The 57,671-nt window shown below is 61.7% G+C and carries 47 protein-coding genes, 3 tRNA genes and 1 pseudogene (1 of these 51 running past the window's edge); 21 read left to right on the top strand and 30 right to left on the bottom strand.

Annotated elements, in window-relative coordinates; all coding sequences use genetic code 11:
* From folE to tilS, 4 genes are all read right to left on the bottom strand, one after another.
* Nucleotides 1–263, bottom strand: partial view of a GTP cyclohydrolase I FolE gene (gene folE / locus ACMT3I_RS15330; RefSeq protein WP_414805387.1) — the 5' end (the start) only. The gene continues 307 nt to the left of window position 1, outside the view; only the first 263 of its 570 coding nucleotides appear in the window; the start codon lies at nucleotides 261–263; its stop codon lies beyond the left edge, outside the window.
* Between the two features lie 7 nt (nucleotides 264–270).
* On the bottom strand, nucleotides 271–2,286 hold the full coding sequence (gene ftsH, locus ACMT3I_RS15325) for an ATP-dependent zinc metalloprotease FtsH (protein ID WP_414805386.1): 2,016 nt from the start codon (nucleotides 2,284–2,286) through the stop codon (nucleotides 271–273).
* Nucleotides 2,287–2,361: 75 nt separating this feature from the next.
* A complete protein-coding gene (hpt, locus tag ACMT3I_RS15320) occupies nucleotides 2,362–2,913 on the bottom strand; it encodes a hypoxanthine phosphoribosyltransferase (protein ID WP_414805385.1) in 552 nt (183 codons plus the stop codon).
* A 60-nt stretch (nucleotides 2,914–2,973) separates the two neighbouring features.
* Nucleotides 2,974–3,969 carry a tRNA lysidine(34) synthetase TilS gene (gene tilS, locus ACMT3I_RS15315; RefSeq protein WP_414805384.1) on the bottom strand — a complete coding sequence of 332 codons (996 nt, stop codon included), beginning with the start codon at nucleotides 3,967–3,969 and terminating at the stop codon, nucleotides 2,974–2,976.
* A 91-nt stretch (nucleotides 3,970–4,060) separates the two neighbouring features.
* On the opposite strand from tilS, the gene ppa reads away from it, so the two are divergent.
* Nucleotides 4,061–4,552, top strand: a complete 492-nt coding sequence (gene ppa / locus ACMT3I_RS15310) for an inorganic diphosphatase (protein WP_414805383.1) — start codon at nucleotides 4,061–4,063, stop codon at nucleotides 4,550–4,552.
* 156 nt (nucleotides 4,553–4,708) lie between these two features.
* Here the strand turns inward: ppa and ACMT3I_RS15305 are convergent, their stop codons facing one another.
* Nucleotides 4,709–6,112 carry a C40 family peptidase gene (locus ACMT3I_RS15305; RefSeq protein WP_414805382.1) on the bottom strand — a complete coding sequence of 468 codons (1,404 nt, stop codon included), beginning with the start codon at nucleotides 6,110–6,112 and terminating at the stop codon, nucleotides 4,709–4,711.
* Nucleotides 6,105–7,493, bottom strand: coding sequence for a peptidoglycan DD-metalloendopeptidase family protein (locus ACMT3I_RS15300; protein ID WP_414805381.1), 1,389 nt, complete (start codon nucleotides 7,491–7,493; stop codon nucleotides 6,105–6,107). The genes ACMT3I_RS15305 and ACMT3I_RS15300 overlap by 8 nt, the downstream gene beginning before the upstream one ends.
* Nucleotides 7,494–7,806: 313 nt before the next feature.
* Between ACMT3I_RS15300 and ACMT3I_RS15295 the strand changes: the two genes are divergently transcribed.
* The 3 genes from ACMT3I_RS15295 to ACMT3I_RS15285 all read left to right on the top strand — a co-directional run bounded on the left by ACMT3I_RS15295 (nucleotide 7,807) and on the right by ACMT3I_RS15285 (nucleotide 8,132).
* Nucleotides 7,807–7,879 (top strand) — tRNA-Glu (locus tag ACMT3I_RS15295).
* A 34-nt stretch (nucleotides 7,880–7,913) separates the two neighbouring features.
* Nucleotides 7,914–7,987: transfer RNA gene (locus tag ACMT3I_RS15290), tRNA-Asp, on the top strand.
* Nucleotides 7,988–8,059: 72 nt separating this feature from the next.
* Nucleotides 8,060–8,132: transfer RNA gene (locus tag ACMT3I_RS15285), tRNA-Phe, on the top strand.
* A gap of 121 nt (nucleotides 8,133–8,253) precedes the next feature.
* Here the strand turns inward: ACMT3I_RS15285 and ACMT3I_RS15280 are convergent.
* The 3 genes and pseudogenes from ACMT3I_RS15280 to hpaD form a co-directional block, all read right to left on the bottom strand.
* Nucleotides 8,254–9,054 carry an HpcH/HpaI aldolase family protein gene (locus tag ACMT3I_RS15280; RefSeq protein ID WP_414805380.1) on the bottom strand — a complete coding sequence of 267 codons (801 nt, stop codon included), beginning with the start codon at nucleotides 9,052–9,054 and terminating at the stop codon, nucleotides 8,254–8,256.
* Entirely contained in the window at nucleotides 9,039–9,833 is a 795-nt protein-coding gene (gene hpaH / locus ACMT3I_RS15275; RefSeq protein ID WP_414805379.1) for a 2-oxo-hept-4-ene-1,7-dioate hydratase, read from the bottom strand. Before hpaH ends, ACMT3I_RS15280 begins: the two co-directional genes overlap by 16 nt.
* Nucleotides 9,830–11,549 (bottom strand): annotated as a pseudogene (gene hpaD, locus ACMT3I_RS15270) (3,4-dihydroxyphenylacetate 2,3-dioxygenase). Before hpaD ends, hpaH begins: the two are co-directional and overlap by 4 nt.
* 128 nt (nucleotides 11,550–11,677) lie before the next feature.
* On the opposite strand from hpaD, the gene ACMT3I_RS15265 reads away from it, so the two are divergent.
* Nucleotides 11,678–12,598 carry a LysR family transcriptional regulator gene (locus tag ACMT3I_RS15265; protein WP_414805378.1) on the top strand — a complete coding sequence of 307 codons (921 nt, stop codon included), beginning with the start codon at nucleotides 11,678–11,680 and terminating at the stop codon, nucleotides 12,596–12,598.
* 48 nt (nucleotides 12,599–12,646) lie between these two features.
* Nucleotides 12,647–13,330 carry a GntR family transcriptional regulator gene (locus tag ACMT3I_RS15260; RefSeq protein WP_414805377.1) on the top strand — a complete coding sequence of 228 codons (684 nt, stop codon included), beginning with the start codon at nucleotides 12,647–12,649 and terminating at the stop codon, nucleotides 13,328–13,330.
* A gap of 106 nt (nucleotides 13,331–13,436) precedes the next feature.
* Here the strand turns inward: ACMT3I_RS15260 and ACMT3I_RS15255 are convergent, their stop codons facing one another.
* The 9 genes from ACMT3I_RS15255 to ACMT3I_RS15215 all read right to left on the bottom strand — a co-directional run bounded on the left by ACMT3I_RS15255 (nucleotide 13,437) and on the right by ACMT3I_RS15215 (nucleotide 23,816).
* A complete protein-coding gene (locus ACMT3I_RS15255) occupies nucleotides 13,437–14,570 on the bottom strand; it encodes an FAD-dependent oxidoreductase (protein ID WP_414805376.1) in 1,134 nt (377 codons plus the stop codon).
* A gap of 170 nt (nucleotides 14,571–14,740) precedes the next feature.
* The gene (locus ACMT3I_RS15250; protein ID WP_414805375.1) at nucleotides 14,741–15,571 is read right to left on the bottom strand and encodes a siderophore-interacting protein; all 831 of its coding nucleotides are present in this window, start codon (nucleotides 15,569–15,571) and stop codon (nucleotides 14,741–14,743) included.
* Nucleotides 15,572–15,720: 149 nt separating this feature from the next.
* Nucleotides 15,721–16,215: a MarR family winged helix-turn-helix transcriptional regulator gene (locus ACMT3I_RS15245; protein ID WP_414805374.1), complete on the bottom strand. Its 495-nt coding sequence runs from the start codon at nucleotides 16,213–16,215 to the stop codon at nucleotides 15,721–15,723.
* A gap of 29 nt (nucleotides 16,216–16,244) precedes the next feature.
* Nucleotides 16,245–17,534, bottom strand: coding sequence for a multidrug effflux MFS transporter (locus tag ACMT3I_RS15240; protein WP_414805373.1), 1,290 nt, complete (start codon nucleotides 17,532–17,534; stop codon nucleotides 16,245–16,247).
* The gene (locus ACMT3I_RS15235) at nucleotides 17,531–18,832 is read right to left on the bottom strand and encodes a DUF3500 domain-containing protein (RefSeq protein ID WP_414805372.1); all 1,302 of its coding nucleotides are present in this window, start codon (nucleotides 18,830–18,832) and stop codon (nucleotides 17,531–17,533) included. Before ACMT3I_RS15235 ends, ACMT3I_RS15240 begins: the two co-directional genes overlap by 4 nt.
* Before the next feature lie 47 nt (nucleotides 18,833–18,879).
* Nucleotides 18,880–19,929 (bottom strand): amidohydrolase family protein, encoded by a 1,050-nt coding sequence (locus ACMT3I_RS15230; RefSeq protein ID WP_414805371.1) that lies wholly within the window; start codon nucleotides 19,927–19,929, stop codon nucleotides 18,880–18,882.
* The gene (locus tag ACMT3I_RS15225; protein WP_414805370.1) at nucleotides 19,926–21,563 is read right to left on the bottom strand and encodes a sugar ABC transporter ATP-binding protein; all 1,638 of its coding nucleotides are present in this window, start codon (nucleotides 21,561–21,563) and stop codon (nucleotides 19,926–19,928) included. Before ACMT3I_RS15225 ends, ACMT3I_RS15230 begins: the two co-directional genes overlap by 4 nt.
* Nucleotides 21,560–22,741, bottom strand: a complete 1,182-nt coding sequence (locus ACMT3I_RS15220; protein ID WP_414805369.1) for a sugar ABC transporter substrate-binding protein — start codon at nucleotides 22,739–22,741, stop codon at nucleotides 21,560–21,562. Before ACMT3I_RS15220 ends, ACMT3I_RS15225 begins: the two co-directional genes overlap by 4 nt.
* Before the next feature lie 52 nt (nucleotides 22,742–22,793).
* A complete protein-coding gene (locus tag ACMT3I_RS15215; protein ID WP_414805368.1) occupies nucleotides 22,794–23,816 on the bottom strand; it encodes an ABC transporter permease in 1,023 nt (340 codons plus the stop codon).
* 433 nt (nucleotides 23,817–24,249) lie between these two features.
* Between ACMT3I_RS15215 and ACMT3I_RS15210 the strand changes: the two genes are divergently transcribed.
* The 5 genes from ACMT3I_RS15210 (at nucleotide 24,250) to ACMT3I_RS15190 (ending at nucleotide 28,113) form a co-directional block, all read left to right on the top strand.
* Complete coding sequence (locus ACMT3I_RS15210; protein WP_414805367.1) at nucleotides 24,250–24,999, top strand: dienelactone hydrolase family protein; 750 nt, start codon at nucleotides 24,250–24,252, stop codon at nucleotides 24,997–24,999.
* A 68-nt stretch (nucleotides 25,000–25,067) separates the two neighbouring features.
* Entirely contained in the window at nucleotides 25,068–26,354 is a 1,287-nt protein-coding gene (locus ACMT3I_RS15205) for an FAD-dependent monooxygenase (protein WP_414805366.1), read from the top strand.
* A 14-nt stretch (nucleotides 26,355–26,368) separates the two neighbouring features.
* Complete coding sequence (locus ACMT3I_RS15200) at nucleotides 26,369–26,857, top strand: nuclear transport factor 2 family protein (RefSeq protein ID WP_414805365.1); 489 nt, start codon at nucleotides 26,369–26,371, stop codon at nucleotides 26,855–26,857.
* On the top strand, nucleotides 26,854–27,708 hold the full coding sequence (locus ACMT3I_RS15195; RefSeq protein ID WP_414805364.1) for a fumarylacetoacetate hydrolase family protein: 855 nt from the start codon (nucleotides 26,854–26,856) through the stop codon (nucleotides 27,706–27,708). Before ACMT3I_RS15200 ends, ACMT3I_RS15195 begins: the two co-directional genes overlap by 4 nt.
* A 3-nt stretch (nucleotides 27,709–27,711) precedes the next feature.
* Entirely contained in the window at nucleotides 27,712–28,113 is a 402-nt protein-coding gene (locus ACMT3I_RS15190; protein ID WP_414805363.1) for a RidA family protein, read from the top strand.
* Nucleotides 28,114–28,127: 14 nt separating this feature from the next.
* Here ACMT3I_RS15190 and ACMT3I_RS15185 read toward each other — a convergent pair whose 3' ends face one another.
* Nucleotides 28,128–28,793, bottom strand: a complete 666-nt coding sequence (locus ACMT3I_RS15185; RefSeq protein ID WP_414805362.1) for a GAP family protein — start codon at nucleotides 28,791–28,793, stop codon at nucleotides 28,128–28,130.
* Between the two features lie 160 nt (nucleotides 28,794–28,953).
* Between ACMT3I_RS15185 and ACMT3I_RS15180 the strand changes: the two genes are divergently transcribed.
* The 5 genes from ACMT3I_RS15180 to ACMT3I_RS15160 all read left to right on the top strand — a co-directional run bounded on the left by ACMT3I_RS15180 (nucleotide 28,954) and on the right by ACMT3I_RS15160 (nucleotide 35,275).
* The gene (locus ACMT3I_RS15180; protein WP_414805361.1) at nucleotides 28,954–30,279 is read left to right on the top strand and encodes a DUF1254 domain-containing protein; all 1,326 of its coding nucleotides are present in this window, start codon (nucleotides 28,954–28,956) and stop codon (nucleotides 30,277–30,279) included.
* A gap of 38 nt (nucleotides 30,280–30,317) precedes the next feature.
* The gene (locus ACMT3I_RS15175) at nucleotides 30,318–31,565 is read left to right on the top strand and encodes an AI-2E family transporter (RefSeq protein ID WP_414805360.1); all 1,248 of its coding nucleotides are present in this window, start codon (nucleotides 30,318–30,320) and stop codon (nucleotides 31,563–31,565) included.
* Nucleotides 31,566–31,889: 324 nt separating this feature from the next.
* Nucleotides 31,890–33,443, top strand: a complete 1,554-nt coding sequence (locus tag ACMT3I_RS15170; RefSeq protein ID WP_414805359.1) for a sugar transferase — start codon at nucleotides 31,890–31,892, stop codon at nucleotides 33,441–33,443.
* Nucleotides 33,443–33,934, top strand: coding sequence for an adenylyltransferase/cytidyltransferase family protein (locus ACMT3I_RS15165; protein WP_414805358.1), 492 nt, complete (start codon nucleotides 33,443–33,445; stop codon nucleotides 33,932–33,934). Before ACMT3I_RS15170 ends, ACMT3I_RS15165 begins: the two co-directional genes overlap by 1 nt.
* A gap of 9 nt (nucleotides 33,935–33,943) precedes the next feature.
* Nucleotides 33,944–35,275 (top strand): glycosyltransferase family 4 protein, encoded by a 1,332-nt coding sequence (locus tag ACMT3I_RS15160; protein ID WP_414805357.1) that lies wholly within the window; start codon nucleotides 33,944–33,946, stop codon nucleotides 35,273–35,275.
* Here the strand turns inward: ACMT3I_RS15160 and ACMT3I_RS15155 are convergent.
* Nucleotides 35,171–36,472: a glycerophosphodiester phosphodiesterase gene (locus ACMT3I_RS15155; protein WP_414805356.1), complete on the bottom strand. Its 1,302-nt coding sequence runs from the start codon at nucleotides 36,470–36,472 to the stop codon at nucleotides 35,171–35,173. The genes ACMT3I_RS15160 and ACMT3I_RS15155 overlap by 105 nt on opposite strands.
* A gap of 232 nt (nucleotides 36,473–36,704) precedes the next feature.
* Entirely contained in the window at nucleotides 36,705–40,766 is a 4,062-nt protein-coding gene (locus ACMT3I_RS15150; RefSeq protein ID WP_414805355.1) for a LamG-like jellyroll fold domain-containing protein, read from the bottom strand.
* A gap of 291 nt (nucleotides 40,767–41,057) precedes the next feature.
* Here ACMT3I_RS15150 and ACMT3I_RS15145 point away from each other — a divergent pair, with 291 nt between their 5' ends.
* Nucleotides 41,058–41,768 (top strand): CDP-alcohol phosphatidyltransferase family protein, encoded by a 711-nt coding sequence (locus ACMT3I_RS15145; protein WP_414805354.1) that lies wholly within the window; start codon nucleotides 41,058–41,060, stop codon nucleotides 41,766–41,768.
* A 50-nt stretch (nucleotides 41,769–41,818) separates the two neighbouring features.
* Complete coding sequence (locus ACMT3I_RS15140; protein WP_414805353.1) at nucleotides 41,819–42,586, top strand: SGNH/GDSL hydrolase family protein; 768 nt, start codon at nucleotides 41,819–41,821, stop codon at nucleotides 42,584–42,586.
* Between the two features lie 35 nt (nucleotides 42,587–42,621).
* Here ACMT3I_RS15140 and ACMT3I_RS15135 read toward each other — a convergent pair whose 3' ends face one another.
* Together ACMT3I_RS15135 and ACMT3I_RS15130 are read right to left on the bottom strand one after the other, a co-directional pair.
* Nucleotides 42,622–43,326: an acyltransferase gene (locus ACMT3I_RS15135; RefSeq protein WP_414805352.1), complete on the bottom strand. Its 705-nt coding sequence runs from the start codon at nucleotides 43,324–43,326 to the stop codon at nucleotides 42,622–42,624.
* The gene (locus tag ACMT3I_RS15130) at nucleotides 43,323–44,576 is read right to left on the bottom strand and encodes a hypothetical protein (protein WP_414805351.1); all 1,254 of its coding nucleotides are present in this window, start codon (nucleotides 44,574–44,576) and stop codon (nucleotides 43,323–43,325) included. The genes ACMT3I_RS15135 and ACMT3I_RS15130 overlap by 4 nt, the downstream gene beginning before the upstream one ends.
* A 224-nt stretch (nucleotides 44,577–44,800) precedes the next feature.
* Here ACMT3I_RS15130 and ACMT3I_RS15125 point away from each other — a divergent pair, with 224 nt between their 5' ends.
* Complete coding sequence (locus ACMT3I_RS15125; protein WP_414805350.1) at nucleotides 44,801–45,421, top strand: DapH/DapD/GlmU-related protein; 621 nt, start codon at nucleotides 44,801–44,803, stop codon at nucleotides 45,419–45,421.
* Entirely contained in the window at nucleotides 45,422–46,540 is a 1,119-nt protein-coding gene (locus tag ACMT3I_RS15120; protein ID WP_414805349.1) for a glycosyltransferase, read from the top strand. It abuts the gene before it with no gap.
* Here the strand turns inward: ACMT3I_RS15120 and ACMT3I_RS15115 are convergent.
* Nucleotides 46,476–47,990, bottom strand: a complete 1,515-nt coding sequence (locus tag ACMT3I_RS15115) for a hypothetical protein (protein WP_414805348.1) — start codon at nucleotides 47,988–47,990, stop codon at nucleotides 46,476–46,478. The genes ACMT3I_RS15120 and ACMT3I_RS15115 overlap by 65 nt on opposite strands.
* Before the next feature lie 210 nt (nucleotides 47,991–48,200).
* Here ACMT3I_RS15115 and ACMT3I_RS15110 point away from each other — a divergent pair, with 210 nt between their 5' ends.
* On the top strand, nucleotides 48,201–49,580 hold the full coding sequence (locus ACMT3I_RS15110; protein ID WP_414805347.1) for a polysaccharide biosynthesis tyrosine autokinase: 1,380 nt from the start codon (nucleotides 48,201–48,203) through the stop codon (nucleotides 49,578–49,580).
* 36 nt (nucleotides 49,581–49,616) lie between these two features.
* Here ACMT3I_RS15110 and ACMT3I_RS15105 read toward each other — a convergent pair whose 3' ends face one another.
* From ACMT3I_RS15105 to ACMT3I_RS15080, 6 genes are all read right to left on the bottom strand, one after another.
* Entirely contained in the window at nucleotides 49,617–51,698 is a 2,082-nt protein-coding gene (locus ACMT3I_RS15105) for an endo-1,3-alpha-glucanase family glycosylhydrolase (RefSeq protein ID WP_414805346.1), read from the bottom strand.
* Nucleotides 51,699–51,847: 149 nt separating this feature from the next.
* On the bottom strand, nucleotides 51,848–52,516 hold the full coding sequence (locus ACMT3I_RS15100; protein WP_414805345.1) for a NeuD/PglB/VioB family sugar acetyltransferase: 669 nt from the start codon (nucleotides 52,514–52,516) through the stop codon (nucleotides 51,848–51,850).
* Nucleotides 52,513–53,667 (bottom strand): DegT/DnrJ/EryC1/StrS family aminotransferase, encoded by a 1,155-nt coding sequence (locus ACMT3I_RS15095; RefSeq protein WP_414805344.1) that lies wholly within the window; start codon nucleotides 53,665–53,667, stop codon nucleotides 52,513–52,515. Before ACMT3I_RS15095 ends, ACMT3I_RS15100 begins: the two co-directional genes overlap by 4 nt.
* Nucleotides 53,668–54,305: 638 nt before the next feature.
* Nucleotides 54,306–55,190, bottom strand: a complete 885-nt coding sequence (locus ACMT3I_RS15090) for a neutral zinc metallopeptidase (protein WP_414805343.1) — start codon at nucleotides 55,188–55,190, stop codon at nucleotides 54,306–54,308.
* Between the two features lie 7 nt (nucleotides 55,191–55,197).
* The gene (pip, locus tag ACMT3I_RS15085) at nucleotides 55,198–56,154 is read right to left on the bottom strand and encodes a prolyl aminopeptidase (RefSeq protein WP_414805342.1); all 957 of its coding nucleotides are present in this window, start codon (nucleotides 56,152–56,154) and stop codon (nucleotides 55,198–55,200) included.
* A gap of 86 nt (nucleotides 56,155–56,240) precedes the next feature.
* Nucleotides 56,241–57,578 (bottom strand): NAD(P)/FAD-dependent oxidoreductase, encoded by a 1,338-nt coding sequence (locus ACMT3I_RS15080; RefSeq protein ID WP_414805469.1) that lies wholly within the window; start codon nucleotides 57,576–57,578, stop codon nucleotides 56,241–56,243.
* Nucleotides 57,579–57,671 lie beyond the last annotated feature (93 nt).

Genomic DNA, 57,671 nt, shown 5'->3' with positions numbered 1-57,671 from the left:
CCGAGGAACGGTAGCAGGTGATGCTCGCACACCGAGCGAAACTCGATGTCGCGCAGCAGCACAAGCTCGCCCGTGAGCGGACCGACGGGCACGGTGTCCCGCAGGTGGTCAAGCGGATCGTGCGCAAGCCCGCCGAAGAACTCGGCATAGGATTCGGCCACCCGGCGCGGGGTGGCCGTTAAACCGGGCCGGCCGACATCCTCGCCGATTGCGGCGAGGATGTCGGCAACAGCCGCTTCGATGCGTGCCTTATCGACAGCCACGCGACGCCTACGCGGTTGCGGGGCGCGGGGCGCGACCGGGTGCGCGCGAGGGCTTGGATTCCTCTTCGGTGGACCCGCTGTCGATGCCGCCGTCGACTGCACCCCCGTCGATCGGTGCCTTTGGATGCGGCATGCTGATCGGCGGGATGTCAGACACCGGGCGGTTTGCGTTGGAGAGCCACTGCGGACGCGGCGGCAGCTTCTTCACATCGGCGAAGATTTCGGCGAGAGCGTGCTGGTCGAGCGTCTCGTGCTCCAGCAGCGCTGCGGCCAGCTTGTCGAGGATCTCACGGTTCTCGTTGAGCACCAGGTACGCCTCGTCGTGCGCGTTCTCCAGCAGCTCGCGTACCTCGGCGTCGACCCGCTCTGCGAGGCGCTCCGAGTAGTCGCGCTGGTGGCCCATGTCGCGACCGAGGAACATCTCGCCGGATGCCTGGCCCAGCTTGAGCGGGCCGACAGCGGCGCTCATACCGAACTCGGTGACCATCTTGCGTGCGGTCGATGTCGCCTTCTCGATGTCGTTCGATGCACCGGTCGTCGGGTCGTGGAAGATGATCTCTTCTGCGACGCGGCCGCCCATGGCGTATGCGAGCTGGTCGAGCAGTTCATTGCGTGAGACCGAGTAGCGGTCTTCGAGCGGCATGACCATCGTGTAACCGAGTGCGCGCCCTCGCGGGAGGATCGTGATCTTGGTAACGGGGTCGGTGTTGTTCATTGCCGTTGCCACCAGGGCGTGTCCGCCCTCGTGGTACGCGGTGATCAGCTTCTCTTCGTCGCGCATCATGCGCGTGCGACGCTGCGGGCCGGCCATCACGCGATCGACTGCCTCGTCAAGGGCACGGTTGTCGATCAGCTGGGCGTTTGAGCGAGCGGTGAGCAGAGCAGCCTCGTTGAGCACGTTGGCCAGGTCTGCACCAGTGAAGCCCGGCGTCTTGCGAGCCAGCACTTCGAGGTCGACGCCCTGCGCCATCGGCTTGCCCTTGGCGTGCACCTCGAGGATGCGCTTGCGACCGAGCATGTCGGGTGCGTCGACACCGATCTGACGATCGAAGCGACCAGGACGAAGCAGCGCGGGGTCAAGGATGTCTGGACGGTTCGTCGCAGCGATCAGGATGACGTTGGCCTTGACGTCGAAGCCGTCCATCTCCACGAGGAGCTGGTTGAGGGTCTGCTCACGCTCATCGTGGCCACCACCCATGCCGGCACCACGGTGACGACCGACTGCATCGATCTCATCGATGAAGATGATGGCCGGGGCGTTCTCCTTGGCCTGCTGGAACAGGTCGCGAACGCGGCTTGCACCGACACCGACGAACATCTCGACGAAGTCAGAACCGGAGATCGAGTAGAAGGGCACGCCGGCTTCACCAGCAACGGCGCGCGCGAGCAACGTCTTACCGGTTCCGGGAGGGCCGTACAGCAGCACGCCCTTCGGGATACGGGCACCGACGGCCTGGAACTTCGCGGGCTCTTTGAGGAAGTCCTTGATTTCTTGCAGTTCTTCGATCGCCTCGTCGGCACCGGCGACGTCAGAGAAGCTGACCTGCGGGCTCTCCTTGGAGACGAGTTTGGCTTTGGACTTGCCGAACTGCATGACCTTGTTGCCGCCGCCCTGCATTCCAGAGAGCATCAGCCAGAAGAACACACCGATCAGCAGCACAGGAAGCAGGATGCCGAGCAGAGAGAGGAACCAGTTCGACTGCGGCACCTGGTCGGTGAAGCCGTCCTTCGGGTTCGCCGCGGTCACCGCCTCGACGACCTCGGTGCCACGCGGTGCGACGTAATAGAACTGCACCTGGTTGCCGAGCTTTTCGTCGGCTTTGGTGAGCGTGAGGTCGACACGTTGTTCGCCGTCGACGATGGTGGCCTCAGCCACCTTGCCATCCTTCAGAAACTCAAGACCCTGTTGGGTCGAGATCTCTTTGAATCCAGACATGGTGAGCAGGCTGGAACCCACCCATACAGCGATGATGGCGAGAACAATGTAGAGGAGCGGCCCGCGCAGAAGCTTCTTGACGTTCATGGTTCTCACAGGCTACCGTCCCACCCCTGAATGCTCGCCGTATGTTCGCCGTGAGGGGAACTCGAGTTTTCTCGGTTACGAGTAAACGTGCGGCGCGAGAATGCCAACCGAGCGTAGGTTGCGGTACTTCTCGTTGTAGTCGAGGCCGTAGCCGACGACGAACTTATTGGGGATGTCGAAGCCGAAGTACTTCACATCGATGTCGACGCGGGCAGCTTCTGGCTTGCGAAGGAGCGCGCAGATCTCAATGGATTCCGGGCCACGGGAGTTCAGGTTGGCCATCAGCCACGACAGGGTCAGGCCTGAATCGATGATGTCTTCGACGATAAGAACGTGGCGGCCGGTGAGGTCGGTGTCGAGGTCCTTGAGGATGCGCACGACGCCACTTGACTCGGTGCCTGAGCCGTACGAGCTGACGGCCATCCAGTCCATCGTGATGGGGATCTGAAGTTCACGAGCCAGGTCGGCCATAACCATGACCGCGCCCTTCAGCACACCGACAAGGAGAACATCCTTGTCTGCATAGTCGGCTTCGATCCGGCGGGAGAGTTCGGCGAGCTTGGCGCGGATCTCGTCCTCCTCGATCAGAATCTCGGTGAGGTCGCCTTCAATGTCGCGTGGTTCCATGGAACGGAAATTTCCTTTACTCGACTCGGTTCAAAGTGGTGCGGCGCTGCCGCACAGCACCTAGCGCTGCGCGGTAAAAACCAGCAGCCCATCCTGCCTGTTAACTCTAACGCCTGGCAGGTCGAGTGCCTTCTGCCCGTGCCAATCGGTGACGAGCCGCGAAACAGCCAATGTGTGCACGCGTTCAAGCGACACGCCGAACTCGCTCTCGACGACGAAACGGATGATCCGCTGTCGCAACGCGGGCGGATTCGCCTCGAGCGCTCCTACCGAAATCGCAATGCCCGCCTCGGCCGGCTCGCAGATCTCCTCGATGAATTCGAGCACCATCTCGTCGAGTGCCGCCGAATCTTCACGCAGCTGGGCAGCAGTCCTGGCCAGCGCTTCTGCAACGCCGGGTCCGAGCTCTGCCTCCATCACCGGAAGCACGTTCTGACGCACCCGCACCCTGGCGTACCGGGGATCGGCATTCTGCGGGTCATTCCATGGCGTCAGGCCTGAGTCTGAGCAGAACTGCCTGGTCTGTTCTCGACGGATCGCGAGCATCGGTCGCAGGTAACGGCCACTTTCGGATGCCATCCCCTGCAGGCTTGTCGCTCCTGAGCCACGCGCCAATCCCAGCAGCACCGTCTCTGCCTGGTCGTCAAGGGTGTGGCCGAGCAGTAGTGATGATGCCCCGGTCTCGTCGAGGATCTGGTCGAATGCCGCATAACGCGCAGAACGGGCTGCTCCCTCTGGACCCTCGCCCCCCGGTGCGTCCGAGACATGGACTCTGCGCACGATGACGGGGTCAAGCCCCAGGTTTTGTGCCTGCTGAGCGGCAGCGGATGCGACATCCGCTGATCCGTGCTGCAAACCGTGATCGATGATGACCGCGCCAGCAGCGACCTGTGCCCTGGTCGCCTCGAACGCAGTAGCGGCTGCAAGGGCGAGTGAGTCTGCTCCCCCGCTCAACCCGACGAGGACCGACTCCCCGGCCGCAGGCAACACATCACGTATCGCCCGTCGGATGTCGGCGATAGCGGGGCTCAGTCGTGGGCGGCGTTCAGACTCCATCCAGTAACGTTATCCGCAGACTTCGAGCACGAAGTCCTGTCTGAATGCTTTGCATCACCCGACAGGACGCCAACAAAGGAGAAACCTGGCCATGGCCGCATATGACGCAGTAATCGAAATCCCGCGCGGAAGCCGCAACAAGTACGAGGTTGACCACGAAACCGGTCGCGTATACCTCGACCGCGTTCTTTACACGACCTTCGTATACCCCACCGACTACGGCTACTTCGAGAACACCCTGGGCCTCGACGGCGACCCCGTCGACGTGCTCGTGCTCCTCGACTACCCGCTCTTCCCTGGCGTCGGCGTCTCGGTTCGTCCGGTTGCAGTCTTCAACATGACCGATGACGGCGGCTCAGACGCCAAGGTCATCGCGGTTCCTGCCGGCGACCCGCGTTGGGAGCACATCCAGGACATCAACGACATCCCGGAGTACACCCGCAAGGAGATCGAGCACTTCTTCGAGCACTACAAGGACCTTGAGCCGGGCAAGTGGGTCAAGACCGAAGGCTGGGGCGACGCAGCGGAGGCTGACCAGATCATCCTCGACGGCATTGCCAAGCTGGCGGCTGAGGGCCACTAGTCCGCAGCGCACAACGAGAAGGCCCCGCAAAGATTTCTCTGCGGGGCCTTTTTGTCTGTTCGTTTTGTCTGTTTCGAGCAGCACAATCAAGTGCCGAGGCGCTCGAATTCGGCAGTCCTGGCCCCGCAGGTGCGAGTCAGGCCAAGGAGACCATGGTCAGCCCGACGGACGCCCGACGTACGGCGCAACGTCTCCCCAGCTCCAGATCGGATGGATGCGTACTGGCTTTCCATAATCGGGAGCTTCGAGGATCTGGCCACCACCCATGTAGATAGCCACGTGGTAGTAGTTGCCTGGGACACCCCAGAACACGAGGTCTCCGACCTGCGCTTGGGAGAACGACACAAGGCGACCTCGGTTGGACATCTCGCGGTACTGATTGGTAGCCGAGTGCGTTCCAATATAAATTCCCGCAGCAGCATATGCCGCTTTCGTGAGCCCGGAGCAGTCCCAGGCGTCCGGGCCGGAACCACCGAGCTCGTAACGATCACCGAGCTGAGCCCTGGCGAAATTGATCGCCGTGTCGACTGCACTCGCGCTGGGCGGCGGCACGGTGACCACGGGCGGTGTCGGATCGGCTGGCGTGACCGGAGGGGTCGTCACGGGTGGCGGGTTGGTTACCACCGGCGGGTTCGTGACCGTCGGCGGATTGGGCACACTCGGCGTCCCTGCTCCGCCGCCTGAGTTGCCTCCGCTACCGCCACCTGAGCCTCCGCCATTTCCGGCTGGGGGCTTGGCGGCATCCGCCGCCGCCTGAGCATCTGCAAGGGCTTTCGCCGCAGCGGCAGCATCAATTCCCGCGCGATACGAACGTTCAGCCTCTGCAGTGGTGTCCTTGAGCAGGGCGAGCTGTTCGAACAGCTCGTTCGACTTCTGCTGCTGCGTTTCAAGCGCCGCCTGGGCACTCTGGGCTGCAGCGTTCGCCTCGGTGAATTTGGCCTTGGAGTCTTTGGTCAGCCTGTCGCGCTCGGCCGTCGCTGACGACGCCTGTGCGCCAAGGGACTCAGCCGTGTTCTGGTCCTGGGTCGCCTCGCGATAGATGGTCTGCGACTGCTCGCTCAGCTTGCTCGCTGTTCCGAGCTGATGCAGCAGGTCGTCGGCAGAGCTGCCGTTCAGAAACAGGTTGACCGAGAGGTCCTGTGCGCCGGTCTTGGCCAGATGAGCGGCGATCAACCCTGCACGCAATTTCGACGTCTCTGCCTTGGTCTTGGCCGAAGCCGCCTGTTTTGCCAGGCTGGCTTCTTTGGCCGTGGCGGCATCCAAATCGTCAAGAGTCATCCGATAGGCCTCAGCAGCAACCTGCGAGACCTTCGATGCGGCGTCTGCCGTCTTCTGCAGTCCGGTGAGCAGGCCGGAGATCGCGTCGATCTGCGCTTTCTTCGTCGCCTCGCTCTGCTTGGCTTTCTGAACTTCGTCCCAGCTCGGGTACCCGGTGTCGGCGAAGGCCACCGGTGCAGTGATACCGACGGATGCCGTGACAGCCCCGATCGCCAGCGCCGACAGCAGAGCTGCGGGCTTCACCCGAGAGAATCGGCGGGTCGTGGACTTGTCGCTACCCAAGGGGCGCACCTCGTTCTGCCATGAAGGGAATCGGATTGATGCGGTTGTCGTTGATACGCACCTCGAAGTGCAGGTGGCAGCCGTCTGCCGCTCCGGTCATACCGACGCTTGCGATGTTCTGTCCGGCGCTCACGTCCTGGCCGACGTTGACGAAGATGCCACCGTCGCGGATGTGCGCGTAGCCGGTGGAGACACCGTTGCCGTTGTCGATCAGCACGAAGTTACCGTAGGTACCATATCGGCCGGCGTATCGCACTGTTCCTGCGGCCGCCGCATAGATTCCAGAGCCGCAGCCTGCGCCGAGGTCAGCACCATAGTGGGTGCCACCGCTGCATTGTCCGCCGCTGCTGCAGATGACCTGCCTCGGGCCGAAGCCGTCGGTAATGCGTCCGCTTGCCGGAACCGCCCAGCCATTGTTGATGTAGCCACCACCGAGGCCGGGGCCTGCCGAGCTCGAACCGCCTCCACCCCCGCCGCCGCCATTGCCAGCTGCGGCCGCTGCGGCAGCGGCAGCCGCTGCCGCACGCGCAGCTTCAGCTGCCTGCCTCGCACGTTCGGCAACGCCAGCTTCGTAAGCGGCAGCCGTCGTGCTTTCGGTGTCCTGCATGAACTTGAGCTGCTGGTCGAGCTCGATGCTCTTCGCTTCAGACTCCGCCAGTGCGCCGGCTGCGGCGTCTGCCGCGGCCTGAGCTGCGGCCAGCGCGCTCTCAGCAGCGATTCGGAGCGTCTCGCGCTCGGCCTGTGCCGACTTGGCCTGATCTCCCAGTGACTGGGCATTGTTCTTGGACGCCTGCGCCAGGTCATAGACCTCGCTGCTGCGCTCGACGAGCTTTGTCATGCTGCCGAGCTTCGAGAGCAATTGTTCTGCACCGTCGCCGGCAGCCTGACCGTCGAGGAAGAGGTTCACGCTCAGATCGGTACCGCCGGTGCGGTACAGCTGGGCGGCAAGCTGGCCTGCCTGCCTGGTCGCTGCATCCGCACTCGCCTTGCTGGAGTCTGCCTCTGACTGCAGATTGTCTGCGCGCAACGCTGCGTCGTCAAATTTTGCCTGCGCAGCTTCCATCTCGTAACCACGAGCTTCGGATTCGGCCTGCGCTTCGGCGACCCTGGTCTGCAGACCGTCGATCAGGGTCTGAATCTCGGCGACCTTGGCCGACGCTGCAGCCGTGTTCGACTTTGCGCTCTGCAGGTCACCCCATGAGGGATAGTCGACAGCTTCTGCGGGCGATGCAGGACTGAGCGCCACCGATATCAGAGCCGCAATGGCCATGAATGAAGTGATAGCGGCCACGCGGCGACGACGGATGCGTACACGTCGATTTGCTGGACCGTGCAGGCTTACCTGCACTCCGCGCTCGTCTGTGGAACTTGTGTGACTCATAACTCCCCGATCAGGCACGTGTGAACTTTCGTCACAGTGACCACATTCTTCACAGTAACAACATGGGGCTCGGGTGCCTGCCAATGCAAACGAATCTAACCCGGAGGGGGCTCTTAGCCCGTGCCATTCACCGGCGCGGTGCGATTTCACAAATATTTTTAGAGAAAATAAATGGGATCTGATCGGGATATTTAGCCGGAGAAATGTGCGAAAAGGGCGCAAAAACGACACTCCGGCGCTGCTCGATTTGAACTATCGGGCAATCTAATCGTATGCTTATGCGTCGGAAGTCATGAGCTTATGACAGCCACACGGCCCCATCGTTTAGTGGCCTAGGACACCGCCCTTTCACGGCGGCAGCACGGGTTCGAATCCCGTTGGGGTCACACAATTTAATAAAGTAATATGGTTTCACATCGAGGCCCTGTAGCGCAGTTGGTTAGCGTGCCGCCCTGTCACGGCGGAGGTCGCGGGTTCAAGTCCCGTCAGGGTCGCAAAGTGAAAAGCCCTTCCTTAATACGGAGGGCTTTTCTCTTAGGAAGCGGCTTCTCGAAGTTTGTTTCTTAGGCTCTGTAGCTCAGTTGGTAGAGCGTTCGACTGAAAATCGAAAGGTCACCGGATCGACGCCGGTCGGAGCCACTTGGCCATTCTCCAGGCTTCTACTGGGGGGTGGCCTTTTTTATGCCCGTAATCGAATGGGCTATTTCGGGTGGCGCATCAGGAAGTGCATCATCTACTGCACCCCGGCCGCACCCCCACCTCAGTACGACGCTCGCTCGATACGTTCAGTCGGAATGAACTGGGCCACTAGGGATTCTGAGTTTCTCGCGAGCATGGCGACATCCGCTCCCACAAGCACAAACGTGGCCCCCGCGTTCAGGTAAGCCTGCGCCACCGTGAGATCGAAAGCATTGACACCAACCGGCTTGCCTACGGATCGCACTGCATCGAAGGCCCGAAGCACAGCGGCGATCACGTCCGGATGCGTCTGCTGACCGAGCAGGCCCATTGACGCTGCGAGGTCTGACGGCCCGACGAAGACGCCGTCGATGCCATCGGTCGCCGCGATCTCTGCCGCAGCGTCAACGCCCTCCACCGATTCGATCTGGACGAAGAGCGACACGTACCGATCAGCATCGGCGAGATAGTCATCGATCCTGTTCCACCGCGCTGAACGGGCCAGCGCCGATCCCACTCCACGCATACCTCGCGGCGGATAGCGCACCGCGCGCACAAGCTCTTCGGCCTGCTCGGCAGACGACACCATCGGCACGAGCAGATTCTGCGCACCAATATCGAGCGCCTGCTTGATCGTCACGGCGTCTCCCGATGGCACTCGAACGACGGGAGTGACCGGATAGGCGGCCACAGCCTGCAGCTGGAGCAGGGTCGACTGCAGATCGTTCGGGCCGTGCTCCTGATCGATCAACAACCAGTCGATGCCTGATCCCGCCACGATCTCGGCAACGAGCGGGCTGCCAGAGCACACCCAGATCCCGGCCAGGGGCCGCGACGCCGCGGCCAGGGCGTCGCGCAGGGTGGGCTTCAGATGAACCGACATGTGATTGTTCCCAGCTCTCGGTAGTCGGCGTTGATCGTGTCGCCCTTTTCGACCCACAGGGGACGAGTGAACGAGCCGGCGAGTACGATCTCGCCCGCCTCGAGCCTGTCGCCATGCTGGGCGAGCTTGTTCGCGAGCCAGGCCACTCCTGTTGCGGGATGGTTCAGCACCGCTGCAGCTACCCCCGACTCCTCTATTACCTCGTTTCGATACAGCAGCGCAGAGACCCAGCGCAGGTCGATGGCGTCGACCTTGGTCGGGTTTCCGCCGTAGACCAGCCCGCCGAACGCGGCATTGTCGCTGATGGTGTCGACGATCGTGCGCCCCGGCAAGTCGATGCGCGATGACAGGATCTCCAGTGCGGGCACCACATAGTCCGTTGCCCTCAGCACGTCGAACACGGTGACGTTCGGACCCTCAAGCGCGGTGGCCAGCACGAATGCGAGCTCGACTTCGATGCGGACGTTCGAGAATCGGTCGTGCTCGATGACTGATCCGTTTTCGAAGACCGTATCAGCGAAGATCGCCCCGTAGTCGGGCTCGGTGATACCCGTTGCGGCCTGCATGACTTTCGACGTCAGGCCGATTTTGCGCCCGACGAGCCGTCGCCCTGCTGCGGTTCGCCGTCGACGCCACTCATTTTGCACGGCGTATGAGTCGTCGACCGTCATGCCGGGATACCGCCCGGTCAGCAGCGGCACACTCGTGCGATCGCGCTCAGCTGCGGCAAGCTCGTCGGCGATGGCAATGATCGTCTGGCCATCAAGCGTTCTGGTCACAGTGCTCGTTCCCGCTCGAACTGCGCGCGCCAGGCGGCGTTCATCGGAAACAGTCCATCGATGGCGAAGCCAGCGGCGACCCGGCCGGCGATCCACGCATCCTCTTCTTCCTGAGCGAACGCGGCATCGACGATCTCCTCGACAATGCCGGGAGGAATCACGATGACACCATCGGCATCGCCGACGATGATGTCGCCGGGCTGCACGGCGGTGCCGCCGCAGCCGATGGTGATGTCGGCATCCCACGGCACATGCTTGCGGCCGAGAACCGCGGGGTGCGCCCCGTTCGAATAGACCGGGATTCCGACCGCGGCGATCGCGTCGTTGTCACGGATGCCACCATCAGTCACGATGCCGGCGGCTCCCCGAGCATGGGCTCGAATGGCGAGGATGTCACCGAGGGTGCCCGATCCGGCCTCGCCGCGCGCTTCGATCACGATGACTTCACCGGAGCGCACTTCGTCGAACACTCGCTTCTGCGCGTTGTATCCGCCGCCGTGACTGATGAACAGGTCTTCGCGACTGGGAACGAATCGAAGCGTCGCCGCTGTCCCGACAAGTTTTGCTCCCGGATGCAACGGGCTGACTCCGTCGATCGTCATGTTGTTCAAACCACGCTTACGCAGCTGGGCAGAAAGTCCAGCAACCGGTGTCGCGAGAAGCTTGGCGTGCAGTTCGACTGAGAGGGTACCGGCGAGGGCGCTCGTCTCAGCGCTAGTCTCAGTGGACACCGAGGTAGTCCTCAAGGGTGCCGGGCGACGCCTGCAACAGCGGCTCGTTCACGGGCTCCGCCGGGAACTCGCTGGCTTCGAAGAACCAGCGGCGAGAGGCCGGCATCCCCCAGAGCTGGGCGCGCTTGGGATTACTGACGTCCCACCGAAGCGGCACTTCTTCCAGATCGATGAACTGGTAGTGCGTGGTGAACAGCTCGATCCGGTGCTGGTCGGGGTCGCGCAGGTACAGGAAGAGCGCGTTGCTGATGCCGTGGCGGCCAGGACCGCGGTCGATCTCTTCGCCGAATCCGAGCGCGCCGGCGACATCCGCTGCATGGAGCAGGGCCGTGGCGTCCGGAACCGTGTACGCGAAGTGGTGCAGACGCGGGCCCTGGCCGTTGGTGAAAACCAGGTCGTGAGTGTTGCCCTTGACCTCCATCCACGAACCCCAGAGTTCGTCGGTGCCATCGGTCGCGGTGTATTCAGAGACCCGCATGCCGAGCCCCGTCCAGAAGTCGGTGGCGGTTTGCACGTCGTATGTCACGACCTGGTAGTGGTCGATGCGCTGCGGAGCGCCGGCAACGAACTCGTTGAAGTTCTGCATCTTGCGTGACACCTGGCCCATGGACGAGGTGAGCTCCATGTGCGTACCGACGGGATCGCGGAACTGAAGCGTCGGGCCCTGATGGGCCTTCTCCACTCGTTCGTGCTCGATGCCGATTTCAGCGAAGTACTTTTCAGCGGCGACGATGTCGGCATCGGCGCGCACGCGAAGTCCCACGCGCAGCGCTTTCGCCTCGTCAGCGCGCTCAAGCACGAGACTGTGGTGTGACGACTCCTCAAGCCCACGCAGGTAGATGGCGTCGTCAGTTTCCTCGCTGACGATGAGGCCGACGACATCGCGATAGAAGTTGCGACTGGCCTCGAGGTCTGTCACGGCAAGGGAGACATGGCTGGCGCGGGTGAGAGCGAATGGCGGGGTGAAATTAGTTTTCGGCAACATTGACGACTCCTGATTTGTGGGTGAGTGACGCTGTCAGCTTCGCAGTCTGATGCGCTGGGCAGAACTATCTATTCGCTCTGCAGCCCATAGTCAAAAGCTATAGCGGCCTCGACGATATACTCTCGAGCATGGAGCTCCGTCATCTCCGCTACTTCAACGTCGTCGTCGAGGCCGGCTCGTTCACTGCTGCTGCCGTCCAGCTGCATATCTCGCAGCCCCCGCTGAGTGTCGCGATCGCAAAGCTCGAAACCGAGGTCGGTGTGCCGCTCCTGGTGCGCACCCCACGCGGGGTCGAGCCCACCAGCGCCGGACGCTATCTACTTGATGCGTCATCGCGAATCCTCGGAGAGATCGATGATGTCGTCTCGGCACTCGGCCGATTCGGTGCCGGTACTGCCGGATCACTGACGATGGCTGCAGTTCCGGTGCTCATGTGGCGTCGGATCCCCCAGCTGCTTCGCGCTTACGCATCCGAAGCGCCCGACGTTGAAATCAGGCTCGTCGACCCGCCGCCCTGGGGGGCGATCGATATGCTCCAACAACGCACAGCCGACCTGGCCGCGATCATGGTCGCAGACCCGCAACGCTTCGCCCAGCGCCATCGCGGCTCACTTGACATCATCGACTGGGGCGAGGTTCCCCTGGTCGCGGCGCTGCCCCCCGATGCGTCTGATGCGCCAGATCCCCTGCCGCTTCACTCGTTCAATGGAAAAGTTGTGCTTCTTCCTCGTCGGACAGCCGCAGTGCCCAGCCTGCCAGAGGCCGTCGAGAACGCATTTCGTCGCCATGGTGTGACGCCCGCTTCAATCCGCACTGTCGAGACAATCCAAACGTGCATCCCGCTGATCGAAGCGGGAGTCGCTGTCGCCATCCTGCCCGATCCCGACAACGCGAGTCTGACCAGATTCAACATGACTGTGCGCCGTATTACCCCGGAACCTGAACGGCTCCAAGCGCTCCTGCTCGCTCGAAGCGGCGCAACCAACAACCCGACTATCGCTCGATTACTTGAGCGAGTTTCCGAGAACCGCCCGGATCGTATGCGATAATGCCTAGGATCAGTGAGCCCTCAGGGACACACCGAAAGGGGCACGTGGATGGCCGAGAGTAAAGCCGAGCAGGCCTACCAAATCCTCAAGCGGCGGATCATGGATGGCACGTACGGTCCCGGCAAGCGCCTGGTGATCGACCAGCTCGGCCGGGAGTACAACATCAGCTCGGTTCCCTGGCGCGAATCCCTGCGGCGACTCGAAGCAGAGGGCTGGGTCGATTTCGTGCAGAACGCCGGAGCGATCGTCAAGACGTTCGACACCGAATCCTGGCAACGCACAATGCGGCTCCTTGCACGGCTCGGCGCTCTTGCCACTGCGCTCTCCTCTGAACATCTGACCGCTGACGACATCGCCACCTGCCGCGCACTGAACCGTGAGATGGCTGACGCGCTGGCCAATTTCGATCCGCGACGGTTCGGCATCCTGAACCGAGAATTCCACGCGCTGCTCTGCTCCAAGTGCGACGATGAGCGACTCAACGATCTGGTGGAGTCAGAGTGGGCGCGCCTCGAACTCACCCGCCGTTCGGCGTTCTGGTATGCACCGGGGCGGGCGCTCGCCTCACTGGCCGAACACGACGCAATACTCGACCTCATCGAAGGCGGTGCCAGCCAGGAGATGATCGAGACGGCCACCCGGCGCCACGACACCAATACAATCGAGGCGATCACCCGCTACGAGGCAGAGATCTCGGAATCTGAGCTTTCAGGGGTGCACGGCTTCAAATAACAGCCGGCGTCCCGCACTCGACACCGGGCGGCTGCTCGCGCACCGAAACGCCGGAGGCGGGAACGTTTCCGCTCCCGCCTCCGGGGTGAACCAGGTGAACGTGAGCCTAGATGGGCTGCGCCATGACATCCATCACGTGGTTCGTGGCAGCGACGTTGTCGAAGCCCTCGAGTCGCCCCATCTCCCACTCACCGATCGCCAGAGACGTGTCGACGATGAGCTTGCAGCGCTCGAAGCGGCGCTCGCGGTACTCGACGAAAGCGGATTCCAGGTCAGGGTGCTTCGACAGCGCGTCGGCCAGCACAACGCCGTCTTCAATCGCCTGGGCTGCGCCCTGTCCCATGTGGGGCGTGATGGCGTGAACCGCGTCGCCGAGCAGCACGATCCGTCCCTTGTGCCACGGTCCTTCAACGATGAGAGACTCCTCCGGACGCAGGACAACCGCGCTGGGGTCGTTGATGTGCTGGTCGCGGACTCGGCCGGTCAGCCCACCGAACGGCGCGAGGTGCTCCTTGAGGATGTCCGCGAGGTCGGCCTCTGCCGGACGATCGGACTTCTCCATCTGGGCGTTATAGAAGAGGTAGGCCAGGTCGGGGCCGATCGGCACGAAGCCGGCCATGCCGCTCGGGCCTTCCTGCAGGATGATTCGGTCGATTTCCGGTTCACGCGGAATGTTGATGCGGAACGCTGACTGGCCGATGTAGCGAGGCTGGATTTCCTCGTCGAGCACATAGCGGCGGGTCTGTGAACGCACGCCGTCTGCACCGACGACAAAGTCAAAGCGCTCTGTCGAGCCGTCTGACAGGGTGACCTCGACAGCTTCGCCATCATCGACGAGGCTTTCGAATGTGGTCGAATAGTGGATATCGGCGCCGACTTCGTTGGCCTTGTTCGTCAGGATTTCATGCAACTGCGGGCGGGTCAGGCCGTTGAGCGGCGGGAGGTCGGATCCTTCGATGCGAGCCCCCGGCATTGCGAAGAGGAAGTTTCCGTCGACGTCGTACATGCTTCCCCACGCCGTGGCGGGGAAACCGACGGCCATGCATGCCTCGGCGCAGCCGATGGCGTCAAGTGCGCGGAGTGCGTTGATCGGCTGGATGATTCCGACGCCATACACCGATGAATGAAGATCCGCGTGTCGTTCGATCACCGTGACGTCGAACCCGGCATTCCGCACGGCTATCGCCGTAGCAAGCCCTCCGATACCGCCGCCTACGATGAGCACTTTGCCTTGGATCATTGCTATCCCTACGTCACTGTGAGAGTCGGCCACGCATCATTGCGCACCGGTATTGCATATAACTGTGATTATGACAGATGTCTGTCATCTGTGGGTATAAGAAATTCTGTTGACGTTTTATATCAGTGCCGACTTGAGGCGCCGTAAGCCTCCTCGAACCGCAGCGATGGTTAGCTGGGCCTGCGCCCGCCGCGTCGCAAATCGTCGCCCTCTGTCAGGGCAAGCTCCGATTTCCACTCACGAAAACCATCTTCGGTGCGGCCACGACGCCAGTAGCCCGAGATCGAGAGTTGATCGCGCCCCAGTCCGCGCTCCGTGCGCAGATACGGGCGCACACCGTGCATGATCTCCTCGGCCTCACCGTGCACGAAGGCGTGCACGCGGCCATCCAGCCAGTCCACCGCTCGCACGGCTTCCTCAAGACGCACACTCGCCGCACCGCCGTTGCGGTGCACGAAAGTGATCGCCCCGCCGGAGGGCAGAGTGAGGATCGGCTCGTGCTCAGCAGAGTCGACAAGCACGACTACCCGCACCACGGCGTCGCGTTCGAGTGAATCGAGCGCCGCGGTGACGGCGGGCAGCGCGGACTCGTCGCCCACCAATAGGTGCCAGTCAGCATCGGGCATCGGCGCATAAGCGCCGCCAGGCCCGTTGGCAATCAGCACGTCGCCCACTGCGGCGTTCGCCGCCCAGGGGCCGGCGATCCCCTCGTCTCCGTGCACGACGAAATCGATATCAATCGTGCCGGCGTCGACGTTCGGGTTGAGCGCCGTATACGTGCGCACATCGGGCAGGTCTTCGGGCGGAACCGTACCGCGGAGTGCCCGCACGTCGATCTGATCGGGGTAGCTCACACCCGGCTTGGGAAAGACGAGCTTGACGTAGCGATCGGTGTGCACGCTGTCGGCAAAGCCGGAGAGATCGTCAGCCTGCAGGTGTATCCGCCGAAGCGACGGGGTGATCCACGATGTCGCGGCCACGGTGAAATGGGTTGTCGGCATGAATCGTTCCCCTTCCTGACGTGTCAATCAGGGGCGTTCCTGCGACACGGATGACAGACATGCGGCATTGTTGCAGACGACTGTCACATGACAGTAACAGCAAATCATCCGCGGCCTCTAGGGCGCCGCTGCCTGATTCTCGATCGTGATCAGAGACCGCGAACCGGCCAGAGCGGTTCCATCGGGCGTTCACTGCCATCGAGTTCAAGCAGGATGCGACGCAGCTCGTTCACAACCGTCTCCGCGCCGCCTTCAGACAGGACGGATGTCACCCGTTCGGTGACCTCAGCCATCCGCGCAGAACCCTCCCGGACCCCGTCCCTACCCGCGTCGGTCAGGGTGAAGAGCACAACCCGACCGTGAACCGGATGAGGCTGGCGGTTGACCCATCCGAGCTTCTCGAGGCGGGCCAGTGCAGTCGCCACGCTCTGCGGCGTGATGTGGATTCCGCGCGACAAATCAGAGGCAGACAACGCGCCGAGCTGAGCCAGATGCACAGACAACCCGAGCTGGGTCACCGTGACGCCGAGGCTTTTGACAGCATCGTGGAGCACGCGGTTCACCGCGTTGTGGGCGCGCCACAACGTGTATGGCAGTCCGTCCCACCAGAAGAATTCCCCGGAATCATCGGGTGTTGTCGACACAGTCCCTCCAGAGGGTTCGGCTGCCCATCCTAGCGGGGACGCTCAATGATTACAGATGACTGCGATTGCAGACGGGTTCGCTGACGTGTCTGGCTGGCCACCCACCATGCACCAAGGCCGATGCTGGAGCTGACTAACACGATGACGCCGAGGTGGGCCGCTGTGAGTCCGATGATGCCGGTAAGTGGAGAGCCAAGCACCCCACCAAGAAACTGGGCAGAGCCCGTCAATGCCGACGCCGCACCGCTGGCCACCAGGGTTGTCTGACCCCAGCTGTGTCCACCCGGAAGCACTAAGCCCGCAGCTGCAGCACAGATCATCGATGCTGCCCAGAGCAACCATTCAGGCCCGTGCGTGAGCGACGTGACCACGAGCAATCCTCCCGCCACGGCACTCGCCGTGAGCCCGATACCGTGCGCGAATGACGGATGCCGCGTCCGGACGATGCGTCTGAACCCCACGTTGGCGCACAGCATGGCGACAGCATTCGTCCCAAAGACCAGAGCAAAAACCGCAGGCGGATAGCCAAGCTGGCGCTCGACGACGAACGACGCCGTCGCGATGTACGCGTAGAACCCGACGGCGTGAGCAGCGATAGCACTGGCAACGAAGACCAGTTCCTTGTTACGAACCGCTGTCGAGAGCGCACCGAGGACTCCACCTTCTCGCGGGGGCGTTCGACGCTCCAGCTGAAGGGTCTCCGGCACGATGAGGGCGAATGCCAGCGAGATGATTCCCCCGAACGCGGCAAGGGCGACGAAGTCTGCACGCCATCCCCAGACGAGGGCGATCGCCAGTCCGGCCACGGGTGCAACGACGGGAGCGATCGTTGTCACCAGCGAGAGGATCCCGATCCGGGATGCCACTGAACTGGTATCGGGTGACAGATCGCGCACCACGCTGCGGGACACAACGATGCCGGCGGCTCCGCACAGGCCAGCGACTCCCCTCGCCGCGATGAGCATCTCCGGCGTCACGGAGAGCGCACTGATCACAGAGGCGAGCGTCCAGCCGATGACGCCGACGATGATGACCGGGCGTCGCCCGTGCCTGTCGCTGAGCGGTCCCCAGAGAAGCTGCCCGATGCCGATGCCGAGCAGACAGGCGGTGATGCTCGCCTGCACCATCCATTCGCTGCCGCCGAGCTGGTGCTGGATGAGCGGCAACGATGGCGTGTAAATGTCGACAGACAGTGGCCCCAGTGCGGTGAGCATCGCCAGGATGGCGAGAATCAGTCCGGTCGCCTGCGCCGACGCGCCCTGACGCCGCCGGATCCCCTGTGCGCCCACCCCGCGCGGAACCAGCGGCGCACCGCTCATTTCTGGGTATTCGCCTCGGCGATGTACGCCCGCCCGTAGTCGTTGCCGTTCGGCAGACGCAACGTGGTGTGAACGTGAAAACGGGCGGGCAGCCTGTTGTTCAGCCAGACGCCGGCGTGATGGTCGAGCTCCGCGAGAATAACCGGGCTCTGGATGCGGAAGTAGAACGGCTGCGAGCCGTCGGTCGCTCCGTACCAAGAGAACCAGGTCTCATCGATATGCGCGTCGAAGTCACTGAGGGTTACCTCGCGTTGTGGTGCGCTGAGCAGCAGGAAGAAGTCTTCAGCGAGTGCCCGCAGGAGTGCGCGCTGGGTGTCGTTCAGCTCCGATGCCGGGATGCCTTCATACGGGACGACCCGGTTGTCACGGAATGCGCCGGCGACGTGGCGCTCGTCTGCAGGGTGCAGGCGTCCCTCCGGCATCGATGGGTCGAGCACTGAATCGAAGATGACCGCACGTTCGCGCTGCTGTTCTGTCAGAGATTCTGCGAGCTCGATGGCGATCTGTTCCCTGGCGTCGAAGAGCGGCGGGCGCTCGCCATCTGACAGTGCTGGTTCAGCGCCGATGAATACCGGAGCGACGACGTGTCGGCCGCCGACGGTGACGAAGTTGAGCGCGACGTGGTGTCCGAACAGCTGCCAGCCCCAGGGTTCGGTCGCTGACGGCGTTCCGAACAGAGATACCCAGTAGCTGCGATCGTTCATGACTGATGGCAGGTCGACGAGCTCGCCGAGGAAACCGTTCAGCGCCATCGCCTCACTCACACGCTCGTAACCTTCGGGGCTGAGTGATGCCCTCACAAGTTGAAGGATGGCATCCACTGTACTGTCGCTGAGGTCTTCCAGGCGCAAGCCAACGCGGTAGATCACGAACTCAGGGTTGCTCCACGCACGCCACTCTGGTGCGTCGAGCTGATACGTGAACTGCTCGCGTTCCTCAGGACTCAGCACTGCGAGCACGTGCTCGGCCGCAGCAACGAGCTCTGGATCTGTCGGAGCGCCGTCGGCGGGAAGGTCATACAGACCTTCCCGCACCACGCCGTCTGAGGTGATGCCGACGAACGGCTCTCTGTACAGGCTGTCCCAGTAGGTGAGCAGCTCCTGCAGGAACGGTGCCGAGTAACGATCCTCGGCGAACTCCTGATAGTTCATGCCGCGACTTCCGGCCAGCACAGGGTCGTCGAGATCGTACAGATAGTTAAGATAGCCGTCAGCCGGCAGCTCGATGGCGCCCTGTCGACCGGTCACCCGAGCAGTAGAGAAGTATTCATCGATGTGATCGTTGTCGGTGTTTTCCATTGTCTGACGCTTTCGTTTCTGTCGCGACTCGTGCGACGTGACGCTGACTAGATGGGGAGGTTGAACAGACGCTTCGCGTTGCCGTACATCACGAGCTCGCGGTCAGCGTCGCTGATCTCCAGTTCGTTCTGCACGAAGTCGACGCCCTGGCTCATCCAGCTGTAAAACACGGGGAACGACGATCCGAACATGTAGTGGTCTGCACCGTTGATCGTGAGCGCAGCCTCAACCTGGGTCTTGCCCCACGAGTGCGGGTGCGTGAGGTCGAAGTAGATGTTCTGATCGAGGTACTGCTTGATCTTCTCGCCGCCGGTCGGGTCGAGGCGCTGCATAGCCTCAGCCTTGGGAGACGCATGCGGAGTGAGCAGTTCCGTGTTGGCGAACCAGTTGCCGCCGAGCATTGTGTGGATGAAACGGAGGCCAGGCATCCGGTCGAACATGCCGCTGAACAGCTCGCGACCGACGGCGGTGGCCTGGTCGGTGATGCGACCGAATTCGCGGCGCAGGTTCGTGTAGTCGAGTACTGATTTGTACTCGACGGGGAGCGGCGTGTGGTGCACGACGACGGGAATGTCGAGCTTTTCGATCACCTTGAGGTATGGCTCGAACACTTCATCGTCAAGATAGAGCTGGCCGTAGTGGCAGGCGAGCTGCACACCGACGGCTCCGAGGTCGCCGACGCAACGCTCAAGTTCGTAGATATTCTCTTTGCCACCCCACGGCGGTACACACGCGGTCGCGAAGAGGCGGCCGTTTGAGTTCTTGACAATGTCAGCGGCGTTGTCATTGACAGCCTTGCAGGTGTCCAGGCCCAACCACTCCTGCCAGACGGGCACGCGCATGATCCCGTAGTCGACTCCGGCTTCGTCCATCGCGGCAAGCTTTGCCTCGACCGAGTAGTCGCCCTCGACGTAGTTCAGGTTCTGGTACCCCTTCGGCTTCTCCAGGATGAGCTGCTTCTTGCCGTTCTCCATCGTGATGACGCTGGCGATCTCACCGAAGCCACGCGGGGCGCTGTCCAGGAAGCCGTTCAGGATCTTCTCATTGGTGAACAGGTCTTCTGGAAGGTGGTGAATGTTGATGTCTACAACTGTCATGCGATTGGTTCCTTTTCATCATCGTGTACATTCGTCTGGTCGCGCTTGCGCAACCGCGATCGTGAGCCATTGGCATAGATGGCTGCAACGATCCTGTCTGGGGTGAGGTCTTCGGTCAGCTCCTCGCGGACCACGCCTTCGTTGAAGACAAGTATCCGGTCGCAGAGCAGGGCGAGCTCGTTTTCGTCTGCCCCAGCGACGATCACAGCGCAGCCATCCTTGGCCGCCTTGCGAATCGCGGCAACGAGGGTGTGGCGTGCTCCCACGTCAACCGCCTGGGTCGGCTCATGCAGCAGAAACAGGCTGGGCTCGGTAGCAATCCACTTGGCAAGCAACACCTTCTGCTGGTTTCCACCACTGAACGAACTCACCAACGCCTTGGGGTCAGGTGGTCGCACATCGAGGGTGTAGAGCAGATCGGTCACGAGCTCGCGCTCCGGCGCCATCGATATGGGGAGAAGTTGGCGAGGGGCACGGCAGGTCTGGGGAAAGCCGATGTTCTCGCCCACAGACATCGTCATCGCTAAGCCTGCGTGTTCCCGGCCTTCCGGTACCAACGCGATTCCGGCAGCGATGGCCTTTCCTGGGTACAACCCAGGCAGGGCGACAGCGGTGCTATCGGTCATGGTCAGCGTTCCAGACTCTGCAGGGGTGACACCACTCAAGAGGTATGGAACGTCGTCGTATCCGGAGCCGGCCAGCCCCGTCAGCCCCAGCACCTCGCCGGGGTACACCCGGAGCGAGAGATCCTTCACCGCACGGCCGGTGATGCCCGTTGCTCGTACGGCGACCGCATCCGCTGCAATCTCTGCGACACCGCGCTGGTCAAGATCACGCAAGTTGCGGCCGAGCATCAGCGCCGTGAGGTCTGCCTCGCTCAGGCCGGCGACATCTCGACCGGATTCAACGACTCGGCCGTCGCGCAGCACAGTCACCCGGTCAGCCGCATCAACGATTTCTTCAAGCCGGTGCGTGATCATCAGCACCGCTGTTCCTGTGGCGACGATCTCATCGAGAATCGTGAAGAAGTGCTCAAGCGATCGTCGACCGAGTGCTCGAGTCGATTCGTCGAAGATGATGAGACCTGTGCCGGCGTGGGCGTCCTGCAAGGCTCGTGCGATAGCGACAGTCGCACGTTCCTCCTCATGCAGCGAACCCACTTTGGCGTCCAGCGGCACCGAGCGGCCGAGACGTTCGAACACCTCGAGGGCGGCCGCACGCTCCTGGCCCCAGTTGATCCGGCGCAGGAAGCGGCTTCCACGAAGCCGGCCGATTCGCATGTTCTCGAGCACGGTCTCGTCGCCAAGCAGACCGAGGTTCTGGTGCACGACGGCGACGCCGCGTTGGCGGGATTCCTGTGGCTGCACGGGAAGTCGGAGGTCGACGCCGTCAACACGTACGCGAGTGCCGGCATCCGGTGTGTAGAGGCCAGTCAGCACCTTTGCGAGCGTTGACTTTCCTGACCCGTTCTGCCCGATCAATCCGTGGATCTCTCCGGGCCTCACCTCAAGCGAAACGTCGCGCAGGACTCGGTTGTTCGCGAAGGTCATGCCGAGGTCGCGCACGTCAAGCCGGGGTGCTGCGGCGGCGGTAACCGCCGCAGCACCCTGCGCCGAGTTGTACTCAGTTGTCACGCAATCGCCCACAGCTTCTTGAAATCATCCGTGAAGGTCGTCGGGCCGAACCACTCGCCCGATTGCTCGGCTTCTGCGGTTAGCGTCACGTCCTTGGCGGATTCCGGGGTGAACAGTCGAATCGGGATGGTGTACTCCGGCAGTTCCTGGCCGGCAATCAGGCGCAGGACTGCATCAAGGTCGACCCAGCCCTGGTATGCGGCCGCCTGAGCGGACACGGTGGCGAGACCACCCTTGGAGACCTCTTCGATGTTGCTGAGAGCAGACGCTGCTGCCAGCATCTTCACCTTGCCGGTCAGGCCGGCCTGCTGCACGCCTTCGGACGCCGGGTGCAGATACTCAGCGAATTCCGAAACGATGTAGTCGATGTCCGGGTTCTTCAGCAGCTCGGAGCTGGTCGACGCAGGGATCTGGGCGAAGTTGGCAGAGGACACATCGTAGACAGTTGCTGTGCAACTCGGGCAGAAGTCGGGGAGGGCCGTGGTGGCCGCCTGGACGTATGACTTCTGGGCTTCACCGTCTGTTGACCGGTTGAAGAGGATGTTCGCTGCTCCGTCAGAGTCCAGCGTTATCCACTTGCTCAATGCGATCAACTGCTCAGATCCAGCCGGCGGGACATATGCGAGGGTCGGCGTGACGGGGTGCCTGTCGCTGGCGATCTGATTGCTGATAATGACGGGGATTCCGGCGCTCTGGGCTGCATCGATGGAGTTCGCGGCCAGATCATATGGGAGACCATCAGTGACGACACCGATGGCCTTGGCCTGGGTCGCCTGATCTATGCAGGAGCTGACGCCTGTGGGATTGCCCTGTCCGTCACAGACCTGTACTTTCAGGCCAGCTGCGGCCGCTGCGGCCTCGATTCCAGCCTGCGTGACAGCGAACTGCGGTGCCCGAAGGGTGATCGGTACGTAGTAGATGGTTCCACCGGCCAGTTCAGATACGCCGGTGACCGCCTCTGTCGGCATCGGGTAGGCATCCAGCGGCTGGGTGAGCTGCTGAACCTCGTCGGCGAGTGCCGAGTTCGCGCTGCTCGGGCTCGACGACGAACCGTTGTCTGCAGGCGTTTCAGCACTCGCACTACAACCGGCGAGAACGACGGCGACGGCCGCGGCTGCACCGATTGCTGTAACGATGCGCCCACCGTGGTGGCGCTGTGCATTTCTAGTGATCATCATGCTGTCTCCTTCTTGGCTGCTTTGGCAAGGGAATTACGAGTGTGTGAGGTCGTCACCTGGACCGCCGATTGAGCACCGTCGAGATCGTCACAGCGATCACGAGCACGCCTCCGTAGAACACGCTGGAGACCCAGGAGGTCGCCCCGAGCAGCTGGAGACCCAGCACGCCAGTGGCGAGGAAGTAGATGGCGAGGAGCGTGCCGATCGGGTTGAACCGCCCAGGCATGAGAATGGCCGTGCCGAGGAATGTCGCTGCGAACATCGGCAGCAGGTAGGTCTGCGAGCTGGCTGCATCAAAACCGCCCGTACCTGCAGCGGAAATGACACCGCCTACCCCGGCAATGACGCCTGCGGCGATGAACGCACCGAATCGCACGCGAGTCACTCGAACGCCGGCCAGGCGGCTGACTTCGCGGTTCTCTCCCACGAATCGCATGTTGCGACCAAGCGGCGTGAAGCTCAGGAGATAGGCGAAACCACCCATGAGGATGAGGCCGAGGAAGAAGCTGATCGGAAGTCCCGCCACGTTGAAGAGCGCGATCTGGGAGAAGTCCTTCGGAAGGCCACTCACCGGCATCAGGTTGGTCTGCCACAGGGCGATACCGAGCAGGAACGTTCCCATTCCCAGAGTCACAACGATCGTATTGACGCCCACCTTGACGATGAGAAGCGCGTTGATGACACCGACGAGGGTTGCGGCCGCGATGGCGATGATCGCTGCGATCCAGGGGTTGAGGCCGTCGTTGACGTTGAGCACCGTTACGAGCGTCGCAGCAAGGCCGAAGTTCGACGCCACTGACATGTCAACGAATTCACCCACGATGATGGTGCACAGCAGCGCGGCAGTGAGGAAGACGAGCGCCTGCTGGCTGCCGAAGATGGTTCGTGCTGCTCCGACTGTGAGGAAGGTGTCTGGTACGAGAAGCGCGAACAGGATGGCGAGAAGAAGCCATACTCCGATGACCGCGAACCGAGCGCTGAACCGGCCCAGGCTCCCGCTCCGCGAGAATCTACGAGGGACCTGGGCGCTCACCGCTCCCGTGTAATCGTCGGTGACGCTCGAGGGTTTAGACATAGTGCTACTAGCTCCCGGCTCTCGCTTCGTTGCGATCTCACGCGCACCACTGTGTGCGCTGGACACTGGCATCCACCGCCTGACGGGGTCCAACTATCGTGTGCGAAAGCATAGCGACATCAACGGCGAATATATAGGCACTTTTCTGATGCAATCGCACAGGGTAATTAAAATCCCTGATCAATACCAATTAAGTGCCGTTGACGTCACTGCAGAGGCATCGACCCTTTGAGGCGGAAACCAACGGCACAGAACGGAAACAGGTTGGATTGCACTTGAAATCGTGTGTGATTACTCATACGATTTCGACACACCTTGATGTGGAGCGATGGAGCACCTGTGTTCCGGCTGCTTCGAAAGGGGCTGAAATCGCACCTGGCTCGAGTCTCCTCGTTCGTTTCGACCAGGCCGCGCCGACCACAGAAAGCGACACATGGCCGACTTGTCTGCACGCGACGTCGAATACACACACGATGGCACTCGGATGCTCGGCTACTTCTGCGCGCCGACCGGCACGCAGAAGCTGCCCGGCATCCTGTTGGTGCATGACGCGTTCGGTCTGACCGACGATGTGATCCTGACTGCCCAGCGCTACGCCGGTCTCGGATTCGCTGTATTCGCTGCCGATGTCTGGGGCGATCGCACGCAGCCGAAGACTGAGCCGGAGATCGGTCCCCTGATCGGCGCCATGGTCGGTGACCGCGCCCGTTGGTTAGGGCGCATCGGCGCAGCCCACGACGCCATGATCGCACAGCCCGACGTCGACGCCTCAGCGGTTGTCGCCCTGGGCTATTGCTTCGGTGCATCGTCGGCGCTTGAGTACCTGCGCACCGGCGGTGCTGTGCGTGGTGTCGTCAGCATCCACGCCGGACTCGATCTGCTCGAGCCCGATTGGAGCGCGGCCGCCGACTCTTCCCACGTCCTGGTCTGCACAGGAGCAGACGATCCGATGGCGACAGAACAGATGCGGTTCGAGCTGCAGTCAGAACTGAGCGCCGCCCACATCGATTGGGAACTCGACCTCTACAGCGACACCAAGCACGCATTCACCAACCCCCACGCTGACTTCTCACCGATGCCGGATGTCGTCGCATACAACCCCCAGAGCGCTGCACGCAGCTGGGCAGCGACTGAACGATTCCTCGGTGAGCTCTTTCCCGACGCGCGCTCTGCTTCGAACTAGCCGCGTCACCCACTCACCACCCGCGTCGCGACCAAGGCGGTCACGGCGCGAAAGAAATGGAGCACACCATGCTTGACATCATTATCATCGGAGCTGGCCCGGCCGGACTCGCCGCCGCACTTCGACTGCACCAGCAGGGCTTCAGCCCGCGCATCTATGAGGTTGTCCCCGATCTGAAGCCACTCGGCGTCGGCCTGGACGTCAAGGTCTACGGTACGCAGGAGTTCGATGAACTCGGCCTCCTCGAGGAGTTCCGCTCGATCTCGGTCGACGCCCAGGAATCGATCTTCTACAACAAGTTCGGCCAGGAGATCTACGCGGAGCGTTGCGGCGTGCACGCCGGTTACCGCTACGAACAACGCTTCGTGCACCGCGGCATCCTGCAGATGATGCTCTACCGCACGGTTCTTGCACGCCTCGGCGCCGACTCCATCGTGCAGGACGCCCGCGCCATCAGTTACACCCAGGATGCCGATTCAGTGACGTTGCTTCTCGAGCACGGTGACGGTTCGACCAGCGAGGTGCGTTCCGACGTGCTCATCGCCGCAGAGGGCATCAAGTCGGTCGTGCGCAGACAGATGCACCCCAACCAGTCAGAACCGGTGTACTCGGGCATCACGATGTGGCGAGGCACCACGCTGATGAAGCCGTTCGGATCCGGCGGCACCATCCTTCACATCGGTGCACCACAGATTTCGAGCATGATCGTCTACCCGATCGCAAATGATTTCGAGGGCTCAGGCCTCACCCTGGTCAACTGGGTTGTTGAAGCCACCCGCGACGAGTCGGTCGAAGACTGGAATCAGCTCGGCAGCATCGACCAGATCCTGCCGTACTACGACGACTGCAACGTCGAGTTGCTCGACGTGCAGGAGATGCTGCGCAACGCCCGCGAGGTATACCTCTTCCCGCTGATCAGGCACGAGCCGCTCGATAGCTGGGTGGATGGCCGGGTCGTCCTGATCGGCGACGCCGCGCACGCTATGTACCCGCGCGGTGGAAACGGTGCTTGCCAGTCGATCGTTGACGGTAACGTGCTCGCCCAGAAGCTCGCGACGATCGAGGACCCGAAGGAAGCACTCAAGGCATTTGAAGACGTCCGTCTCGAGGGTGTCAACCGCATCGTCATGTCGCACCGCGGTGAGGGCTACGAGGTCATCCGTCGCATGATCGAGGAGCGCACAGGCGGAGAGCGCTTCGACGACATCGAAGACGTTCTGCCCATCGAAGAAGTGAACGCGATCTTCAGTAAGTACCACGCACTCGTCGGCCAGGAACGACCCGGTCGCGAGGCCGGCGAGACGACGGGTTTCCGCACGTGGGAGGTTGCGGCCAACGCGACGTCAGCATCATGACCGCGTGCCGTGCAATGAGCATCGTCACGGCACCGGATGCCGACACCCTCGCGCAGCTCCTCGCTCTGGAGCATCGTCGCCGCCACGCACTGATCACTGTGGATATCGCAGCGCTTGACGAGCTGTTCGACCCCCACCTGGTGCACATCCATGCCCCAGGCGTGACCCACACCAAGGCACAGCTGCTGGAGCATGTTGCAACGCGCGCCGCTTACCTTGAGATCACTCGGGGTGACCTGAATATCAGGATCATCGACGATGTGGCGATCATGACCGGGCTGTTGACGAACCGGCTCCGCACTCACGACGGAGGGGAACGAACACTCGGCGGAGTCGTCACCCAGGTGGCGCATCGCGACACAGAGGGCACCTGGCGATTCATCAGTTTTCAGATGACACCCCTCGGCGAAGAAGCATGGCCCGCGCTGCCATCGCAGCAGGAAGCACAGCACGAGAACGCAGCTGAACAGTCAGCACCGAGTGGAAATCAGGATCAACAATGAAGATTGCCCGCTACCGCGTCGGCGCCGGCGACGCTCGCCTCGGTCGAGTCGACGACGACCGCATCATCGACATCTCTGACGTGCCGGGAGTAGGAACGTCGCTGCGTGCGATCCTGCCGGAGCTCGATTCACTGAAGGCCGCTATTCTGCAGGCAGATGGACAGAGCTACTCGCTCGACTCCGTCGTTCTGGAAGCTCCCATCGACGACCCGCAGAAATACCTCGGAATCGGGATGAACTACAAGGAGCACGCCGAAGAGGCCAGACAGGCGGGAATCGCTATCCCCACCAGCCAGATGTGGTTCAACAAGCAGGTGTCGTGCATCAACGGGCCGTTCGGCGACATCGTCAAGCCTCGGATCTCCGATGCGCTCGACTATGAAATCGAGCTGGGCGTCGTGATCGGGCAGCAGTGCAAGCATGTGTCGGTAGAGGATGCGCGATCGATGATCGCCGGGTACCTCGTCACCAATGATGTATCTGTGCGTGACTGGCTGCAGAAGCGCTCGCCCACCTTCACGCTGGGCAAGTCGTTCGACACCCACGGACCGATCGGGCCCTGGCTGACCACCGACGATGAAATCGCCGATCCGCTCGCCCTGCGCATGCGTCTCACCGTCAATGGTGAGGTGCGCCAGGATTGGCCGACCGACGACATGATCTACAACATCTATGAGCAGATCGCCTATCTCACCCAGGTGATGACACTCATGCCCGGTGACATTCTGGCCACGGGTACCCCGGCAGGAATCGGCGCACCGACCGGCAACTTCCTGCGCATCAATGATGTCGTTCGCGCCGAGATCGAGGGGCTCGGCGCCATCGAGAACCGCGTCGTCGCGGAGGCCTGACCTATGTCGCGCCGGGTGAGCGTTGAGATGCCGGGATTCGGACACTCCAATCCGATCCCGGCTGCATCGAGGATCGGGTCGCTGCTGGTCTCCGGCGTGCTCACCGGGCGTGACCCAGAAACGCACCAGATGCCCGCAAGCCTCGACGAGCAGTGCGCGCACGTGTTCACACATGTGCGCACGCTGCTCGTTGCAGCTGGAGGCACGACCGACGACATCCTTAAGATGACGTTCTGGCTGGCTGACTACCGTGACCGCCATGCACTCAATCGCGAGTGGCTGGCGATGTTTCCAGATGAGACAAGCCGCCCGGCACGCCAGTGCATGGCCGCAGAGCTTGATGGCGGCTCACTGGTCCAGTGCGACCTGATGGCCATGCTGGATGACGAGGAAGGCGCGCCCTGACCGGCGGGTGCACGTTACAACTTGGTCATGCCATTACCGATGATGACCACACCGATCATGATCATGATCAACGTCGTGACGATGACATTATTTCGCGCCATCCAGTCTCGGGCAGAGACCAGCCGTGGTTCCATCTTCTTTGGCGCAGCCAGTGTGACGATGATCGGGACCGCCACAGTTGATGCAGCGATCAACACGTAGATCACAACAACTGTGATCGCGGTGCTCGGAATCAGAGGCACCTCGGCGAGCGCCAAACCAGCCGCAATGCTCAGGAGCAGTCCCTTCGGCCTCAGATTCAAGACGAATCCGAGCCCCAGTGACGAAATTGGCCGCATGGACCCGACGGCGCTCAGCCACCGCGGTAGAGCGGGTGTCGGCTTCGTTCGCGCTCGCCTCCAGACGATGATGGCGAAGATCACCAGCGCACTCCCGATCACGATCTGCACGATTCCGACGATGACATCCTGATGCTTCGCCGATGACTCTGGCAATGCATTGGCTCCCAGGGCAAACGCGATGATCAGGATCGCAATGCCAAGCACCCACCCAATGAGGAACGGCACTGCGGATCTGCCCCGGTTGGACGAGAGCAAGATGACGATCGTCGCGGTGATCGGCACTGAGCTGAGCGCGACAGCGACTGCGATAGGCAACAGGTGACCAAGTGCCTGAAGCATCGAGCACACCCCTCGTCGCCGCAACCGAAATGAAAGCACTACTGCATAGCGACGATACATCTTCGCAACCTTTCCGGGGGCTAAATGCTGCGCCATACTGATGCAGCGGCATCCGCAAGCCCGTCTCGTGTCGCCTGACTTCATATGAGCAGGAGCGACCATGGATGTCTCGCCCGACGATGTGCAGCAGCTCGCTGCTGAGGCATTTACCTACCTCTATCCACTCGTCACGATGGATGCCACCCGCACGCAACTCACCGATGTGAGCGAGGGCGGAGCTGGACATGCACACCCGAATTCGTTCGCTCACGTCGAGACGTTTCCGCCTGCAGACTTTCGGGAGGTCGTCTCCCCAAACTTCGACACGCTGTATTCGACGGCCTGGCTTGACCTCAGTAGTGGTCCGCTCGTCGTGCACGTTCCAGATACCGCCGGCCGGTACTACCTACTGCCGCTGCTTGACATGTGGACCGATGTGTTTGCCTCGCCGGGCAAGCGCACAAGCGGTACGGGCGAAGCGAGCTTTCTCGTCAGCGGCCCTGGCTGGTCGGGCACCGTGCCCCGAGGGGTTACCCATCTCTCTGCCCCAACTGCGCATGTCTGGGTGATCGGCCGGGTACAGACCAATGGCCCCAGCGACTACCGGGCCGTGCACGCGGTTCAAGCCGGCATGACTATCCGCACGATCGACGGCGGGGAGCCATCCCACAGCCGCGGACCAGCGGCAGCGCCGGCGGGACTCGATATGTCGGAGCCGGCTCTTCGACTTGTCAACGGCATGGATGCTGTCGACTTCTTCACCTATGGCAACAGGCTCCTCGCGCAGAATCCCCCGCACCTCACTGATTTCTCTGTACTCGCCAGAATCGCTCGGATCGGAGTGGGATCCCGCCATAACTTCGATGTAGCCGCGCTCGGCGAAGGCGGCGTTGCAGCACTGGATGCGGGCAAAAAGCAGGCACTCGCAGAATTTGCCGCCGTACTGCCCCAGATGGGCACGATCGCCAACGGATGGTCGCTCAATACGAACTCCATCGGCGTCTACGGCAATTACTACCTGAAACGCGCGATCGTCGCGATGGTGGGCCTCGGCGCCAATCCGCCAGAGGATGCCATCTACCCGTTCGCTGTGGCCGACGCCACCGGAGCACCGACGGTGGGCGGAGTGAACTATCTGCTGCACTTCGACGCGGCCGACCTGCCGCCCGTTTCGGCGTTCTGGTCGCTGACCATGTACGACGCCGAGGGCTTTCAGATCGCGAACCCGCTTAATCGTTTTGCCATCGGTGACCGCGACTCTCTGAGGTATGGGTCAGACGGATCGCTGGACCTCCACATCCAACCGGATGACCCCGGAGGCGACAGGAGCGCGAACTGGCTGCCGTCTCCACCCAGTGGTGCGATCAGAATGATGCTTCGCTTGTATGCTCCTGCACTACAGGCCCTCGATGGGCGCTGGGTTCCACCGGCAATCACGATCGCCTGACAACGGCCGGCACCTGATCGCTCTCGAGAGGACTCACGATGACAGATTCAGGGTCTACCGGATCGATGCCAACCCCTGCGTCGGTCGGAGCCGACGAGCCGACGGGTTCTGCCACGCCGCTTGCTCATCGTTTTCCTCGAGCGACTGTCATTCTCGTGGCCCTGGCTGCCGCGACAGTCACCGCCATCGGGATCAATGGCATCCGGGGAATCCTGGCCCCCGTCCTGCTCACCCTGATTCTCACGATCTGCGCCCACCCTGTGCGCACCGGACTCGAAAAGCGCGGAGTGCCACACGGGATAGCCACCGGGTCGGTGATCCTGGTGGTGTTCGTGCTGCTTGCCGGCTTCACCTACACCGTGATCATCGCCTTCGCCCAATTCGTCACCATGCTGCCGCAGTACTCAAGTCAGCTCGCTGAGATCGGCAAGAATCTCACCGCCTGGCTGAAGAGCATCGGCATTGGCCAGGCACAGATCCAGGACATCACCGCCGGGTTCGATCCGAGCAACATGATCTCGTTCTTCTCCGGCCTTTTGGGCAGCGTCTTCAGTATCACGGGGGCGCTTGTCATCGTGCTCACCATGCTGATCCTGATGTCTGCAGATGCCGTCTACGTGCCGACCATCCTCCGACAGCTCAGCACCCGGCGACCTCATTTCGTCACGGCCGTCACCTCATTCGCGCACAACGTACGCCGCTACATGGTTGTGACCACGGTGCTGGGTGTCGCCCAGGGGGCGCTCAACGCATTGGCGCTCTGGATCATGCACGTGCCGGCTGCCCTGCTCTGGGGGCTGCTCGCGTTCCTCTGCAGCTTCATCCCGAACATCGGCTACTTCTTCGCCATCATCCCACCCATGGTGTTCGGCTATTTCGTCGGCGGCTGGCCGACCCTCGTCGCCGTCGTCGTTGTGTATGGCGTGATCAACGCCGTCGTGCAGTCGATCATCCAGCCCCGAGTCGTGGGAAACGCCGTTGCCCTCAGCCAGACCCTCACCTTCTTCTCCGTCTTGTTCTGGGCGGTGATCATCGGGCCCATCGGCGCCATCCTCGCCATTCCGCTCACACTCCTTGCCCGCATGATTCTGATCGATGCCGACCCGTCGATCCATTGGTGGCGACCGGCTATCGGAGACACAACAGAGACCCGCGCCATCATGAAGGCCGACGACGCAGCCGCCAAACAGGCACGAAAAGACAAGCGGATATTGAAGCAAGGGCCGCCACGGAACACGCAACGCGAGGCCCAGCAGGAGGCGCCGCAGTCCGACCAGGATTCCTGACAGGGCATTTCCCGCGTCGATTGCCCGACTACGCCGAATCACGGCTCGCTTGCCAATCATCAAGCCCCCCCGTTGAGGGTACAGCGGACTGCACGCCCTTCGGGTATGGTCATCGAATGAGCAACTGACAAAACGTCATGTTTCTCATATTGAACACAATTCGCCGATCCCGGCCGGTCCCCTAGGGCCGCCGACCGGCGTAGTCCGATGCTGAACCTGTAAACCCGAAATGCAGGGAACGAACGTGAACACGTCATCGACGTTTCGACTAATTTGTCGATCCATAATTGCCAGCCTCGCCCCCTATCGGGGGGTGTGTGCCGAATGACCGCCTCTGATCCAAGCCAGCCGTTCGATGGCGGTGTGCGTGCCGCTCTCTATAGCCGACCACCTCTTCGGCTGGTTGACCAAGCGGCGCAGAAAGCCTCTGAGTTCAGGGTCGACGCTGGGACCTCCGGCCCGGCGTGGGCCAAACGATATCGGGCGCGCCTGCACCTCACCGACATTGCAGTAATTTCGGGCGCGGTGGCGATTGCATTCATCAGTCGATTCGGCAGTGCAGACGCAAAAGTTGATGTCGGCCCGTTTCGAGCCGACTACTGGGCACTTTCTCTCGTCATTGTGGTGACGTGGATCGCAGCGCTTTCAATCTTTCACACGCGCGACTCACGGGTCATCGGTGTCGGCGCCACTGAATACAAGCGAGTAGTCAACGCAAGCGGGTTGACCTTTGGCCTTCTCGGCATTTTGTTCTTGGTTTTCGGCGTCGATATCGCTCGAGGTTTCTTCATCCTCGCACTTCCGCTCGGTGTCGCTGGGCTCGCCGCCGGCCGTTGGCTCTGGCGCCAGTGGCTTTTGAAACAACGGCATTTTGGTCATTACCTTGCTCGAGTCATCGTTGTTGGTAAGCGCAAAGATGCCGAATATGTGGTGAATCAGGTCGCTCGCCATTCAGGTGCCGCTTATTACGTAGTGGGCGCGGCATTGAAATCGGGTCGTGGTGACCCACTCGCCACCGGCGGCCACTCCATTCCGATCGTTTCCGACTTCGAGCACGTTGCCGAAGCGGTGAACCGTCTGAAGGTGGACGCCGTCATCGTCGCCGGAAACCCCCAGGGCGGAAGCGCGTTCATCCGAAATCTCGGCTGGGAACTCGAGTCGACCTCGGCTGAGCTTGTATTGTCGAGCCGGTTGACGGATGTCGCCGGGCCTCGGATTCATTTCCGCCCCGTTGAGGGTCTCCCACTCATTCACGTCGAGATTCCTCATTTTGAGGGCACGCGGCACATCATGAAGCACACTCTTGATGTTGCGTCATCCGGTTTAGCCCTTCTGCTTCTTCTGCCGCTCTTGGCCGTCATCGCCCTGCTCATCAGAATCGACAGCCCAGGCCCCGTGTTGTTCCGTCAGGAGCGGTGCGGCCGAAACGGGAAGACCTTCAGCATCGTGAAGTTCCGCACGATGGTGACGACCGCTGAGGACGATCTGGCTGGCCTACTGGCGCAGAACGAGGCAGCGGGCGTTCTCTTCAAATTGCAGAAGGATCCTCGCGTCACCAAGATCGGGCGCGTGCTTCGCAAGTACTCGCTCGATGAGTTGCCTCAACTGTGGAACATTCTCATTGGCGATATGAGTCTCGTCGGACCTCGCCCCCCGCTTCCCACCGAGGTCGAGTCCTACGAGACCCATGTGCATCGTCGCCTCTACATCAAACCGGGATTGACGGGCATGTGGCAGGTCAATGGGCGTTCAAATCTGAGCTGGGAAGACAGCGTCAGGCTCGATCTCTATTACGTCGAGAATTGGTCGCTGGCCGGCGACATGATCATCATCTGGCGCACGGTTAAAACTGTGCTCCGGCCGGAAGGAGCATATTGATGGGCGCGCAAGAAAGCGGAGCAGAGCACGGTGTCATCGGTTACGCCGGTGGTGCATTCGACCTTTTCCACGTGGGTCATTTGAATATCCTCAAACACGCCAAGAGCGGGTGCGACCACCTGATCGCGGGCGTCGTGTCTGACGAAATGCTTCTGCAGACCAAAGGCGCTCGACCGATAGTTCCACTTTCCGAGCGTCTCGAGATCGTGCGGCACATCACCTTTGTCGATGAGGCGGTCGCGGAGACGGTACAAGACAAGCTAGAAACGTGGGAGCGTCTGCGCTTCAACGTCTATTTCAAGGGCGATGACTGGAAGGGCACAAGTCGGGGCCATCGCTTGGAGCGCGAGTTCGCTGAGGTCGGTGTCGAGGTCGTCTACTTTCCCTACACAATGACCACCTCGAGCACCGCGCTCCGACAAGCTCTGGCGGCCTTGACGGCGCGAGCGCCCCAGTTCGCGAAGACCGATCGTCAGAGCGCAGAGGGGTAGCGACAAGTTATGTCTGATCCCCTGAAACTCACAACACTCTGTCTGAACTATGCGCCTGAACTCACAGGGATTGCGGTCTACACATCCGGGCTATCCGAAGGCCTGGCACACGCAGATCTGGCGGTCCACGTCGTTACCGGCTATCCCCATTACCCCGAGTGGCGTATCCACGACGGTTACACCGGGCTGGGCCGCGTCGAACGCGACTCGGGCGTCACTCTCACCCGGCTGCGGCACCCGGTTCCTCGTCACCCCCGGCTGGCCAACCGTCTGGTGATGGAACTCGTCTTCGGGCTGCGGTCGATCCTGACGAATTGGAAGAAGCCAGACGTGGTTCTCCTCGTCACCCCGGCCCTGTTCGCGACCGGCCTTGCCATGTTGAAGGCGCGTCTAACTCGTACCCCCACCTGCATCTGGGTGCAGGACATCTATAGTTTGGGCGTACATGAAAGTGGTATGGGCGGAAAGCTCCCTGCCCGGCTCTTGCGCAGAATCGAACGCCGAATTCTCAATTCAGCGAACGAAGTGGTCGTCATTCACGAGCGATTCAAGCGCTACCTGACCGAAGAGCTCCACATCGACGCTGACCGGATCGACGTAGTGCGCAACTGGTCTCACGTCGACGGGGGAGATCTGAGCCGGCGAGAACACGTGCGTCGCGCGCGCGGCTGGGCTCCCGACGACATCGTGGTCTTACACGCAGGCAACATGGGTGCGAAACAGGGCCTCGAGAATGTCGTGAACGCGTCGGAAATCGCGTCAGCCGAGGGTTCCAAGGTTCGCTTTGTGCTTCTTGGCGATGGCAACCAACGTGCGGCGCTGCACGCCCGCGGCTCGAATTCGCGGCTCGAATTCATCGACCCGCTCCCCGAGGCCGAGTTCTCAGCGGTTCTTGCGGCTGCCGATATTCTGCTTGTGAATGAACGGCCGGGGCTGACCGAGATGTCGGTCCCTAGCAAGCTGACCACGTATTTCAGCACCGGACTACCGGTAATTGCGGCGACGGATGCACAAAGCATCACCGCCGAAGAAATCGAGAGGGCCGGTGGTGGTCTGCGAGTAAATGCGGGTTCCCCGGGTGCGCTCGTCGAGGCGGCAGAAGATCTCGGCACCGACCCCGAACTGTCGGCCCGTCTCGGAGTTGCCGGACGACTCTACACTGCACAGACCTTGGCGGCCGCCCCCGCGATTGAACAGTTCCGAGGCATCTTGCTCCGCGTGGCTCGAGGCACGGCTTCAGGAGACAACGATGGAGCGAAACTCGACGCCGGGGCCGCCGACGTAGTTCTTGCAGAGCCAAAAGTAGCCGCCCCTGTAAGCGGAGTCCTGAACGTCAAATGACCATCCGTCATCATCGAGACGCAAGATCCGGATGGTGTTCCCGCGCACTTCCACCTCAAGCCTCACCCAGGTGCCGGGAGCGACGGGTGCCGTTTGAACCTGGCCGAGCAGTGTTCCGGCGACGGACTGAGCGGCGCGGCTGAATAGTTCGACCGTTCCGTTGGCACGGATGACCACGTGATAGCCGGCCGATTCCCCGGCCACACGAACTCGGTATGCCCGGTCATCTGACAGCCCGAATGCGAGACCAGCGTGCTGTGTGGGTTCAGGCACGGCATCCGGCCAGCACAGCTCTGCGGTGATTCGGTAAGCGTCAGACGCGATCGGTGACATCGAACCCATCAGGTAGCTCTGGATGTCCTCATGATTCAGCTCGACCGTTCCGTCAGCCTCTGAGAGCGTGGGTTGCAGTGCCCAGCCTTGGTCGGTCGTCCACGGCAAATCTCCGGGGGCGCGCAGGCCCGAGGCAAAGGTGTCTGCTTTGGCTGCATCCGTTGTCGTGGTCACATACGACATGTTGGAGCACATCATCCCCACGACTCCAAGTGCCTTCATCCGTTCCAGCATCCAGCGATAGTGAATCTCCCAAGCGATAACTGGTTTACCCGTGGCGACGACCTGTGCAATTTGTTCGTCGCTCGCCTGATGAAACACACCGAGATAGTCAAATACGCCTGCCAACTCGTCCGCGCGTTCGTAGAGGTCTTCGGTGAGATACCCCCACGTCTTGTAGCCGTGCTTTGCGGCCAGAACGTGCTGCTTAGCCCCTGCCCATTGTTTCCAGACGAAATGGGACGTGGCGTCCGGGTAAGAATCCATTACGTCGAGAAGCGCCTCCGAGTTGGTTCCCTGTTTGTCTTCGATGAAGATCACCTGGGTTGCGGCGAACGCATCGAGAACATCTTTGAGAAGCGGGATCGGCTGCAATTGCGCCGCGGGCCCTAGCCAGGCTCGTGAATCATTGCGCAGCGTCGCCAGCTCTGCATACGTGACGTCTGCGACGGTCCAATCGGTGCCGGTCATCCTCTTCGTCGTGTCATCGTGGTGACAGATCAGCACTCCATCCGCCGTGCAACCGACCGACACCTCGATCGCCCCGGCACCGACGGCGATCGCCCGAGAGTATGCGTCGAAGGTGTGCTCCACCCAATCGTCGCCGGAACCGCGGTGGGCGATGAAGAACGGCGTCGTCGCCACAAGATCTGCGATTGTCCAATTGCGCAGCGACGGTGCAGGCGGGACGGGACTCGGTGGCGGAACCCGGACCTCCGCCCCGCTCTGACAAGCGGTCAGAAGCAGAGTAGATCCCCCCAAAAGGAGGAACGTGCGCCGATTCAGGCGCCAGCTCGCAGCCGAGCCGACCGTGGCGGCGACATCCAGATGTGCAGATCTCTTATTCATGGTCGCCGAGGTGTGAATTCGAACTGTATTACGGCGTGTACGTCAGGGTCAGAACCGGCCGGTACGAGGTGGTCGGTGCGTTGCCGGACCATAGTCGAAGGTTGTCGACCCCTGGATTGATCAGTGCGAACGACACCGTCGTTCCGGTCAATGCGGCCAGGTTAGCGGCATTCAGCGTCGACACGTAGTTTGAGTTCGTCGCAGTCGTGCCGCCAAGCGTCCCCAGGTCTCCCCCCAGCCCGGTGGGACGATTGCTCCAAGTCACCGTCGACTCAGACCAGGCGCCGTTGAGGAGCTTGACCGTTGTCGCGTCGGTCGACCCTGCCGTCGGATCTGTCGAGGTGCGCACTTGCAGCTTCGCGCCCGTCAATGTCAGTCCTGCAGGGGCAGCAGGCAGCGCGAACTTCAGATACGACTCGATCGGTGAGTTGGTGCCATCGCCCCTCGCCGAGAGCTGTGCGTCAGAACCGTAATTCGAATTCGTCTGCGCCCTCAGAACCATGGCATCCTCAATTGGGTTGATAGTCAGGACCACGGGTGCCTGCGGTGCAGCCTGTACAGTCGCCGCCACTCCGACAGATGCCGCAGACGCGTTTCCTGCTGCATCAAGCGCGATGATCTTATAAACGTAGCTCCCGACCGCAAGCCCGGAATCGGAGTACGAGCTCCCCGCAACATCCCCGATCTTGGTCGAGGCATCAGCGGTGAATCCGGCCGAGGTACCGCGGTGAACTGAGTATCCGACCACCCCGACGTTGTCCGTTGACGCTGACCAGCTCAGAGCGACAGTGCTTCCCGACACGCTGGCCGCGAGCCCGGAAGGCGTGCTCGGCGCTAGGGAGTCAACTAGCGCGACGACGACGGCTGCCGATGACGCACTCCTGTTGGACATCGCATCAAACGCGTCGACCTTGTAGTAATAGGTGCCGGTCGTCAGACCGGTATCCGAAAAGTTCGTCGCCGCAGTGTCAGCGACTTTGGTCGAGGCATCTGCCGTGAAGTTGGCCGTCGTACCTCTATATACGGTGTACCCGGTCACGCCGACGTTATCAGTCGCAGCAGTCCAAGCCAGCGACGCTGTGTCACCGGTGAGAGAACCCGCAAGACCGGTCGGCACACTAGGCGCTGTGGTGTCTGGCGCCACGTTGCTTCCCAGCTGGTAATGGGTCGCGATCGCGGATGCCGGCAGCGCCGTCGAGTAGATGGCGACCTCGTCGATCGATCCGGCGAAGTAGCCGCTCGACGGTTGTGCCGGCCAACCGTTGATGTTGCCGCCCCCTGCACGCCAGTACCCATCGAACTGTTGGTTACTCGTTGTCGGGTTAGCGCCGATCAGGGCACCGTCGAGGTACAGCTTCATCCCGTCGGCGCCCTGTGTCCCAACCACATGGTGCCAGGTGTTGTTATTGAAGCCCGGAGCGGACTGGATCATTTGGACTCCGCCTGTATAGACGCCAAATACAATCGAGCCATCGTTAGCCATGTAGATCTGCTTGTCGTAGCTTGATCCTGACCCGCTTTGGGCGTCCTCGAATCCGATGATTTTTCCGCCTGCTGACGTGCCCGTTTTGAACCAGGCCTCGCTACTGAACTGGGGAGAAGACGAGACCGACGACTTCATCGCGACAACGGCATCCGCTGTGCCATTCGTATTGACGGCGGTCCCAACCTGGATTGCTCCCGGCTGCTGGAGGACGTCCGCCGAACCATAAGAGCCGTCGGATTGACCGCTGTAGGACGAATCCTTCGCTGTTGTGCCCGATGTCTCGTTGAATCGCCAATACATGTCAGCGTCGTCGTGGAACACTTTCGCACCGTAGGCATCGGTCGGGGCCACTCTCACCGGGAGCACTCCGCCTGCCAAGGTGAAGTGCAGAGCGATCTGTTGAGGCGTCAGGACAGCTCCGTATATTGCTGTCTCATCGATCTGCCCGGCGAAGTAGCGGCTCGCTGGCTGGTTTGGCCATCCGTCGAGGTTGTCTCCGCCGACGTGCCAGTTTCCGGCATAAGACTGACTGGCCGAGGTGCCGTTCTGACCGACCTTGAGTCCGTCGACATAGAGCTTCATTCCATCGACGCCCTGGGTAGCCACAATGTGGTGCCAGACGTTGTCGTTAAAAGCATCGGCTGTCCTGATGTTTTGCGTACCATTCGTGTACACACCGAAGTTCAGCCGACCTGAGTTATCCATGTAAATGTGACGGTCGTAGTTTCCGCTTGGGCTGGTCGCTCCGCTACCAGTATTCGGCCGGCCGTTGCCGAATCCGACAATTTTTCCACCACTTGTGGTGTCTGTCTTAATCCAGGTTTCGATCGAATACGTTTTCGGCCCTTCTCGTTGCTGATCGCTCCAGATGTAACCGGTCGAACCGTCGAACCGAGCAGAGGCATTGGAACTACCGGCTATTGCTCCCGGTTGGTTCAATGTGACGCCGAACTTATAGAGGCCGCTTTGTCCTGCAACGGTTGCTCCGGACTTGTCCTGCACCCACTGACCCGATGTTTCATCCAAACGCCAGTACACCTGTGCACCGTCATTGATGACCTGACCCGGGTAATCGACGGCCTTGGTTGCCGCGACCGCCGAAGAAGCACCAGACAAAGCACTGGTGTTTATTCCGTCACTCGCGGTCACCCTGTAGGAGTAGTTCGTGCCTGCGGTGACGGGCGAGTCGACAAAGGTCACCTGAGGACGAGTCCACCACTGCGAGTTCGCTGTTCCGGTCCAGATCGGCGTTGTGGCCCCATTGCGGTATACACGGTACGTCAGCAGGCTGTCGTCTGGATCGACGACTGTGCGGAATCGCACCTGGACGGCTCCGGACGTGAGCGCTTCGGCGGCAACCGCAGGCACTGGCGGAGCCGTGGTGTCTGTGGTTCCGAAGCGCGTCAGGCTCTGCTGTGCCTTTCCATTGATGTTTGTGAACTCGCCGACTGCCCAGAGATAGGTTTTGCCGCTCGCACCGGTAGCGACGGTCAGTCCACGTGGGCCGATACCCTCGCCGATCCCGTCGTTGGCTGTCGGGTACCAGCCCAGGAGGGTCGGATCATCCGTCTTCTGGGCGAGGAAGTAGTTGCGCTTGCCGTCGGGGTACGCGTTGTTTGAAGCGCAGTCGTGAGCGTGACTTCCGGAGTACAGGGTGCCCTGATACTCGAGCACGGCCTGAGTTGCGCCCAAGCACGTGTCCCGCCAGGTTTGCTCGAGAGTCGTCCAATTGACGGCGAACCGCCCGTCGAACACACCACCGCCTGTTCCCTCATTTCCAGCGTAGAACGAGGTGCCGTCTGACCAGAGTGTCTTCGTGACCGAGGTCTCAGGGATAAAGCCGACGGGGAAGTTCTTTACGTTCGCACCGGTCGTCGCATCGACGACAGCGATTGAGTGTGAATCCTGACCATTAACAGTGAAGAAGTCGCCGCCGATGACAACCTTGCTCTGGTCTGGCGAAACGGCGACCGCCCTGCCAAAGTCGTCGGATGCAGGTGCCCACGGGAGAAGGGCGCCAGTCGTCGCGTTGAATGCGGCGAACCGCGAACGAGGCTGCCCACCGACGCTGAGGAAATCGCCAGCGATATACACTGTGCTCGCAGTCGCCACCATGCCGCGAACGAGGGACGAGACTCCGGTGGCCCTAAACGATTTCACCGTGCAGGCTACCGGGTCAATCGCTGCGACCCTGGCAACGTTGACGCCGCCGACCGAGCTGAAGTTGCCGCCGATATAGATCGTATTTCCGTCGGGAGATGCGATCACGGAGCGGACCGACGGGGTCCCACCGCTCAGTCCAATCGCAAACTGGCAGCTGTCTGGTGTGCCGTCGTCAGCATTGAAGATGGCCACGGTTCCCTGATTCCTCGCCGCTTCTGCGCCACCCGTGGGAGGGCGGATCTGGGAGAACGTGCCACCGACGACAACTTTGCCGTGCACGGATGCAACCCCGTAGACGACACCGTTGGCTTGCCAGGTGGGAAGATCATCGGCGCTGAAGGCGACTCCGGCTGAAAGTGCCGACGCGGGTGCCAGTGGGCCCGCCATCATTAGTCCGACTACAACTGCCAGGGTCGTAAGTATTGCGGCAGGCTTGCGCATAGCTATTTATCCCTCGGGTAAGCAGCTTCGTCACCGACGGATTCGAACAGCTGCGGGTAAACAGTGACGAGCCTCATCTGTCGAACCAAGCTGCTCAATAGATAAGCAATGCTCATGATGTGGCCTCGCCGAAAGATAAGTCATGGAGCCCGCCCCGCACAATCCCCCCCAACGGGGGGCACGAGCGTGTCGCTCAGCAGGGGCCTGTTGGTCACCGGCGCAACACGACTACGATCAGCGGAAAGCGTGCCTTCAGCAGTGCGCACTTCACCGGTTGAAGGTTGGTTCACGATGAATTCATTCGCGCAGGCGCTCCAGGAACTCTCAAGCGCGCAGAAGCCGCGCAGAGGAGTTTCGCTCTACTCTCGTTTCGTCAACCGGCCGGCTGGGCGCGTTCTCGCTGCTGCCGCATTTACCCTGCGGATGACCCCGAACCAGGTGACGCTGCTCTCGGCGCTGATCACAGGCGTCGGAATCGGCGTCCTCGTCACAGGTGCCCCCACACCGGCGCGCGCCATCGTCATCACGTTCTTCCTCATGCTCGGATTCGCCCTGGACTCTGCCGATGGTCAGCTCGCCAGACTGACCGGCCGAGGTTCAGCATCCGGCGAATGGGCAGACCACGTGGTCGACTCGGCGAAGATCGTCGCCATCCACGCCGGCGTTCTCATCATGGCGTTCCGCTTCCTGGCCGTCGACTCCCACTGGTACCTCGTGCCACTTGGCTTTCAACTCGTGGCCATTGTCATCTTCGTGGGCGGCCTTCTCACCGAATTGCTCACCAGATCTGACAACGCCAGGCGCACCGCAAGTGGCGTGCCGTCAACGATTCGCTCGATCGCCCTGTTGCCCGCAGACTACGGAATTCTGGCGCTGAGCTTCATACTGCTTGGCTGGCCCGAGGCGTTCCTGGTGAGCTACAGCCTGCTGTTCGTAGCGAACGCACTGATCATGGGGTTGCTTCTCGCGAAGTGGTATCGAACGCTAACGATCATTCGCTAGCGGCGAAAACCACCGGTGCGATGCCATTCGGCTGTCACTAGAATCAGCGCATGCCATCATGGGGAAGTTCAAATGACCCGAACAGGTTCACCGATTGGTTTCACCGAAACGTGAAATACGCCCTCATTGGGCTACTCGCGGTGGCGGCGGGTGCGTTCGGTTTGGTCGCACTTCAGTTGGGAAATTCTACGCAGGCCACCGATGCGATTCCCTGGCCAGCCGCGACATTCGCTGTTGCCCCGGACGATCGACCGATTGTTGCGTTCGTCGGCGACTCGTACACGGCGGGCACCGGATCATCTAGCCAGGCAAAGACGTTCCCCGCACTCATCGGAGCTGAGCAAGGTTGGGAGGTCGTGAATCTCGGCCGAGCCGGTACCGGCTATGTCACAAGCGGCGGCCAGGCTGAGTGCGGGCTCGACTACTGCCCGACCTTTCGCGAAGTGATACCCGAGATCGTCAGGGCAAACCCGTCGATCGTTGTCGTATCAGGTGGAAGAAATGACGGCGCAGTCGCTGGCCTGGCCGAGAACGTCATGACCTTCTACCGGGAGCTCCGTGCCGCACTTCCCAACGCGAAGATTTTGGCGACTTCACCAACCTGGGACGATGAGGCTGAACCTCAATCTATCGCCGATGCACGCGGATATGTTCGCTCGGCAGCGGAAGCAGTCGGAGCTACATTTCTCGACATAGGCGAGCCGCTCGCTAACCGTCCTGATTTGGTTGGCCCTGACGGAATCCACCCGCTCGACGCCGGATATGCCGCATTTGCGACAGCGATCAATAACGCGATTGCGGCAACCGCGACGCCCTAGTGTCACGGGGCGGCAGATCGCGACCCCGTCGTTCGTCAGATCGCATCCTCCACTGTTTCGCCCGTCGCTGGAATGTAGACCCTGCTGGTACCGGTGACTGATCGCCCAAACCATGCGCCGTCGATGGGACCGCGCAGCGCAGCAGGCACGCCCGCCCAGAGTCCAGGTTCAGGCGCTTGCTTTGTTCGCGTAAGTACAGAGCCTGCGCCAAGCACTGATCGGTCAGGCAAAACTGCACCGCCGAGGAGCAGGCAGCGCGCCCCGACAAAACTCCGATTACCGATGAGCACCGGATACGCCACCTGAGCATCACGACGCACGTCAATGCTGTGAGACAGAATCTTGGTCTCGTGACCAGCGATGCTCGAAAAATCGCCGATCGTCACGGACCCGGAACAGTCCAGCTGGTGCCGGCTGGTGATTTTTGCATGCCTGCCGAGGATCAGCGCTGCCCCATCCGGGTAGATTCTTTGATACACAGGGTGTGCTGAAATCACGTTGAGGCGTCCGACCGACGAGTGGTCACCGATCGAGACGAGGCGCAAGTTCTTGAGCAGGTTGAACCGGCCGATACGGCTACCAGGGCCCATCGAGATGTGGTGGACGCGCAGTACTAGGTTGGCTCGCGCAATTGCTGTCGGATGGATGCGATAGCCGAGCGCACGCAACATCCTGTTCTTAGCTGGGTGTGCAGGCAAAGCCCACACGAGCGTTCGTAACGCGACAGTCAACCTGCTCATACGCCATCCACTCCGACTTCCGGATCGATCGAGACACTGAGTGTGGGTGATTTAGACTCCGACATTGCCCTGCGCATGCCCCATATCTCAAGCAGCAGTCGAAGCAAAAGTCCGGTCAGAATACCAGAGAGCGCTCCGGATGCACCCGCCAGCACCGCACCAATGGCGACCAGCGGAAGCCCAACCAGCGCGCTGATGGCCGTCGCTTTCGCTGCGACGTCCAGCCGGTCAAGAGCAGGCAAGCACGCCTTGCTCGCCACCGATTCGACCAGGCTGACCGCCGTGATCACTGACATCAGCAGGAGGGTCAGCACAGTGGGATGGATCAGCCCACCACCGAGCCAAGCCACAAGTTCTTGCGCTGCGAAAAACATCAGAGCGCCCAAAAGCACTGCCCCGATGATGGCCACCACCATGCCTCGCTTCACTCGACCGAACAACGCGGTGCCAGCCGCGCGAGGGATCCAGCCCTGCATCACCGTCACGAACGGCCCGAGCCCGACAATCACTTGTCGCTGGACCTTCTCGACGACCGCATAGACAGGCTGCGCGCCCGGCGCGATCAGCGAGACCAACACGATCGGGGTTGAGGCATACAGCGATGACATCACTGTCGTTGCCAGTCCGTTCCGCTGTGCGCCGAGCACCTGACGAACCGGGCGGCGCTGAATCGCTCTCAGGGCGCGGAGGTGCCAGGGGCGCAGGATCCAGAGCGTACACACTACGAACGCCGCGAGCATTCCAGCCAGCTGACAGAGAACGCCGACGAGAGCACTCGCCCCGGATTCCATCAGCACGATGCCAACAACGGTGCCAGCGACGCGCGGAACCGTTTCGAAGCTCAGGAGCCTATAGGGCTGAGACAAACCAACGAACCACCAGTTGGCGGTGAGGCCGACGCTTGCAGTCGAGAGCGCTCCGCACGCAGCAAAGATCCCGTAGTCACCGCCGATCGCCCACCCGATGGCGAAAGCAGCCGCGCCAAATGGCAGGCAGATGAGAATCTTGCACACGACAGACTCCGCGTATTCCTTGAGCCGCCCCGCCTCATCCGCCCTGGCAATAACCGCCGGGCCCGACATACCCCAGCCGTACGCGATGACGACAGCCGCGACGCCGCCAATCGACTGCCCCGCAGCGATCATCCCCCAGGCTGATGCCCCACTTGCGGTGACCATTGAGGGGATAGCCACCAGCGACACCACCGCGAGCACCACCATAGAAATGGCATAGCCAGTGATCTTGGACACGCCGGCCCTCGCACGTGTGAAACGGCGGCGCGACGGAGGTAGCGGGTCACTCATGCTCATCACGACCGCACGCCAAGCGCTTCATGCACTCAAACTAGCAGTACCCGCAGCCCGTGATCGGAGTAGCTTTTTCGGCTGGGTCACCCAGACGAAAACGAATTTCGGAACGCTCTGGTCTGCGCAAAACGCTAGGCGCGATCTGCCTCCATGCGTACACTTGCCGCATGTCAGCGAGCGAACAGGCACCCCACGTCCCTGATGCGACACGTCAACTCCGTGATGCAACAGGTCAGCGCTGGAACCTAGCCAACTTTGTGGGAAGTGGCTATGACCGCGGCCGCAGTACCCTCTGGCAGATCGCCTGGATGCTGGCGTCTGGGCTCGTCGTAGTGCGTTGGTGGTGCCCTGTCCGTTTGCGCATCGCCATCCTGCGTGGTTTTGGCGCGACAATCGGAGACAAGGTTTTGATCCGCCATGGCGTGCGCATTCATTGGCCGTGGAAGCTCAGCGTCGGTGACCGCTCCTGGATTGGCGAAGGCGTCTGGATCCTGAATCTCGAGCCCGTCACGATCGGAAGCGATGTCTGTGTTTCGCAAAGCGTGTTGTTGTGCACCGGCAGCCACGACCGCAACTCCCCCTCCTTCGAGTTCGACAACGCCCCGATCGAGATTGGCGATGGATCCTGGATCGCCGCCAGGGCGACGATCCTGCGCGGAACACGAATCGGCGAACGCTGCGTAGTCGGAGCGACATCATTGGTGACCGCTGACGTGCCGGACGGAGGCTTTGTTCGGGCACCACGTTCAGAGGTCGTGGCGAGGTCTGCAGACAAGGACCCGGCCTGAATGCGCATTCTTTCCGTCGTCACCCTCATGAGTCCGAATGGCGAATACGGGGGTCCGGTACGGGTCGCCCTGAATCAGGCTGAGGCGCTGCGAGCAGAGGGACACGACGTCGTTGTGGCAGGTGGAGCGCGTGGCTTCGAGACGGACCTTCCGCAGGAATCAAACGGAGTGCCATTGAGGCTGTTCCCAGCCAGGAACATCGTGCCAGGAACCGGATTCGCCGGGCTGGCCTCCCCCGCTTTGCAACGCTGGATCAAGTCGGAGTCCTCCGCTTTCGACATGGTGCACGTGCATGCTGCTCGCGACCTCGTCACTCTTCCCGCCGCCGGCTGGCTGCATCGCGCCGGCATCCCATACGTGCTCCAGACCCACGGGATGATCGACAGATCATCGCATCCGCTTGCCGGTCCGCTAGACGCGATGCTGACTCGCCGGGTACTCAGAGGCGCCCACACGCTCTTCTACCTCACCGCCAAGGAGCGACAGGACCTCATCGAGGTTGGGGGCACACAGCTGCGCCTCCGCGAACTCGCGAACGGCGTCCCCGCTCCTGGAGCGCGTCTGACTGACGCTGCACCAGACCGCCGAACCGAGGTTCTTTACCTCGCCCGGCTGGCGCCCCGCAAGCGCCCGCTCGCCTTTGTTGACGTCGCTGTGCGACTCGGCGCAACTTTTCCCGACGTAACATTCTCGCTGGTCGGCCCTGACGAAGGAGAAGGCCCGGCAGTCGCCCGCGGCATCGGGCGGGCACCCACAGGTGCGAAAATCAGATGGGAAGGCCCGATCGCACCAGAGTCGTCCCGCGAACGAATGAGCAGGGCGAGCATTTACGTGCTGCCGTCAATCAATGAGCCGTTCCCCATGTCAGTTTTAGAGGCGATGTCCCTCGGACTCCCTGTGGTCATCATCGACAGTTGCGGGCTTGCCCCTGCAGTTCGTGAATGGGGCGCAGGCATCGTCGTAGACGACACCCTCGACGCCCTTACAACTGCTGTATCGACACTCCTCGAGGACCAGGGACTTGCCCAGAAAATGGGCGCTGCTGGCGCGAAACTCAGTCGTGAACAGTTTGGGATGTCGGCAATTGCTGCGGCATTGACTGACGCATACCGGGGCTGACCAGCCCGCTGCCTGCGGGGGCCTGGCCCCGTTTTCGCACGACCAACAGGCAGAGCAACGCGACGGCGACGGCCCCCGTTGCCTGCAGCAACGAACCGCGTAGCAGGATCGTCATATAGACCGGGAAGATGGCGCCGACGATCGCCCAATACCCAGCGGCCGCAAAGGCTGGAAGTAGCCGGTCGTCCATGACCCGCAGAAAATAGCCTGTGATGAGGAACCCGAGCACCAGAGCGATGACCCCTCCGTTCACCAGCAACTCTGCCCAGAGCGGCGCTGAGAGGTTCTCGAACGTGTAACCGCGGTATTGTGCCAATAGAATCCCGGTGTCGACCGGTTTATCCGGCCAGACAGCGCGCGGCACCCAAAACAGAATGCTGCCGAGCGCCTGGCGCCCTGGCTCCACGAGTCCATCCACCCAGTATGAAAACGCATTCGCGACCTGCCAAAAGGCGTCATAGTCGGGGTTTCCCATGTACTCGCCGAAGAATCCATCCCGTGCCAAGTTCGCCTCCGGTCTGCGAAACGCGTCGGCGATCGGAAATAGAAAGATCAATCCGGCCAGAGCCGTAATGAGAGTGGCGCGCACCCGTGTCGGGGTGAGCACGGCACCCCCGTACAGGGCGAGAGCGAAAATCACGGTCCCCAAGCTGTACCTGGCGCTACTCACGGGATTCACCACTGTCAGGAGCAGCGCGATCGCCAGGATAATCGGGAGGGTGAACCAGCCGCGCCCCGTCGCTGCGGCCCGCCGCACCTGCGTGAGCGCCCCGATACCGACAAGGAGAGGGTAGATCGCCAGGGAGTACATAATCGAGCGAACTGCCGGATCAGGCCACTGCGCCGATCGTGCCGCAAACGCTTCATCGCGACTTCCGAACAGCGACCCGAGTCCGACCTGCGAGATGAAGTATCCGCTCAGCCCGACACCGGCAGCGAGGAGAAGAAAAGTGCGGAAAGGGTCGACGACGGTCACCACCGCCGACTTCCACGGCGTTTCACCGCGTACGCCGGTCGCCACAGCGCGACGTTTGGCCTGTGCACGCGCCAGGTAGCGTCCAACTTCGTAACAGACGACCCCGAGACACACCAGGAATGCCGTGGGCATATCAAGCGCCTCATCGATTCCCTGAGTTGTGCGTGAAATCAGACCAGACCTGATTTGCGCAGTCGGTGCGATGCCCATGAACACGTAGGTGAACATCCAGAAGAAGAAGTCAAAGAGCATGGGCTGCCCACTGAAAATCGTCGTGGTGAGGCGTATTCCGGCCCACACCATGAGGAGCGTGGTCAAGATCCACGCGTCGCTTCGCCCGGTATCTGGCACTTGGAGGATCAGAAGCAGTGGCACAACGCCCGAGAGGAGTGCGACGAGGACCGCGAATCCCAGGAACGGCATGCCTGTCGACTCGCTCGTCGAGGGGCCGGTTCCTGATCGGGCATTTACCATGAGCAGAACGTCACAACGGGAGGCGCGACGTCGCCGGGTAGCGACCACCCACTTGAGCGAAAACGTCCACGCCGAGCCATCATGTGCCAATGATTGCACACGGGTTTCTATCTATGTCAGATAGAGTGCAGCCAACGAATGAGCTGTTGGTAGTCTCTTCGCATTGACCCGAATAATCCGGGCCCCTAGTGCATTGAAAGGGCGGCGTTCGTGGATCAACGTGGTTTCTGGAACCTGGTTCGATTGCGCTGGGTTGTGATTGCCACGTTCACGCTTCTCGGCGTCATCGGTGCTTCCGCATTTGTACTGATAACGCAACCCGAGTACTCCGCGCGCACTGAGCTGTTCGTTGCCGCCGTAGGCAGCGACAACACGAGCGAACTCGCACAGGGGAGCAACTATTCTCAGCAACAAGCCCGGAATTACAGTGTCGTCGCAACCCGAGAGATCGTGCTCAACCCCGTGATCGCAGCGCTCGACCTGAACACGACAGCGGCTGAGTTGAGCCAGCGCGTCACCGCATCCGTGCCGCTTAACACCTCTCTCATCTCGATTTCCGTAACGGATACCTCGCCAGCCAGAGCTGCTGCTACAGCGAATGCGGTGGCGACCAGCCTCGTCAACACCGTCGTCAGACTGGTGCCAAAACGAACAGATGGCACGAGTCCTGTGCGGCTCGAGGTTATTCAGAACGCGACAGTGCCAACGAGTCCTTCCGCTCCGAATCCGCGGATTTCGCTCCTTCTTGGGCTTCTCGGTGGTCTCGTTTTCGGAATCGCCTGTGTAGTGATCCCCGAGTGGGTCGCCCCCAGAGTGCGCACGGTCGATCAGATTACCCAGATCACAGACCTTCCAGTGCTCGGTTCTATTGACTACGATCGGGCGTCTTTGAAGAACCGGCTCGTCACGGAAGCTCGCCCACATTCACTTCAGGCAGAAGAGTTCCGTCAGCTCCGCACGAAGTTGCGGTTTGTTCAGGGCGACGAACCCCACAAAGTCTTCGTCGTGACGTCATCGATACCGCAGGAAGGCAAGAGCCTGGTCGTCGCGAACCTGGCGGCATCATTTGCCGCCTCTGGCACGTCAGTCTGCGTGGTCGACGCCGATCTACGGCACCCGTCCTTGGGCACATACTTCACACTCGACGACACCGTCGGGCTGACGTCGGTATTGGCCGAGGAAGTTGCGCTCGACGACGCCATCCGTCGTTGGGGGCCGAATAATCTTCGTGTGCTGTTGTCGGGCACTGTTCCCCCGAATCCCAGCGAGCTCCTCGCTGCGCCCCGAACTCGCCTTCTTCTTGAGGAACTCAAACAGCGCTTTGAAGTGCTCATTATCGACTGTCCTCCGCTCCTTCCCGTTACGGATGCGGCCATTCTGGTCGGTGAATTCGGCGGCGCAATTCTTGTTGCCGGTTCAGGACGGGTCAAGGCGCGCGAGCTGCGCAAGTCGATAGAGATTCTCAGCTCTGCCGGTACTCCCGTACTCGGCACGATCATCAATTTTGCCCCACGTACGTGGTCACAAGGCTTCTCGAAGCGCACACCGAAAAAGCCCCGCCGCTTTCGTAAATATCAACGACGGCAGTGATTCTCGTCTAACTCATAGCAGGTCGCGGCCCGTCGCTCATTTACCCCTGCTACTAACGCCGTAGTACTGCAGATCTTGCACAGCTGGCTTGTCGACTACCGTGAATGGCGATTTAACCGAGGCGATCACCGTTCCGCTGCGTGCCGCGCTGGCAGAGATCGATCCCAACGCGAGTGGGAAGGTCTTTGTCGATACGCCGGCCGGAGCGTCAAACGATGTCGCTTTTCCGCCGATAGTAACGGTCACCGCGGCCGCCGCCTTCAGAACGGTGAGGACCTCGACAGTGTCGCGCGGCTGAGTCGACGTGCCACTCAGGGTAGGCGCCATCAACTTCTGGGTGGTGCTCGGCTTCGCTGCGAATGGCTGGATCCGGTGCGTCAGGTAGATCGCGTCGCCCCCAATCGCAGGGGTTTTGCCCGTCTTGAACTGAGTGAGGTAGTACGCGTTGACGTCCAGGAATGAATGGCCATGCGCCCGGGACGGTGCAAAAGAGGTGCCCTCTGAGTAATCGTTCCAGGTGACGAGCTGCACAAAGTCCGCACCTCCGGAGATCGCGCGATCCCACGATTTGCGCAGCGTCTCGGTATTGTTCGACTCGTCGTAGAGATAGCTGCGCGGACGGACGTCCTGTACCGCGACAGGAGCCATCCATTTAGAGCCAAGGGCATGAGCCTTCGCCGCATAGTCCGGACCGTTCGCAATGGTCGTCGCTGTGCGCGTGCCCCAGTTGCTCAGCGCGTAGCTGATCGGCGCGAATGAACTCAGGTTCGCATCGCTCGCCTGAAGGAATACCGCGATGAGGGCCGTTTTGACCTTGTATTTGGTTGCCAGCTCATTCTTCAGTTGGCTCCACCACGCCGCGGTCTGCCGCTCGGCCGCGAACGACGAGAGAACGTACTCACCAGTTGGCAGCTTGTAAGCCGCTGGAGACTTGTACAGTTCGGCGAGCTTCGCGGCGATCGTCGGGATATCGGTCTTTCCGGCGCTGGCCGTCATATCAAGGTTCGGCACGACAGTGAAGTTGCGTCCGGACTGGGCCGCACCCTGCATGAGGGCGACTGTTCGGTCCCAGTTGAGCCCAGACAGGCTCATGATGTCGACGGTGAACCCATCGATTCCTGCATTCGATGCCTGAATGACTTCAGACTTCATGTCGGCAAGCTTCCAATCGCCGGCAAGCGGTGCACGCCCAAGCGGACGATCGCGAAGCAGACCACCGTAGGCAGCGTGGATGCCGCCCTCGCCCTGAGCAGTCAGATAATTATTGGCGTAATAGTCTGCGCTAGAAGTCTTGTTGTCGATCGAGACGGGGTATGGCGGGAAATAGTGCGCAAACACCTTCTTCGCTGACGTATTGGACCCGGCAACAGTGAACGGCAGATCGGTCGAACCTACCGGTGAACTCGGTGCCTGCGCCGCAGGAGGCGCGGTCGGTGGCGTGGTCGGTGGCGTGGTCGGTGTCGGTGTCGGTGTCGGTACCGTCGGTGTAGAGCTGGAGTCGGCCAGCACAAGGATCAGCTTCGGCGCTGACGCGCCCTTCCCGACAAAAGTCGTTCCGACATAGAGCTGCGAGTACGTGAGTTCGAATGATGTTGCAGCCGTCGTCGAAATTGACTTCGTAATCGCGAGCGGCACCGAAATTGTCTTTCCCACGAAGGGACGCACCAGGCTAGTGGCCAGCTGAGTATCGACGTGCTTCGGACGATTGGCATCTGTCAGGGTTGCTGCAGTCCATGTCGAGGGCGTCGGATAGACCTGCACCCCTCCCGTCGTCGCCGTGGTACTCGCCACTTTCAACTCGATCGAGGCCGAGACGATTGTCTTTCCCACCCCGACCTTGGACGTGTCGAACTTGATATACGTCTTGTCGACAGAATTAGTCGCGCTTACATAGGGCTTATCGGATTGAGGGGTCTGCGGAGCCCGGGTTGTGGTGAACGTCGCTGCCGTCGCGGTGAGACTCGACGTCGTGTTCTCTTCGGCAGTCGCCGAAAGAGCCGGAAGACCTATCGACGTGGAGAGAAACGCGAGGGCCAGCCCACCGATCGACACTGCCGCCCATCGGCGCTTGAATGGATGCGAAGTCGGATGAGCGTGTAGTCGCACCTTGCGGGCCATAGAGCGATTATCCAGTTCTGTTTTGGTTGTGGCTGGATCGGGCAATCCAGCGACCAATGCGAATCAGTCTCAGGCACGCTAACAGAACCGACGAGGTGCGTCGAGTTAATTCCGGGATCTTACAGCGGATGATGGGTGAGCGGCGAGGATCAACATGCCCCCAATTGGGGTGTCATCACGGGGGCCTGGTTGGCGAGCTGACGGGCAGGTACGCCCACCCACGTTTCTCGAGACGGCAAGTTCTGGGTGAGAACGGCACCCATGCCGAGCACTGCAGACCTCCCGACACGCGCTCCGTCTTTCACACATGAGTTCATGCCGAGGTCTGCCGCCTCACCGATCCAGACATTGCCGCCCAGCGAGACGCCCGCGCAGAGAGTGGCATACGATTCGACGAGATCATCATGCCTGAACGTGACATGAGGCATTGCAACGACATGGCGACCCAACTGGACGTTCGTTGTGAAGACGACGCCCGCTAGCAGAATGCTGCCGGCTCCGACTGTGCAGTCATCGGGGACAACGACGTCGGGGTCGACGATGGTGACATAGTCCTCGTGGGTTCTACCTTGCGCCTTCAGCCGAGCGGCAAGAGTAATTCTTGTCGAGCCCGTACCCACACACAACAACAACAAGGCTGCGGGGTATTCCGTGGCGTCATCGACTGTGCCCAGTATGCGCAGTCCATCAATAATGCGTCCCCGCTTGGTCACGTCGTCGTCAAGAAAGCCCAAAACATTGTGCTCACCGGAACGACGAACCAATGCCAAAGCTTCGCGGGCCAGTCCGCTGACCCCAATGAGCAAAAGATCGCTCATGAAATGGCCTCCCCGACTGGCGCAACTGTTTTCAAAACGGCGACGACTCGATCTTGATCGACCTCAGTGAGTTGGTGATAAAGCGGAAGAATCAGTGTGTTGTCCGTTAGCCATTCGGTCATAGCCAATGAAGCGTCTCCCGTGTCGACATCCCAATATGCGGGTTGACGGTGCGCAGCCATGACTCCGCGCCGGGCCGAGATATCGGCTACCGCCAGCGCCTCCATGATTGCCTCTCGGTCGGCTACCGCCGTCGGATCAACCTCGACCCAGTAGGACTGAAAGTTTGATTCGCCCCATGACGGGTCTGTCACCGGGCGCAACCCAGGGACACCTGCAAGCAGCTCCTCGTACCGAGCCGCCAACTGCCTGCGACGCCGAACGATTTCGGACAACCTGCCCAGTTGGATCAGGCCCAATGCCGCCTGCAGATCGGTCATCGTGAAGTTGAATCCGACCTCGAGGTATTCCTCAGGAGGCGCGAGCACATTCGTCCCGCCGATGCCTGCCGACACGCTCATCGAGTGCTCGCGCAGCTGCCTCGCCCGGGCCGCCCACTGCTCATTCGAAGTGGTGAGCATGCCGCCCTCCCCGGTTGTCAGCAACGTGCCCTGATGGAATGACCATGTGGTGAGCTCCGCTCCAGCTCCCACTGGGCGCCCCCGATAGGTCGACCCCGCTCCGCACGCGGCATCCTCAATAACGACGATGCCGAGCGGGTCGCAGAGCGCGCGGATGGGGCCCAGATCGACGGGCAGCCCGCCTTGATCGACAACGATGACGGCTTTAGTCGCCTCGGTGAGCGCCTCGGAGATTGTGGCCGCTGTGACATTACCGGTGTGCGGATCGACATCAGCGAAGACCGATCGAGCACCGACGTAGGTCGGGGCGTTACTCGTTGCAATAAACGAGAGTGAGGGGACAACGACATCGTCGCCTGGCCCGATCCCCGCGACCATGAGTGCCAGGTGCAGGGCCGACGTGCAGTTCGAGGTTGCGACGGCGTATTCGGCCTTCATGACGACGGCGAATTCCGTTTCGAATTCAGCGACCCGGGGTCCCTGAGCGATCCAGCCGGATTCGATGACCTCGGTAATTGCGAGGATTTCATCTGCCCCCATCCAGGGGTTAATGACGTTGATGCGCGTCATGAGATCACCAATGATCGCCCGGCAGGACTTCGTCCGACGTCAATCGGCTCTCGGATATTCATCCATGTCAATGCATCGTGATGGGCGGATGCGGCATATTCTGCCCCAACCAACATAGTTCTCAGGTTCTCTTTCACGTCTACTCCCCCGGGTTCAGTGGAGCGGGGTCGCTCGGGTAACGGCCCCGCTGCTTGGCCTTCGTCAGGGTGCAGAGACGAAGAAAATATGGGGCTCGCCGTGATGCGCGGTGAGCCGTGGGAGCGCGATGCCATGATGGCGAACGCCACCGGCAGGGGGCATGGGAAGATCGCCGCTCGTGGGCATCAACAGCCGATTGAGCGCGATTCGCCTCGTCGTGGGGAATCTGAACCTTCGGAAGGACGCCGCAGGGGCGATAAAAAGCAACTTTTGTAACACGCCAACTCCCAGGCACCATGTCCGGTGGAGTCGTTCGGGTAACGCCTCCCAGTCGCTGGCGCGTCGTTAGGGTACGTGAATGACGCGGGTGCCTATCCAGCTATGAGCGAAAGTCCGGGTGAAGAGCCGGTTGGCGAGGATCTGACTTTCGCTCATATCGAGAGGGTGGCACAAATAGGCAACACTTCGCATACCCCCTAACGGGGGCAAGATTCCAAGGGCTAGAGTTCTGTCTGTCCAGGCGCGAAAGTGTCGCAGTTTCCTGCACTGCCCGAATAGCCGGCCATGAACCACTTCTGACGCTGCTCGCTCGACCCATGGGTCCACCCCTCAGGGTTCACAGACCCCTGGGTCGACTGCTGGATTCGGTCATCGCCCACAGCGGATGCCGCGCTCAACGCATCGGCGATCTGCGCGTCGGTGACCGGCTTCAAGAACGGAACTCCTGCATCGTCCGTGGTCGTCGATGCCGCAGCTGTCCACGCTCCCGCGTAGCAATCGGCCTGCAGTTCGATGCGCACCGAGTTGGAGGCCGCACCCGTCTGGCCGTCCTGGGCCTCAGCCAGAACGCCGGTGAGGTTCTGCACGTGGTGACCCCATTCATGCGCAACCACATACATCTCGGCGAGCGGCCCACCCGAGGATCCGAACCGCGTGCGCAGCTCATTGAAGAATGCGGTGTCGATGTAGATCGTCTGGTCGGGCGGGCAGTAGAACGGACCCGTCGCGCTCGACGCTGATCCGCAGCCCGTGCCGACGGCATCCGTGAACAGCTCGATCGGCTGCGGCGAGCTGTACGCGGCTCCGAGCGCGGGCAACGCGTCGGTCCAGTAGGTGTCGAGCGTCGCTGCGGCACCCTTCATCCGGCATTCGACGTCGGTGTTTGCATCGGCACCGGTCAGGCACTCGTCGAGCGTTGAGACCTCGCCAGCCGATTGCTCCGTCGTCGCACCACCGAGCAGACCCGACAGGTCGACGCCCAGCAGCTGCGAGATCACGAAGAGGGCAATGGCGCCGACACCCACACCGCCGACGGCAACGCCGGTGGTGCGCCCGCGTTTGCGAGCCTTGCCTGAGCCGATATTTGCGTTGTCGTTGAACGTCATCCCAGGACTACTCGGCGAACAGGTCAGTCGCGGCGATCAGGGCATCGAGGATGCCCGGCTCGTCGAAGGCATGACCGGCATCCGGAACCATGGTGAAGTCGGCCTCAGGCCAGGCCCTGTGCAGGTCCCAGGCGGTGAATGCCGGCGTGCACATGTCGTAGCGCCCCTGCACGATGACCGAGGGAATGTCCTTCAATTTGGTCGAGTCGCGGATGAGCTGGTTGGGCTCGAACCAGCCGTTGTGCTGGAAGTAGTGGTTCTCGATGCGCGCGAATGCGACGGCGTACGACGGTTCGGTGAATTTGGCGATGGTCTCCGGCTGCTGCAACAGGGTGATCGTCGATGACTCCCAGGTGGACCACGCGATACCGGCGCGCTCGCGCACTGCCTTGTCGTCGTCGTGGAGCAGGCGACCATAGGCCTTGATGAGGTGGGAGCGCTCAGCCTCGGGGACAGGGGCGATGAACTTCTCCCACAGGTCGGGGTAGACCGCAGCTGCTCCGCCTTCGTAGAACCAGTCGAGCTCGATCTGGCGCAGCGTGAAGATTCCGCGCAGGATCAGCTCGGTCACCTTCTCCGGGTGGGTTTCTGAATAGGCGAGCCCCAGGGTGCTCCCCCACGATCCTCCGCAGACCAGCCAGCGCTCGATGCCCAGGTGCTCACGCAGTTTTTCCATGTCACTGACCAGGTGCCAGGTGGTGTTGGTGCTGAGGTCGGCATCCGCTGCGCTGGCATGCGGGGTGCTCTGGCCACAACCGCGCTGGTCGAACAAGATGATGCGGTACTTCTCCGGGTCGAACACACGACGCTGTGCGGGGTTCGATCCGCCACCGGGGCCACCGTGCAGGTACACGGCCGGCTTGCCATCCGGGTTGCCGGAAGCCTCCCAGTAGATAGTCTGGCCGTCACCGACGTCAAGCATGCCGGTCTCGTACGGCTGGATTTCAGGATAAAACTCTCGCATGTAATGAGCCTATTGGCCGCGTGCCGCATTCGGGGGTATTGCCGGTCCAGCGGCTGAGCGCATGCCGCGACGGATGCGACTGTCGGCTAGTGCCGGCCGGTGACCACGTCGGCCATCGACGCAATCGGCGACGTGGTCGCCCGCCCGCGCGCCTCTGCCCTGTCGGCCATCTGGTACGCGGCGTAGAGGCCATGCACGGCGACCCAGCGAAGCGGCTCAACCTCCCAGTTGCGCACGCGGTGATTGACCCAGGGCAATCGAGTGAGCTCACTGTCGCGGCCGAGGATGAGATCGGTCAGGGTCCGACCGGCCAAGTTAGTCGCGGTCACACCGGTACCGACGTAGCCCCCTGCCCACGCCAGGCCTGAGCCCTGATCGAGACCGACGGTTGCCGCCCAGTCCCGCGGCACGCCGAGCACGCCCGACCAGCCGTGGTCGATCGCGACATCTGCTGTGCCGGGGAAGAATCGGGTGAGCAGTGCCCGGAGCGAGCTGATCGTGCTTTCGGGCGTCTCGCCATCCGTGTCGACGTTCGAGCCGAAGCGGTACGGCACGCCGCGCCCGCCGAATGCGATGCGATCGTCGGCCGTGCGCTGGGCATACATGTAGACGTGAGCGAAGTCACCCAGCGTCTCGCGACCCTCCCAGCCAATGCCGGCCCAGACCGAGGCATCGAGCGGCTCGGTCACGATGAGCGAGGAGTTCATCGGCAGCCAGGTGCGATGCAGTCCGGCCAATCCGGCGGTGAATCCTTCGGTGGCCCGCACGACGACCTGGGCACTCACGGTACCCCGATCGGTGACCGCTTTCTGCGGCAGGATCTCGCTGACGCGGGTCTGCTCGTAAATCGTCACGCCGAGGTTTTCGACGACGCGCGCCAGTCCCTGCACGAGTTTGGCCGGGTGGATGCGCGCACAGTGCGGGTGCACCACGCCACCGAGCGTGCCTGCAACGTTGATGCGCGCTGAGCTCTCGGCCGCGCTGAGGACCTCGATGTCGACATCCGCTTGCCACTGCTGCTCGGATGCAGCAAAGCTCGTTAGCCGCGCCAGCTGGGCAGGGTTCATTGCCACGGTGAGCTCGCCGCCCTTGACGATGTCGGCGTCGATGCCCTCAGCCTCCGTGACAGCGATGACCTCATCGACACTGGCCGTCATGGCGCTCTGCATTGCGGCAGCCGATGCCCGGCCGTGCGACTTCACGTACTGCTCGCGTCCGCCGGTGACCGAGTTCGTGAGCCAGCCACCGTTGCGTCCCGATGCCCCGTAGCCGGCGAACTTCGCTTCGAGGATCACGATCTCCAGCTGCGGCGCTGCCTTCTTCAGGTAGTACGCCGTCCACAGGCCGGTGTAGCCGGCACCGACGATGCAGACATCCGCTTGCACATCACCGGCGAGCGCTGGCCCGGGAGTCGGGAGCCCCATGGCGTCGTACCAGAACGAGACTTTGCCGGTTGTCGTGCTCACAGATACTCCAGGTGGTGTTGCAGTCAGAGGTGCGTCGGGGTGGGGTGGGGT

Source organism: Leifsonia sp. A12D58 (assembly GCF_047530025.1).
Lineage (GTDB): Bacteria > Actinomycetota > Actinomycetes > Actinomycetales > Microbacteriaceae > Cryobacterium.
The sequence above is the reverse complement of the archived record's forward strand: the minus strand, read 5'-3'. Positions and strand labels throughout refer to the sequence as shown.

Bases quoted from the DNA above. Each gene is read 5' to 3' on its own strand.
- ftsH (WP_414805386.1), bottom strand. From the start codon at position 2,286: ATGAACGTCAAGAAGCTTCTGCGCGGGCCGCTCCTCTACATTGTTCTC.
- hpt (WP_414805385.1), bottom strand. From the start codon at position 2,913: ATGGAACCACGCGACATTGAAGGCGACCTCACCGAGATTCTGATCGAG.
- tilS (WP_414805384.1), bottom strand. From the start codon at position 3,969: ATGGAGTCTGAACGCCGCCCACGACTGAGCCCCGCTATCGCCGACATC.
- ppa (WP_414805383.1), top strand. From the start codon at position 4,061: ATGGCCGCATATGACGCAGTAATCGAAATCCCGCGCGGAAGCCGCAAC.
- ACMT3I_RS15300 (WP_414805381.1), bottom strand. From the start codon at position 7,493: ATGAGTCACACAAGTTCCACAGACGAGCGCGGAGTGCAGGTAAGCCTG.
- ACMT3I_RS15280 (WP_414805380.1), bottom strand. From the start codon at position 9,054: ATGTCGGTTCATCTGAAGCCCACCCTGCGCGACGCCCTGGCCGCGGCG.
- ACMT3I_RS15265 (WP_414805378.1), top strand. From the start codon at position 11,678: ATGGAGCTCCGTCATCTCCGCTACTTCAACGTCGTCGTCGAGGCCGGC.
- ACMT3I_RS15260 (WP_414805377.1), top strand. From the start codon at position 12,647: ATGGCCGAGAGTAAAGCCGAGCAGGCCTACCAAATCCTCAAGCGGCGG.
- ACMT3I_RS15255 (WP_414805376.1), bottom strand. From the start codon at position 14,570: ATGATCCAAGGCAAAGTGCTCATCGTAGGCGGCGGTATCGGAGGGCTT.
- ACMT3I_RS15250 (WP_414805375.1), bottom strand. From the start codon at position 15,571: ATGCCGACAACCCATTTCACCGTGGCCGCGACATCGTGGATCACCCCG.
- ACMT3I_RS15240 (WP_414805373.1), bottom strand. From the start codon at position 17,534: ATGAGCGGTGCGCCGCTGGTTCCGCGCGGGGTGGGCGCACAGGGGATC.
- ACMT3I_RS15235 (WP_414805372.1), bottom strand. From the start codon at position 18,832: ATGGAAAACACCGACAACGATCACATCGATGAATACTTCTCTACTGCT.
- ACMT3I_RS15230 (WP_414805371.1), bottom strand. From the start codon at position 19,929: ATGACAGTTGTAGACATCAACATTCACCACCTTCCAGAAGACCTGTTC.
- ACMT3I_RS15220 (WP_414805369.1), bottom strand. From the start codon at position 22,741: ATGATGATCACTAGAAATGCACAGCGCCACCACGGTGGGCGCATCGTT.
- ACMT3I_RS15215 (WP_414805368.1), bottom strand. From the start codon at position 23,816: ATGTCTAAACCCTCGAGCGTCACCGACGATTACACGGGAGCGGTGAGC.
- ACMT3I_RS15210 (WP_414805367.1), top strand. From the start codon at position 24,250: ATGGCCGACTTGTCTGCACGCGACGTCGAATACACACACGATGGCACT.
- ACMT3I_RS15205 (WP_414805366.1), top strand. From the start codon at position 25,068: ATGCTTGACATCATTATCATCGGAGCTGGCCCGGCCGGACTCGCCGCC.
- ACMT3I_RS15200 (WP_414805365.1), top strand. From the start codon at position 26,369: ATGAGCATCGTCACGGCACCGGATGCCGACACCCTCGCGCAGCTCCTC.
- ACMT3I_RS15195 (WP_414805364.1), top strand. From the start codon at position 26,854: ATGAAGATTGCCCGCTACCGCGTCGGCGCCGGCGACGCTCGCCTCGGT.
- ACMT3I_RS15190 (WP_414805363.1), top strand. From the start codon at position 27,712: ATGTCGCGCCGGGTGAGCGTTGAGATGCCGGGATTCGGACACTCCAAT.
- ACMT3I_RS15185 (WP_414805362.1), bottom strand. From the start codon at position 28,793: ATGCTTCAGGCACTTGGTCACCTGTTGCCTATCGCAGTCGCTGTCGCG.
- ACMT3I_RS15180 (WP_414805361.1), top strand. From the start codon at position 28,954: ATGGATGTCTCGCCCGACGATGTGCAGCAGCTCGCTGCTGAGGCATTT.
- ACMT3I_RS15175 (WP_414805360.1), top strand. From the start codon at position 30,318: ATGACAGATTCAGGGTCTACCGGATCGATGCCAACCCCTGCGTCGGTC.
- ACMT3I_RS15170 (WP_414805359.1), top strand. From the start codon at position 31,890: ATGACCGCCTCTGATCCAAGCCAGCCGTTCGATGGCGGTGTGCGTGCC.
- ACMT3I_RS15165 (WP_414805358.1), top strand. From the start codon at position 33,443: ATGGGCGCGCAAGAAAGCGGAGCAGAGCACGGTGTCATCGGTTACGCC.
- ACMT3I_RS15160 (WP_414805357.1), top strand. From the start codon at position 33,944: ATGTCTGATCCCCTGAAACTCACAACACTCTGTCTGAACTATGCGCCT.
- ACMT3I_RS15150 (WP_414805355.1), bottom strand. From the start codon at position 40,766: ATGCGCAAGCCTGCCGCAATACTTACGACCCTGGCAGTTGTAGTCGGA.
- ACMT3I_RS15145 (WP_414805354.1), top strand. From the start codon at position 41,058: ATGAATTCATTCGCGCAGGCGCTCCAGGAACTCTCAAGCGCGCAGAAG.
- ACMT3I_RS15140 (WP_414805353.1), top strand. From the start codon at position 41,819: ATGCCATCATGGGGAAGTTCAAATGACCCGAACAGGTTCACCGATTGG.
- ACMT3I_RS15135 (WP_414805352.1), bottom strand. From the start codon at position 43,326: ATGAGCAGGTTGACTGTCGCGTTACGAACGCTCGTGTGGGCTTTGCCT.
- ACMT3I_RS15125 (WP_414805350.1), top strand. From the start codon at position 44,801: ATGTCAGCGAGCGAACAGGCACCCCACGTCCCTGATGCGACACGTCAA.
- ACMT3I_RS15120 (WP_414805349.1), top strand. From the start codon at position 45,422: ATGCGCATTCTTTCCGTCGTCACCCTCATGAGTCCGAATGGCGAATAC.
- ACMT3I_RS15115 (WP_414805348.1), bottom strand. From the start codon at position 47,990: ATGGTAAATGCCCGATCAGGAACCGGCCCCTCGACGAGCGAGTCGACA.
- ACMT3I_RS15105 (WP_414805346.1), bottom strand. From the start codon at position 51,698: ATGGCCCGCAAGGTGCGACTACACGCTCATCCGACTTCGCATCCATTC.
- ACMT3I_RS15100 (WP_414805345.1), bottom strand. From the start codon at position 52,516: ATGAGCGATCTTTTGCTCATTGGGGTCAGCGGACTGGCCCGCGAAGCT.
- ACMT3I_RS15095 (WP_414805344.1), bottom strand. From the start codon at position 53,667: ATGACGCGCATCAACGTCATTAACCCCTGGATGGGGGCAGATGAAATC.
- ACMT3I_RS15090 (WP_414805343.1), bottom strand. From the start codon at position 55,190: ATGACGTTCAACGACAACGCAAATATCGGCTCAGGCAAGGCTCGCAAA.
- pip (WP_414805342.1), bottom strand. From the start codon at position 56,154: ATGCGAGAGTTTTATCCTGAAATCCAGCCGTACGAGACCGGCATGCTT.
- ACMT3I_RS15080 (WP_414805469.1), bottom strand. From the start codon at position 57,578: ATGGGGCTCCCGACTCCCGGGCCAGCGCTCGCCGGTGATGTGCAAGCG.